We start from the raw sequence: 48,094 nt of genomic DNA, 5'->3' as shown, positions 1-48,094 counted from the left end.
TGGTCGCCGGCGCCGATGGTGATCGCATTGGCGGCGGCCGCGCCGTCGGCGCCGTAATGGTCGTTGGCCAGGATGCCTGCGACCGTGCCGATGGTCAGGCCCGCCACGTTCTCGGCATGGCTGGCCAGCACGCCGTCATTGACGGCCACGGGCCCATCATCGTTGATGGCGATCGACAGTGTCGAGTTGGATGAACTGCCATCCTCGTCGGTGACGGTGACGCCATAATTGGCGAAAAGCTGGTCAGCCGCGCCGGTGCTCCCGGCGGTCGGATGCGCAATGTTGTCGGTCAGCGTGAAGCTGTAGGTGACCGTGCCGCCGGCGTTTGTCCCGCTGAAGCCAGTGATCGTCAGTGTGCCGTAGGCCGGGCCGCCGGCAATGACAATCGGAACCGAACCGGAATTCGCCAGGGCGGCGTAGGTGATGCTGGTCGTGCCGACCTGCAGCGTCCCCAGCCCGTCGGGCGAGCTGAAGGCGAAGGTGCCGCCGGCGGTTTCCGAATGGTCGGAATTGTTGTTGGGATTGCTGTCGGCGAGTTCACCGGAGCCTGCCGGCTCGGATCCGCGAGGCGCCAGGCCCTTTTCGTCGACCGTCGCGTCGCCGCCTTCGGATTGTGCCGTCAGCCCCGAAATGGTGGTGATGTCATCGGCGCCGTTGACGGTAATGGTCAGTGACGCCGGCGCGGTGTCGCCATCGCCGTCCGACACGGTGTAGCCGAAATTTTCACTCAGGCTCTGACCCGCGGAGAGACCCTGGACCGCAGCATAGGCGGCCGGATTCTGGGCCTGCGTGTAGAGCACGTAACTGTAGCTGCCGTCGGTGCCAACCGTGAGCTGGCCGTAGATCCCGTTGACATGGTTGGCGACCGCGCCGTCCCAGGCGATCGCGCCGAATCCGTCGCTGCCGAGATGGTCGGCTTGGCCGTCGGTGATATTGGCGTCGCTTCCGCCCGTGCCGGTAACAACGTTGCCGTCAGCTGTCAGCGGCCCGTCCTCGGTGACCGAATCCTGATCATCCACAGCCACCGGGCCGTCATCCTGGAATTCGATGCTCAGGGCGACATGGGAAACGGCGGTGCTCGAATCGCCGTCGAAATCGGTGATTGTCGCCTTCACGTGCAGATCGGCGGCGACGGTCGCGATGTCGTCGAAGGCCGCCGCGCTGCCGCCGGCGACACCATGCGCGATCGGCTGGTACTGGCCGATCCAGACCGCGCCGGTCGGGTCGACATAAACCTTGAAAACGTCGACGCCATTGGCCGAGCCGACAAGCACGCCGTCGGCATTGGTCGAAAGCAGGATCGTCGAACCGTCAAGCGTCTTCAGCCCGGAATTGACATTGACCAGCGCATTGCCGTTCGCATCGGTCACGGCGAAGGAGAAGCTGGCGTTTTCATCGGCGCCGACCGAGGCGGTGAAGAGGCCGAGCGCACTTGCCGAGGACTTCGCATAGCCGATGGCGTCCGCCTCCTGGACCAGGGCCGGCGGGGGCAGGGCCGTATCATCGGCAGGATTGGGATCGGCAGCATTGTTGACGCCGGCGGATTCGTCGTGGCTGACATGGAAGACTTCGGTCTGCGTCGTGACCGTCGTGATCTTCGCTTCGATGCCGAAGATCTTGAACGGATTTCCCCCGCTCAAGGTGGCATCGGTGCCGCCCGCGTTGGAATCGAACGTGAAGTTGTTGTAGTTGCCCACCTTGAGCTGGTCGAATGGCGTGCTGCCGATAACGTCCACGGTAGCGCCGTCCGGCACGCCGGCAAAGGCGTAGCCGACCTGCACGCCGCCTTCGAAGACGGCGGTGCCTGATGTCAGCACGCCATTGACGTTCACCGTGAACGGCTCGAACACGCCGCCGTCCTTCGCGCCGATGAACAGGACCGCGCTCTCGATGCCTTTGGCTTCCGCGACGTCTATGGTGAAGCTGACGGACGAGACGTCATAGGAGCCGCTGTCGGTAACGGTCGGCGGATTGGGATTATGGGGCGTGACCACGAGATTGTTGACGAAATCCAGGGTCAGGATTTCAGGTCCGGTCACACCTGGATGGGTCTCATAGCCATCGATGATCTGGCCGTCGCCGATGCCGATCTTGGTGCCGGTCGTGTTGACGGAATTGTCGCCCTCATTGACGTCGACGCCGGTCAGCTTGATGTCGTGGTTGCCGGCGCCGTCCATGCCACGCACGTCGGTGTTGCCGGCCTGCAACGTGTAGACGATCGTTTCCGTCGTTGTGGTCGTTGTGGTGTTGGCGTCCCGCGCGGTGATCTGCGGAACATCGTCGAGCACCTGGACCTTGAACGTGCCGTCCGCCAATGCGACGGTGTCGCCGTCGCCGTCCTTGGCAACGATGAATGACGAAAAATCGATCCCGCCATTAGCCAGCGTGTTTTCCGTATTGTCACCCGCGACGCCGTTCAGCGTCGGATGGTCGATCTGGTCGATGAGCGTGAAGACATAGGAGCCATTGGCGCCGACCGTCAGCGTGAACACCGGCCTGTCCGTGCCAGCCTGATAGCCCGTGCCGCCACCGACATCGACATAGCCGGTGAGCGTCGTGCCGTCGGAGACGATGAGCACGTCCGCGCCCTTCGAATCGACGCCCGAGTCGGAGGGAGCCGCTTGCGTGATCAGCCCGAAGGCCGACGTCGGATGCGGGCCGTCCGCGCCGAAATCGACGAGCAGGTTCAAGGCGCCGGCGGCGCCGGTGGCAATGGCCGAATTTGTGCCGGCGACTTCGCCGTCGGGCTGGGGATTGTCGACATTGCCGGTCGACTGCGCATTGTGGAGACCGTCCTCATCGACATTTGCCGTGAGCTGGGCCGTCCCGATGGCTTTCGGCACGTCGTCGATGATGTTGACGGTGATGGTGCCGGTGGTGGAATTGCCGACGCTGTCGGTGACCGTATAGGTGAAGTTTTCCAGGCCTGAGATGGTCTGGACGCCGTCATTGGCCTCGGCGTTGAGGTGGTTGCTGGTCAGCGTGTAGACGTAGCTGCCGTCGGTGTTGATGTGGATGGTGCCATAGGTGCCGGCCGTGGTCTGTTCCGTATAGGTGAGCGCGCCGACACCGCCCGAGGCGTTGAGCTGGTTGGTCGCGTCGGTCTCGGCGGGGGAGCCCGGCAGCGAGCCGGTGACGGTGCCGTGGGTGAGGTCCGCGCCGGTGGTCGAGGTATCGAGGGCCGCTTCGTCGACGGTGACGTCGCTGTCGGCCGGGGCGACCAGCCCGGAATCGCTGAGATGGATGGTCAGCGTCGTGGTCGACAGGTCGCCGTCGCCATCCTTGATGGTGTAGACGAACACGTCCGTCGTTGCCGAGCTGATGTTGTTGGCGGTCGCCTGGTAGGTGTAGGAGCCGTCGGCGTTGAGATGCAGCGTGCCGTGCAGGCCGGCAATGTCGGTGCCGACTCCGCCCGACACGGCGGCGGTGGTGTTGCCGCCTGCGGCGCGCACGCCGTCGATGGTGGCGCCGTCGGCGCCGGAGACGTCATTGACCAGCACGCCGGCGGCGGCCGCGACGGTGAGCAGCGCGCCCTCGGTCACGTCGTTGCTGTCGGCATGGGCTGTCGGCACGTCGTCGACGATGTTGACGGTGATGGTGCCGGTGGTGGAATTGCCGACGCTGTCGGTGACCGTATAGGTGAAATTTTCCAGGCCCGAGATGGTCTGAACGCCGTCATTGGCCTCGGCGTTGAGGTGGTTGCTGGTCAGCGTGTAGACGTAGCTGCCATCGGTGTTGATGTGGATGGTGCCATAGGTGCCGGCCGTGGTCTGTTCCGTATAGGTGAGCGCGCCGACACCGCCCGAGGCGTTGAGCTGGTTGGTCGCGTCGGTCTCGGCCGGCGAGCCCGGCAGCGAGCCAGTGACGGTGCCGTGCGTGAGGTCTGCGCCGGTGGTCGAGGTGTCGAGGGCCGCTTCGTCGACGGTGACGTCGCTGTCGGCCGGTGCGACCAGCCCGGAATCGCTGAGATGGATGGTCAGCGTCGTGGTCGACAGGTCGCCGTCGCCATCCTTGATGGTGTAGACGAACACGTCCGTCGTTGCCGAGGTGATGTTGTTGGCGGTCGACTGGTAGGTGTAGGAGCCGTCGGCGTTGAGGTGCAGCGTGCCGTGCAGGCCGGCAATGTCGGTGCCGACTCCACCCGATACGGCGGCGGTGGTGTTGCCGCCTGCGGCGCGCACGCCGTCGATGGTGGCGCCGTCGGCGCCGGAGACGTCATTGACCAGCACGCCGGCGGCGGCCGCGACGGTGAGCAGCGCGCCCTCGGTCACGTCGTTGCTGTCGGCATGGGCTGTCGGCACGTCGTCGACGATGTTGATGATTAGGTTGCCGGGAGGGGCCGGGTCGCCATTGCCGTCCGTCACCCCAATCGGAAAATTCACGCTCGTATTGTCGCCCGACGTGTTGTCGGCCAGCGTATAGGAGTAGCTGATCGTGCCGGTGCCCGTGGCGGCATCGAACACATAGCTTGCCGTCAGTGAGCCGGTCGCATCGCTGAAGATCTGCGGGATACCGGTCAGCACATGGCCGCCCAGCGTCACTTCCGACACGCCGTCCGGCGAGGTGAAGCCGATCGTGCCTGACGTCGTCTCGGAGTCCGATGCTGAATCCGAGCCGGCCGGCTCGCCGCCACGGGAGGGAAGGCCGGCCTCATGGACGGTGGCCTCCCCCGTGAGATCGATGGATGGCGTGGCGTTCTTTTCCGCTACGCCCAGAAAGAGCTCACGGCGGTCGAGTGTACCGAACTGCAGATCGGTGGGTGGCAGCAATGCCGACAGGCCGAAGCCGTCGCCGATACCGCCGGCGGGCTGCTCGAAATTGCCGCCGGCGCTCGAGGTCGAACCCCCCGGCCCTGCCGACATCGAGCCGTCCGCGCCGAAGGCGACATCGACATGGCTTCCTTCCAGCGCCGCGATCAAGGCCACGCGCGGTACTTCGACGTCGCCGATGATGAAGGTCGGCACGTTCAGGGCGCCGTCCTTGATGACGATGACGGAACCGTCCGCCTGCTGGAGCAGAAGGTTGTGGCCATCGACCTTGATGTTGTCGATCGAGACGTTGGCAGGCAGCCTCACCACGTTGCTCGCGTCGGCGACGTATTCGTGCGGGGCGTTCGCTGCCGGCGGCGTGGCCGCGGGGGCGCCGGCACCGACATCGACCGGCACAGGTTCGGACGAGGCCGGAGTGGTTTGAGCCGCGGCGGGCGCTTGCTCGGCCGGAGCAGCTTGCGCCACCACTTGGCTCGGCACAGTCAGGTCGTGGTGATCGTTGGAAACGGAATGCTCTTCCCACGAGCCCGAAAGATTGTCCAACTCTATACTGGTCGCCATAGCTCAAACCCCTCCGGCATTTCCCGGAAAGAGACAGGCGGCGCCTTGACTTTGCAACGGTCCGTCAATCCATTCTATATATTTGGATATGCCGATAATGACATTTTTTACGCTTGGTAAACTGTGAACATATAGCCGGTTATATACTGGCTTCGATGCGGAGCGCTCGCGCGCGAAAGGCGCGACAAATTTGGTAAATACAAGTATAAATATATATAAAATTTTACACAAAATCGCTGAAGCGTTTTGCAGGAAAGTTATCCACCTTCCTTTCCAGTAATTTGAGACAAGATTGGTAGCGTCCACAGTCAAAGGTGGGCGCCATGAAAAAACAAAAGACTGCTCCGGGGAAGATCAAACTCAAGTCGCTTCTGCTGGCCGTCGGCATCGCCGGGCTGGCACAGAACGCTCTCGCCAAGCCCTTCGCCGGCGATGTCGCGGCCGAAACCGCAATGCCAGGCGCGGTGCAGGCGCCACCTTGTCTCGGCGGTGTTTCGCTGCAACGATACCAGCCTTGGCAGCCCGCTGCCCCTTACCGGATCAGCATTGCGCTGAACGGCTACAGCCCTGTTTCGGCGGCAGACGTGGCCAGCCCGTCTCTGGCGCGGGACGACCATGGCATCGACCCCATCCAGACGGCGGCGATCATTCCGGGTGTGTTCGGGTCGGTTGCGCTGTCCATGCGCAATTTTCCTGTTTCGGCGCGCTGGGCGCCGGTCTACCAGGCCATTGAGGGTTGCACCGCGGGCAGTGCCTGCGACCACAAGAGCCGGGCCTTCGCGGCGATGATCTCGGCTGCTCAGGACAAGGGGTTCGTCGAAAAACTGTCGTTCATCAACAGCGGCATCAATCGCCTGATCGCCTACAGGAAGGACAGCGTCGTCTACGGCAAGCTCGACTACTGGGCGAAGCCTTCGGAGATCCTCGCCAACCGCGCCGGCGACTGCGAGGATTTCGCAATCCTCAAGATGACGGCGCTCTTGCGGGCGGGCATTCCGGCGCGCAGCATGTCGTTGGTCGTTCTCCAGGACCGCAAGCGTGGGTTCTTCCACGCCGTGCTTTCGGTGAGCACTGCGAGCGGCGCTTACATTCTCGACAGTCTCAACAACACGGTCCTCAGGGATAGCGCGCTTCCAGACTATCAGCCGCTCTACTCGTTCAGCACCGACCGGGCATGGATACACGGTTCCAAGCCGGGGGGCGCGCAGGTGGCCGGCCTCAAGGGTGGCTTCGAGACGGTCGCGCCTGGCGAAGGTGTCGAGGCGGGCGTCAGGTAGACGCAGGCCGATCGCCCTAGCCGTTGAAGACGAAAGCCATCAGCAGTTCCAGGTCCAGAACCGGCGCCCGCACCACGTTCAACTGGCCCCGGTAACGGCGCTCGCCGGCGCCAATCACAAATCCGCTCGCGACGGCAACGTCGCCATTGGTGTCAAGGCGCGCGAATATATCCGCCACGTTGAGATCCAGCGCCAGCTTCAGATCCTGCCGCGTGTCTTCGTCGAATGCCGTCGGGAGCTGCCGTTTGACCAGATGCTGGAACGGTGCGTTGAACGTCACGATCTTCTTCGTCGATGCCAGGGCGAAAGCCGGCGACGGACAGGCGAGCAGAATGGCGCTTACCGTCCTGATCGACGCAAGCCTGCGCAAATTCAGGTTCTCCTTGCCCAACTCGCGTATGCAGGCCACCCGAATTGCCGAGGTGAGGTTTCCGTTCTCCGCATGACTTTCGGCGATCTCGTCGATCAGCATGCCGATCGTGCATTTCCGGTTCTCGGCCATCTGCTTCAGCGACAGCCAGAAAGCCCGCTCCAGGCGAATGCCGCGCCGTACCCCGCCACGCGCCACGACGCGGAACTCGAGCCCGAAATCCTCTGCCGGAAGCGGCACGAGCAGACGATCGTTCGGGGCAGACGGAGAGATGGCGCTACCGCTCACTCATTGCCTCCTGGCGTGCCTTGTTGATCGGCTTCAGCAGGTAGCTCAGGATCGTCTTGCGCCCGGTCTTGATATCCACCGAACAGATCATGCCGGGGATGATCGAATATGCCTTTCCGTCTCGCTCGAGTGTCGATTTCTCGGTCGCGACACGCACCTGGTAATAGGGTTCGCCGGTCTTCTGATCGACCAGGCTGTCCGCGGTTATGTTGGAAACCTTGCCCTCGATGCCGCCAAAGATCGAGAAGTCGTATGCGGTGACTTTTATCAGGGCATCCTGATCGGGGCGTATGAAGGCGACATCGCGAGGCGAAACACGCGCTTCGACCAGCAATGTTTCGGAGGTGGGCACGATGCCGGCCACGACAGAGCCCGGCTGGACGAAGGCGCCGACGGTGTTCAGTTCCATCGTGTTGACGATGCCGTCCACCGGAGAGCGGATGTCGGTTCGCGCGACCTTGTCCGTGGCGCCGCGAATGGTTTCGTCCACCACCGAAAGATCGGCCAATGCCTGCGTCAGATCGTCGAGGGCTTCCTGCTTCAATTGTAGCCCGAGTTCTTCGACCTGGAGCTGCGCCTCGGTGATTGCCGACTTGGCCTTCTTTATTGTCTCTCCGGCCAGGTTCAATTGGCCGTTGAGTTCGGTCTGCTCCTGCTCGACCTTGAGCTGTTCGGTCTTTGCCATCAGCCCTTTCTTGACCATCGACTCGACCAGCTTCGCCTGCTGGTCGCTCACGGCCAGGTTCTTCGTCAGCCGGTCGAAATTGGCGTTCGCCTCGTCAAGTTCCTTTTCGCGCTGGTCGAGGCGCGATTTGAGCACCGACAGCTTGTTGTCGAAGTTCTCGCGCCGGGCGACGAGGAGGTTCTGCTCGTTGTCGCAGATTTGCGGCGCCACCGACTGAATGTCCTGCGGACACGGAAATGATCCGGTGATGCTGCCGCTCTGTTCGTATTTGAGCCTGGCGATGCGCGCCTGCAATGCCCGCGCCTTGGCCTGCTGTTCGCCCAGGCTGGACGTGTTCAACGTGTTGTCGAGACGAATGATGAGGTCGTTCTTCCTGACGACCTGGCCCACCTTCACCGCGATTTCCTGGACGACGCCCGGTTCGCTGGCCTGGATGACCTGGGTCTTGGAGGCCGGGATGACCTTGCCGTCGCCGCGCGCGATCTCGTCGACTTCGGCGAACGATGCCCAGGCGACAAAGGCGACGAAGAGCGCCGCTATGATAAATATGGACGCCGTCGCAAAAAGCGGCGGGCGGTCTTCCCTGGCAAGCATTTCTTACGCCCCATTATTATATCGGCCTCAATCCGATATAATTTCCTCACTCAGGCACTCGATTTCTGCAGTGCCTGGATGACTTGTTGTTTAGGCCCATCAGCAACTATCCTTCCTTGTTCGACAACAATAAGGCGATCAGCCAGTTCGAGCATGCTGAAGCGATGCGTCGATACGATCAGCGTCGTGTTGTGGTCGAAAGCTGTCTTGAGTTGCTTGATCAACTGCCGTTCCGAGGCCAGGTCCATCGAGCCGGACGGTTCATCCAGAAAGACGATCTTCGGCTTGGTCAAAAGCAGTCGGGCAATCGCCACCGTCTGTCTCTGACCGCCGGAGAGATTGGTGCCGCGCTCGCCGACATTCATGTCGTAGCCGCGCGGATGGCGAGAGACGAATTCGTCGACGCCGGCGGCCTTCGCGGCTTCGATGATCTGCTCGTCCGTTGCCTCCGGAGAGGCCATGAGCAGGTTCTCCTTCACGGTGCCCGAAAACAGATCGCCAGCTTGCGCGACGATGCCGACGGCGGCTCGCACTTCGGACGGGTGATACTGGCGTATGTCGATGCCATCCAGCAGCAGTTCGCCGGAGCTCGGCAGGAAAAGCCTGCCGATCAGGCGCCCCATCGTCGTTTTGCCGGACCCGATGCGGCCGATGATGCCTATGCGCTCCCCTGGCCTCACCGAGAAGTTCAGGCCGGACAGAACCTCGTTTTCCGATCCGGGGTAGACGAAGCCGACATTCTTGAACGTCATCGCGCCGTTGCGGATCGGTCGATTGACGAAACCCACCGTGTCCGGCCGGTCCTCCGGCTGGGCCATGATGGAATTCACCATTCGCAGGGAAAGCATGGCCTGGCGGAACCTCGACAAGGTGATCGCGATCTGGCCGAGCGGCGCCACGGCCCGGCTCGCCAGCATCACCGTTCCGATGATGGCCCCGGTCGAAACATGCCCTTCCGAAAAGGCATAGGCGCCGGCCACGACCAGGGCGACCGTCACCAGTTGCTGGATGGCTTGGGTCAGGTTGCCGGCCGCCGCCGAGAGCTGCTTGATCTTTTCGGAGGTATTGGCGGCATTTTTCGAATGCTCGCTCCATTTCCTCAGCAGATAGGCTTCGGCGCGCAGCGACTTGATCGTCTCCAGCGTGGAAATAGACTCGACCAGCAGGGCCTGACGCTGCGACGCTTCATTCAGCGAGGCGGCGACCCGCTTGCCGATGCGGCGCTGCGTGACGAGGCCGACGATGACCGACGCCACGAACGCCAAAGCCGGTATGATGACCAGCCAGCCGCCGATCGCGTAGATGACGAGCAGGAAAATGAAGACGAAGGCCGTGTCGATGAAGACGCTGATGGTATTGGAGGTGAAGAACTCCCTGACGAATTCATACTGCGTGACGCGGTTGGCATATTCTCCGGTCGAGCCCGGTCGCGCGGACAACGATGAATTCAGCACTTTCTCGAACAGCAGATACGATATCCGCAGGTCCGCCCTGCGTCCGGCATAGTCGATGAGCGAGGCCCGGGCGGTCTTCAAAAGCAGGTCGAAGAGAATGACGGCACCGATGCCGATCGCCAGCACCCAGAGCGTCGATATCGCCTTGTTCGGCAAAATGCGGTCATAGACGTTCATGGTGAAGATCGGTGAGGCGATGGCGAGCAGATTGATGAAGATCGCCGACAGCACGACCTTCGAATAGGTGCGCCAGAAAGCCCCCATCGTTCCCGTAAGCCAATGGCGCCGCTCGATCTGTTGCGCGGATCCGACCTTCATGCCTTCGGTGGCATTGGCATAGGTGATCGAGAAGGACACGCCGCCACTGATGTAGCTCGCGGCCAGCTCGGATTTGCCGATCGCGGTCCGTCCGTCTTCCTGTGGGGCGGTGAGATAGGCTTCGCCCTCGGCCTCCGCCAGCAGGGCGATCGGCAACTGGCTGACACGAAAGACAATGGCCGGAAGATCGACACGACCGCGCAAGAAGTCGCGATGGTTGAATTCGCGGGTTTCGAGGCCGATGCGCTCGGCAAGATGCCTGATCTCGGCGATCTCGATGCGCGTGTCCGAAATCGGCACCCCGGCAAACAGCACTGTCTCCGCGCTCGGCCTGCCGAGATAAGCCGCGACCGCCGAAAAACAGGCCTTGAACGCCTCCTTGGGCGACAGGATGTAAGGCTGCTGATTCACGACCCGCCCGCCAGAACCTTCAACGCTCCTTACACCGGCTCACTTCTTCCTGACCGGGGCAAGGATGTCGAAGGGCAGGTCGTTCTTCTGTTCCGACGGGGTCCGCGCATAGGTTTCGGTGTCCGGTGTCGGCGGCACCGCAAACTCGCCCTCGGCGTAGGCCGTGGCCTGTTTGGCGGGTTGCAGATCCATGGTCTTCAGCAATTGTCCGGTCGCCGCCAGCAGGCGATATTCCGCGAACAGCGATGCGTAGGAGGCGGTGTCGGCCAGCGTCGCGGTGTTGAAGCGCGTGTTCTGCGCGTCAAGGACATCGAGCAGCGAGCGCTGTCCGACTTTGAACTGCTCCCGATAGGACGCCACCAGCCGTTCATTCGCGGCAGCCTGCTGCTTCAGCGTCTTTGCCAGGTCGGCCTGGCGGAAGCGGCGGTCCCACGAGGTGCGCACGGCCTCCTCGATTTCCCGCAGAACCTGGTGCATCGCAAGCCGCTGCTCGCTGTTGCGGCGGATCTGCTCTTGCTCGTTGGCCTTGTCGATGCCGCCTCGATAGAGGTTCCAGCGCAACACGACGCGGGCCTGCAGGTCGGACGCATCGCCATTGTCGCCATCAATGTCATAGCCGCCCCTGGCGCGGCCCTCGGCAATGATTTCAGGGCCGTATTTGGCCCGGGCGGCGTCGACCTGGGCCGCGGAAGCATTGAGATCGCTGTTGGCCATGTGGACGCGAGGGTTGTTTGTCCGTGCCAGGCCAAGCGCCTCGTCGAGCGACCTCGGCAGAGCCTTGGCCACGGAACCCGGCCGCGAAGCATTGGTCAGCGGCTTTCCGACGGTCTTGAAGAAGCGTATCCTGGACGCTTCCAGTTCTTCGGAAGCTTCCTGGACCCGAGCCTTGGCCGCGAACAGCCGTTCCTCGGCCTGCTGGCGGTCGGCTTCGTTCAAGCCGCCGCCTTCGATACCGGCCCGGATGTCGCTCAGGATGGCCTGATGGAAGCCGAGGTTCTTTTTCGCCTCCGCCACGATGGACGTCTGCAGCATGTATTCGAGGTAGTCCTGAACCACCGAGAGGCCAATGAACTCGGAGCGCTCGAGAACGCGGAACGATGCGCCATCGACGCGCGACGCCTGGCGGCTCATCTCGGCGCGACGGGCGCCGCTGTCCCAAAGTTTCTGGGTGACCACGAGGTCGGCTTCGGCCGGATAGAGCGAATCATCTTCGATGGAAAGCGCGCGCCGCGATGAATTGTCGAGGCGACGAACGCCGGCTGATGCTTCGACATCGACACTTGGAAGATAGAGCCCCTTTGCCTGTCGCAGCTCGAACTCGATTGCCTCGCGGTTTTCGATGGCCTGGCCGATTTCCGGGTTGGATTCGACCGCAACGGCCATGGCCTCCTTGAGCGTCAGCGCTTGAGCGCTCCAGCAACTCAGCATGGTAGCAGTCATCAAGAGACCAACGCCCATGACCTTGGTCGACAGACCTTTCGTCATCATTTTCCCACCCACGTTTCCCCGCGCTCGTCTAGGAGCGCCCCGGCCGAGCTTGGCGCCTGGCCTTGCTCACCATCCTTACAAATTAACGTGAGCGTTTCATTATTAAGCTAAGGCTAAACCAAAGATTTTAGACAGAAGCCCGAATAATGTAACAAAAATAGCACACATTTGAGGGGTGCAGGTCAGACCAAATGCTGACATGGAAAACTTGAAGCAACGAGACAAGATATGCGGAAGGAAAACGAACGCCTGTCCTGACGGCATGCTGTGGACCGGGCATGTCGGCAAATGACGTTGCTACAGCGGATGCGACATGAGGGGCGGGCACTTCGCCTTTGGGGCGGTTTCGGTGCGTGCTCGGACACAAGTGAAATTTGTGCTTGGCTGGGGCGCCAGGATTCGAACCTGGGAATGTCGGTACCAAAAACCGATGCCTTACCACTTGGCGACGCCCCAATAGCCGTCAGAGTCGCTCGTGCGGCGCGTTATTAGCAGAGCAGCCGAAAAGCACAATGCTTATGAGCGGGGGCCGGAAAGGCGGCCACGACGGCGCGGCGAATGGTAAGCGGGCTATTCGCTCCAGACCGCCAGCTCGTTGCCGGCCGGATCGACAAAGTGGAATCGCCGGCCGCCGGGAAACGAGAAGATCGGCTTGACGATCGTGCCGCCGGCGCTTTCGACCGCGCGCAGGGTTTGTTCCAGTTCGCGGCTGTAGAGCACGGGCAAAGGCTTGGCCGGCGCTTCCGCGGCATCGGCTTGAAATCCGCCGTCCAGCCCCTCGGCGAAGGCTGAATAGGTCGGCCCGTAATCGGTGAAAGACCAGGCAAAGGCGGTGCTGTAGAAGGCTTTCAACCGATCCAGTGTCCCACCGGTCGCAGGCATTTCCAGGTAGTCTAGTCTTCCGGACAGTTTCATCTGACGCCTCTTTGTTCCCTTTATGTTCTATATCCGGACGCCGCTATCTGGCAAGTCTTTTTGACGCATCCCGGGATCGGGCTTTTTCTTAATCGATTGTAGCGGCCCAAGGACTTTGTCCGGTGCTTGCCTTTCGCACTGCAGCATCCTATCGCTCCGGTGTCGGACACGGGCGGAACTTTCCGTTTCGCCAATCTTTCCAATCTCCTGCAACCGGAGAGCAAAGCATGACCAAATGGGTTTTCACCTTTGGCGATGGTGCGGCGGAAGGCCGTGCCGGCGACAGGAATCTGCTGGGGGGCAAGGGCGCCAATCTTGCCGAGATGTGCAGCCTCGGCCTGCCGGTGCCGCCGGGTTTCACCATCACCACCGAGGTCTGCAATGCCTACTACGCCAACGGCCGGACATATCCGACCGGGCTGGAGACTGATGTCGCCACCGCACTCGACCATATCGGCCGGCTGACCGGCCGCCGGTTTGGCGATCCCTCGAAGCTGCTTCTGGTGTCCGTGCGTTCAGGCGCCCGCGCCTCGATGCCGGGCATGATGGACACCGTGCTCAATCTCGGCCTCAACGACGAGACGGTTGAAGCGTTGGCCCGCGATTCCGGCGATGCGCGCTTCGCCTATGACAGCTACCGCCGCTTCATCCAGATGTATTCCGATGTCGTCATGGGCCTCGACCACGAAGTCTTCGAGGAAATCCTGGAAGACCAGAAGGCGAGCCTGGGACATGAACTCGACACCGAACTGACATCAGAGGAATGGCAAGGCGTCATCGCGCTCTACAAGGCCAAGGTCGAGGAGGAACTCGGCAAGCCGTTCCCGCAGGACCCGCACGAGCAGCTTTGGGGCGCTATTGGCGCGGTGTTTTCGAGCTGGATGAACAACCGCGCCATCACCTACCGGCGCCTGCACGATATTCCCGAAAGCTGGGGCACGGCGGTCAACGTCCAGGCCATGGTCTTCGGCAATATGGGCGAGACGTCGGCCACCGGTGTCGCCTTCACCCGCAACCCGTCGACCGGCGAAAGGCAGCTCTACGGCGAGTTCCTGGTCAACGCGCAGGGCGAGGACGTCGTTGCCGGCATCCGCACGCCGCAGAACATCACCGAGGCCGCGCGCATCGCGGCGGGTTCGGACAAGCCGTCGCTGCAGAAGCTGATGCCGGACGCCTTCCAGTCCTTCGTCACCATCTCCGACAGCCTGGAAAAGCATTACCGCGACATGCAGGATCTCGAATTCACCATCGAGCGCGGCAAATTGTGGATGCTGCAGACGAGGTCCGGCAAGCGCACCGCCAAGGCGGCGCTCAGGATTGCCGTCGAGATGGCCCGGGACGGCCTGATCTCGAAAGAGGAGGCTGTCAGCCGCATCGATCCGGCCTCGCTCGACCAACTGCTGCACCCGACCATCGACCCGAAGGCAGCGCGCGATGTTATCGGTGTGGGCCTGCCGGCGTCTCCCGGCGCCGCCACCGGCGAGATCGTCTTTTCCTCCGGCGATGCCGAGGATCTTAAGGCGCAGGGCCGCAAGGCGATCCTGGTGCGCATCGAGACCAGCCCGGAAGACATTCACGGCATGCATGCGGCCGAAGGCATCCTGACCACGCGCGGCGGCATGACCAGCCACGCCGCTGTGGTCGCGCGCGGCATGGGCAAGCCCTGCGTCTCGGGCGCCGGCTCGCTGCGGGTCGACTACAAGGCGGGCACGCTGCTTTCGATGGGGCAGACCTTCCGCAAGGGCGACATCATCACCATCGACGGCGGCAACGGCCAGGTGCTCAAGGGCGCCGTGGCGATGCTGCAGCCGGAATTGTCGGGCGATTTCGCCGCCATCATGGAGTGGGCGGACGCGGTGCGCCGCATGAAGGTGCGCACCAATGCCGAAACGCCGCTCGATGCCCGCATGGCGCGCTCCTTCGGCGCCGAAGGCATCGGTCTGTGCCGCACCGAGCACATGTTCTTCGACGGCGCCCGCATCGTCGCCATGCGCGAGATGATCCTGGCCGACACCGAGAAGGACCGCCGCGCCGCGCTGGCCAAGCTTCTGCCGATGCAGCGCTCGGATTTCCTGGAACTGTTCGAGATCATGGCCGGACTGCCGGTGACGATCCGCCTTCTCGACCCGCCGCTGCACGAATTCCTGCCCAAGACCGAAGCGGAACTCGCCGAAGTCGCGAGCGCCATGAACGTGCCGGCCGACAAGCTCAGGCAGCGCACCGAGGCGCTGCATGAATTCAACCCGATGCTCGGCCATCGCGGCTGCCGGCTCGCCGTTTCCTACCCGGAGATCGCCGAGATGCAGGCACGCGCCATTTTCGAGGCGGCCGTCGAGGCCGGCAAGAAAGCCGGCGCGCTGGTGGTGCCCGAGATCATGGTGCCGCTGGTCGGCCTGGTGAAGGAACTCGATTATGTGAAGGCGCGCATCGATGCGGTCGCCAAGAGCGTGATGGAGGAGAGCGGCGTCAAGATCGATTACCTCACCGGGACCATGATTGAGCTCCCGCGCGCGGCGATCCGCGCCCATGTCATCGCCGCTACGGCCGAATTCTTCTCCTTCGGCACCAACGACCTCACCCAGACCACCTTCGGCATCTCGCGCGACGATGCTGCCTCGTTCCTGGAGACCTACCGCCAGAAGGGCATTATCGAGCAGGATCCGTTCGTCTCGCTCGATATCGACGGCGTCGGTGAACTGGTGCGCATGGCCGCGCAAAAGGGCAGGGCGACGCGCCCCGACATCAAACTCGGCATTTGCGGCGAGCACGGCGGCGATCCCTCGTCGATCCGCTTCTGCGAGGAGGTCGGGCTGGACTATGTGTCGTGCTCGCCCTACCGCGTGCCGATCGCCAGGCTGGCGGCAGCGCAGGCCGCCGTGCAGGCGGCGAAGGCGGGCCGCCGATAGACCAGTTTAGGAAAGGCACGGGCGGTTTTTCCGTCCTTGCCTTTCCAAGACAAGCCACTGGATCGGTTCGGCGATCTGCCGGCCGCTGAGCTGTTCGGCCCGTCCGGACGGAAGCTTACGGTTTTGTATGAAACCTCACGCGAACGTGCTGGTGGCGTCGCGCAATCTCGACATTGTTTCTGCCCAATTTGCGGGTGATCCGCCAATTGCCCTGGAAACAGACATTGCAGATATCACCCGCGCCGTTCCGCTCGATCCTGATCATCCAGACGAAATTCATTGGCGATATCGTCCTCGCCTCGGCACTTGCCAGGAACCTGCGGCTCGAATTCCCCAGTGCCAGGATCGTGTTCCTGTGCGAAGCGCATTTCGAGCGCTTCGTGGTCGCCCATGGCATCGCTTCCGAGGTGGTTTCCTTCAGGCGGCCCCGCATGCGGGGCACCACGCTTGAGCGCGCAAAAGAACTCTACGCCATGGTGCGGGCGCTGCGCCGGTTCCATTTCGACCTGACGATCGATCTGACCGACTCCAAGACGTCCCGCATCGTCAACGGATTCGTCAACGCCGGGACACGTGTCGGCTACAACCCTCCCGAAAGGCCACTGAAACTCCTTGAGCGGCAGCCCGCCAACGTATTTGCCAAACCATACGGGTTTGGTGGCCAGCATTTTGTCTATCGCTATCTCTCTCCCCTTGAAGCGCTCGGCGTCGATCTGCGCGTGACGGTACCGAGCATCCAGCCGCTGCCATTCGAGACCGCCAAGGCGCTCGCACTTCTGGGCAGACACCATATCCACCCCAACGCCTTTGTCGCCGTCCATGCGGGCGCGAGCTTCAAGGGCCGGCAATGGCAGCCGGAGCGCTTCGCCGAGGCGATTGACGAGATTGCAACCGAAACCGGACTGGGCGTCGCCCTCGTGGGCGGGCCGGGCGAACGCGAGACCGCCGCGCGCATCGTCGCCGGGACGGCGACACCGGTGGTCAACCTGGTCGGAACCCTGTCGCTGGAGAGCCTTCTGGCGGTCCTGGAACAGGCTCGGCTGTTTCTTGGAAATGAAAGTGGCCCAATGCACATGGCCGCTGCCGCGGGCACCCCGGTTGTCGGCCTTTTCGGCCTGACGCATCCGTCACGCTGGGGACCTGTCGGCGTGCCCTGCATTGCGCTTCGGCCGTCAATGCCGTGCGATTGCGTGGCCAGGGATTTGTGTCGCTGGCCCGACCCCAGCAAGGCTTGCTGCGTCTGGCGCCTGGAGGTGAAGCCGGTCGTCGATGCGGCGCGCGAGATCATGGCGCGCACCGGGCTGCAAAAGGAACGCGCGGTGTGAGGCCGATGGATCGGCAAGGCTGTCGCATGATGGTCGTTCACCAGGCGTAAGGTCAAATTGCCGCGCCAGGTGGTTTTCTGCTATCCATTGTCCCGATTTTGCCTTCATGCGGGTTTTGGGATGCCGGCTTGAACTCGTCGGTCGGGAATTTGGTTAGATGCGTCTGCTGCAAAAACATCTCTGCATGATCGCCATGTCGGTGGCGCTGATATCGAGCGCCCAGGCTTTCTCCGCCCAGGCCGCGCCGCTGGTCGAGCCGACGCTGCACATCAAGCCGGCGGCAAGCGGAACCGGTCGCGTTGCGCTTACGCTCGATGCGTGCGGCGGCAAGACAGATACGCGGATTCTCTCGGCGCTGGTGGAAAACAAGATACCGGCCACCATTTTCGTCACCGGCATCTGGCTGAAGCGAAACGCCGAGGCCGTTGCGATCATGCAGGCGCATCCCGACCTGTTCGAACTTGAAAATCACGGCGGCCGCCATGTGCCCGCGGTCGACACGCCCCAGAAGATCTACGGCATAAAGAGCGCCGGCAGCCCGGAAGCGGTGCTCGCCGAGGTCGAATCGGGCGTCGCGGCGCTTGCCAGGACCGGCGAGCCGGCGCCGAAATGGTTCCGCGGCGCGACGGCCGAGTACAGCCCCTCGGCCATCGCCATGATCCGCAAGCTCGGCTTCAAGATCGCCGGCTTCTCGATCAATGGCGACGGCGGTTCGCTGCTGGGTGCAAAGGAGACGGCCAGACGCATCGCCGCGGCCAAGGACGGCGACGTCATCATCTCACACATCAACCAGCCGACCCACGCCGCCGGCGAGGGCGTGGTCCAGGGCCTGCTGGAACTCAAGGCCAAAGGCATGACCTTTGTGCGGCTCGACGATGTCGATGGTTTCGGCAATCACGGCACCACCGACTGACCTTGCAGGGGGCAGCGATGCTGGAGCCGGCCTTGCTCAGCCTGGCTTGGCTTCGATGGTGACCTTGCTGGCGTAGAATGCGCCGTGATCGCGGATGGCGATCATTTCGTCGAAAGGCTGCCGATAGGCCCACATCGCGTCCTTGCCCGCTTCGCCCGCCGGCAGCACGCTCCAATAGCTGGCGTCACCCTTGTAGGGGCAGTGGGTCGCATGGTCGGTCCGGCTGAGCTTGTCGAAATCGATGTCGGCGAACGGAATGTAGAAGGCGGCGGGGTAGGGGGCCTCCGTCAGCACCTTGGCGTTCGCCGACGAGGCGATGACCGTATCGCCGGCACGGACCGTGACGGTGCCCGAATAGGGCTCTATCGTGATGATCTTGTCTGGATTGCGCTGGAAGCCGGGTGCCGGGTTCGCGATCTTGTCCATGCTGGTCTCTCCTTGCCCCGACCTTAAGTGTGGTGGGCGGCCGGGCTGCGCAAGACCCCGCCGTCACAGACAGACGGACGCGATGCGCATGTGCGTGGCGCAACGCTCACTTGGCGTGGTGGCACAAACTCAAGCGGCGGTCTTGAAGGCGTCGATCAACCCGGCATAGGCGGCCGCGATGCCGGCCACCGGGTTGCTGCTTCTCGAGACGGTCTCGACCTTCAGTGCTCCGCCGCCGGTTGGCAAGGTCAGCAGCAGGAACTGGCGGTTGCCGCCATCGCCGACGGATGCCGCCGCGACATGCTGGCCTTCGCCTTCGTTCTGGACGCACATTTTGAACAGCAGCGTGCCTCCGACAGCTTCGAGCGCGCCGCCGACGACTTCGACGAACTCGTCTTCGGAAACCGTCTTTTCGTCCGGCACCAGATCGGCCAGGCTTTCGGCAAGCGTACTCTCGAGATCCTTATCGTCGAGCGCGTCCATGCGAACCTCTTTCAGTCGCCAATCGCACCCCTTTGCCCATTAACGAAACTTAACACCGACGATGGCCGGATTGTGGCACTTTCTGCGACCGCTTCGATCACGAGAGTTTGCATCGATGTAATGCATTTGAAGCCACTGCCATTCCAATGGCAGCAGGGCCGCCCAGGCGAAATCAAAAAGCCTCCGGATTCAACCGTTTGCCAGTCCAGGCTTACTGCGCCTTTCGCGCGTTGCGCTTGCGAGTGGCTGGACAATTCCCCGGTTCGCTTCACAATGCGCCCAAAAGCGAAACGCGAAAAGCGTGAGGGAGAGGAACCGGCATGCTGGGACTGATGCAGGAATGGCCGCTGCTATGCCATAAGCTGATCGACAACGCCGAGCGGCAGCATGGTGCGCGCGAGATCGTGTCGCGTTCGATCGAGGGACCGATCGTGCGCACCACCTACGCCGACATCCATCGCCGTTCCCTCAAGGTCGCGCAGCGCCTGGAGCGCGACGGTTTTGCCTTGGGCGACCGCATCGCGACGCTGGCCTGGAACACCGCCCGCCATATCGAGGCCTGGTACGGCATCATGGGCATCGGTGCCATCTACCACACCCTCAATCCGCGCCTGTTTCCCGAGCAGATCGTCTGGATCATGAACCACGCCGAGGACAAGGCGGTCTTCGTCGACCTCACCTTCATCCCTTTGCTCGAGAAGATCGCCGGCGCCGTCAAATCGCTGAAGAAGGTGATCGTGCTCACCGACAAGGCGCACCTGCCGCCGACGACCCTGCCCGGTGCCGTCGCCTATGAGGAGTGGCTTGACGAGGCCGACGGCGACTTCGCCTGGAAGACCTTCCCCGAAGGCACCGCCGCCGGCATGTGTTATACGTCGGGCACGACGGGTGATCCCAAGGGCGTCGTCTACAGCCATCGTTCGAACGTGCTTCACGCCATGATCGCGGCCATGCCCGACGCCATGGGCCTGTCGGCGCGCGACACGATCCTGCCGGTGGTGCCGATGTTTCACGCCAACGCCTGGGGACTTGGCCAGAGCGGTCCCATGATCGGCGCCAAACTGGTCATGCCTGGCTGCAAGATGGACGGGGCCTCGATCTACGAATTGCTCGATCAGGAGAAGGTGACCTTCAGCGCCGCCGTGCCGACCGTATGGATGATGCTGCTGCAATATCTGGAGGAAACCGGCAAGACGCTTGCGCATCTGAACAAGGTCGTCATCGGCGGCTCGTCCTGCCCGCGCGCCATCATGACGAAGTTCCAGAACAATTACGGTGTCCAGGTCATCCATGCCTGGGGCATGACCGAAATGTCGCCGCTCGGCACGCTGTGCACGATGAAGCCGGACTATGCCGCGCTCGAGGGCGAGGCCCGTCTCGATATCCAGAGCAAGCAGGGTTACCCGCCCTTCGGCGTCGAAATGAAAGTCACCGACGACGAGGACAACGATCAGCCCTGGGACGGCAAGACATTTGGCCGGCTGAAGGTACGCGGTCCGGCGGTCGCCCGCGCCTATTACGGCGGCGCCGGCGCGGAGCAGTTCGACGAGGACGGCTGGTTCGACACCGGAGACGTCGCCCATATCGATGCCGGCGGCTACATGCAGATCACCGACCGCGCCAAGGACGTCATCAAGTCGGGCGGCGAATGGATTTCGACCATCGACCTGGAGAATCTGGCGGTCGGCCACCCCGACGTGGCAGAAGCGGCGGCCATTGGCGTCCAGCATTCGAAATGGGGTGAGCGGCCCTTGCTGGTTGTCGTGGCCAAGCCGGGCAAGCAACCGACCAAGGCGCAGATTCTCGATTTCATGGATGGCAAGGTGGCCAAATGGTGGATGCCCGACGACGTCGCTTTCGTCGGTGAGATACCGCACACCGCCACCGGCAAGATCCAGAAGATCACCTTGCGTCAGCAGTTCAGGGACTATCGTTTGCCGACGGATTGAGGAATGTCGCGAGTTTCGGCTTCAAGCCGCCGCAAAAAGGCACTAAACCTCCGTCCGGGTTGGGGCAGCGCAGAGAATAATGGTTAGCATTCCCGAACGGCAAACGTCGAAGGCTGCCGGCTGGTCGCGGCGCACGGCCGCCTTTTCGGCGGTGCTTCTGCTGACGAACTTTGTCGGCCACCGCTTCGGCCTCGTCCAGACGCCGGTGTTCCTGTGGGTGCTGGGCGTTGTCGCCCTGCTGGCGGCGCTGGCCCTGCTGTTTGCCGGCCTGGCCTTTGCCAGGCTGTGGAATTTTGGCGACCGTGGCGGCCGCGATCTGACCGTCGGCGCCTTGCTGGCACTGCTGGTGCTCACTCCCTACGGCGTTGCCGCCTACTGGGCGTCGATCTATCCGCCGTTGCGCGACATCTCGACCGATTTTGAAGAGCCGCCGGCGCTCGACGTCGGTGACCGGACCGCGGACATGAACGTGCTGTCCCCGTCGACGCCGGGCGAGCAGACGTTGCAGACCGACAGTTATCCACTGGTCACCGCTCGCAGCTACGACCTGCCATTCGAGACCATCGTCAATGCCGTTGAAACCGTGCTCGACCGGCGCGGCTGGGACCTTTCGGAACCTTATCCCGAAGTCGCCGGTCAGACGGAGGTGACCATCACCGCCACTGCCTCGAGTTTCGTTCTTGGTCTTCCCGCCGATGTCGCCATTCGTGTGACCGATGACGGCGACACTGTCATCGTCGACATGCGGTCCGCCTCGCGTTACGGCCGCCACGACCTTGGCGACAATGCCGCGCGCATCACCGCGTTCCTGGCGGAGCTGGACCAGGAAGTCGCCGGCCAGGTCGGGGCGGCGCCGGCCGAGTAGTTGTCTTCCGGACGCAGTGCACCGGCGGGTCGGCGCGCGTGATGGCTTCGCCTATCGGCCTGGCTTGAAAACGCCGTCGATGGCGGGAGCGGCATCCGTCGTCACCACGCCGCGCGCCACCAGGTCTTCCAGATGGGCAAGCACCGACAGGCCGGCGGCGCCGTGCAGCCGGGGATCGGTGTCCCTGTAGATCGCCTTGACCATGTCGGGAATCGTCCTGTCGCCGGCCCTGACCCGCTCGACTATGGCCCGCTCGCGCATCTTGCGATGGGTCTTCAGTCCGCGCATGAAAGCGCGCGGTGCCGTCACCGGCCCGCCGTGGCCGGGCAACAGCAGGCGGTCGTCGCGCTCGATCAGTTTGTCGAGGGATGCCATGTAATCGGCCATTGCCCCATCGGGCGGGGCGACGATCGAGGTTGCCCAGCCCATGACATGATCGGCTGAAAACAGGATGCCGGTGCCTTCCAGCGCGAACGCTGCGTGATTGGCCGTGTGGCCGGGCGTCAGCACCGTGCGGATCGCCCAGCCGTCGCCATTGACCAACGCGCCATCCGGCAATGCGGTGTCGGGAACGAAAGCGGTGTCGGCGCTGGCGTCGAGCGCATTGGTTTCCCCGATATGCAGCGGCCTTGCCGGCCGGTGCGGCCCTTCCGCCAGCACCTGGGCGCCGGTGCGCTCCTTCAGCCTGGCCGCCAGCGGAGAGTGGTCGCGATGCGTGTGGCTGACGAAGATATGGCTGACCGGCCGGCCGGCGATCAAGTCGAGCAAGGTCTTGAGATGCGTTTCGTCGTCCGGGCCGGGATCGATCACGGCCAGCGTGTCGTGCCCCACGACATAGCTGTTGGTGCCGTGAAAGGTGAAGGGGCTGGGGTTGCGGGCCGTGACGCGTTGCACGCCGGGAGCCACGCCTACGCCTTGGCCATAGGCGGGTTCGAAACTGGTATCGAATTTGACAGCCATGTCGGCACATTGTTCCCGGAACGGCAAAACCGATTGCCGCATAGCACGCAAGCCAATATAGGAAAACGCAAGACCGCGATGGTTGGTTCGCGGCTAAATTGGATTGGGGAAGACCATGACGACCGCAACTACGACGCGCCCGCTTGTTTTTCTGGCCATGCCGCAGGACGGCGCGGCGCGGCTGGCAACGCAGTTCATCCTGGCGATTGCCGGAACGCTGCTGCTCACCCTTTCGGCCAAGACCAGGGTCGTGCTTGGGCCTGTCGACATCTCCATGCAGACGCTCGCCGTCTTCCTGATCGCCGCCGCCTTCGGCATGCGGCTCGGCGTCGCCACCTTGCTGCTCTACATGGCGGAAGGCGCGATGGGCTTCCCGGTCTTCCAGGGCACGCCGGAAAAGGGCATCGGCCTTGCTTATATGGTCGGCTCGACCGGCGGCTATCTCGCTGGCTTCGTGGTCATGGCGGCCATTGTCGGCTGGGCTGCCGACCGCGGCTGGGACCGTCATCCGATCAAGCTTTTCAACGCCATGCTGGTTGGCGAAGTCGTCATGATGGCGATGGGGTTTGCCTGGCTGGCAATGTTGATCGGCCCGGAAAAGTCCTGGCAGTTCGGCGTCGTGCCGTTCATCGTCGGCGACCTGATCAAGGTTGCGCTCGCGGCAAGCCTGGTACCGGCCGTCTGGTCGTTGCTGAAGCGCGCCTGAAATTTGCGAGCATCGGGTCCGGAACATTCCGGACCCGCAGACTACTTCCGATCGCGATCTCGCCAGGCGGTCCGGCGGATTTGGCGTGAGACCCGATCGGCGCCAAGGATATCGCGTCTATATCGGCCGGGACACCGGCTGTATTTTTCCAGCTCGAAGAGTAAGTCGTCGCATTAGCAGCGGCTTGTAGATTGCACGCAGCAATGCTGCTGATGAAAATTCCCGCCTAATGTTGCTGTCAAATAGATGCTTGCTGGCGCGGCCGCGCTGGCGTAGCTCTTGATCTTCGACTGAGTCGAATCGCCCATGGCGAGAGGTCCGATTCGCTTTGCGGATGAGTGGCCTGCCAAGTGTAGTGGCGATTGCCGACACGGGGCACCTTCGGGGAAGGGAAGGGGGAAGAAGTTGAATGTCGCCACATCAACGATTGTCGGAAGCCGTCATTTCCTCTTCAGAATTCGTTTCCAGCTCGTCGGCGGACTGACATTCGCAATCATCGCGCCGGCATTGATCCGGATAGCCTCCTATCCGGACGCGTTCTACTCGGCCAATCTGCAGATAACCGTCGCGGCCGCCATCATTGCGCATGTCACGGGCTTTCTCGCCTATCGCCGGATCGGCAATTTTCCCGGTGTGGCCGCGGCAAGTTATATCCTGCCGACATTCGTCCTATCCTATGGCCTTGTTTTCCTGACCATTTTCTTTTTCCGCTTCGAGTATAGCCGGTTTCAGGCTGCGGCTAGCTTCACGCAGTCCACGCTTTGGTATTTCGGCCTGAGCCTCATGACCCGGCGCCTGGAGCCGTACCGGCTGGCCGTCATCCCCGGTGGCGACGTCGAGCGCCTGAAAGCCTTGCCGGGGGTGCACTGGTTCTGGCTCAGGTCGCCCGGCACCGTCATCGAAAGGGCGAGCGGCGTGGTTGTCGATTTGCGTGCCAATCTCGGCGCCGAATGGGAGCGTTACATCGCCGACCGGGCGCTGTCGGGCACGCCCGTCTACCACGTCAAGCAGGTCAGCGAGTCGTTGACGGGCCGTGTCGAGATCGAGCATCTGTCGGAAAACACGCTCGGCTCGCTCAATCCGAATCAGGCCTATCTGAAGATCAAGCAGGCAGTCGACTGGATTTCCGCGCTTGTCCTGGTCATCGTCCTTTCTCCCGTTCTGCTGCTTGTAGCGCTGCTGATCAGGCTGGATTCGGAAGGGCCGGTGCTGTTTTGCCAGCCGCGCATCGGCTACAGGGGCAGGATCTGCACCGTCTACAAATTTCGCTCGATGCGCCAGCAAGCAGGCTCCGGCAGCGACAAGGACAGGGCGATCACCAAACGCGACGACGACCGCATCACGCGGGTGGGGCATTTTCTGCGCAAATACAGGATCGACGAACTGCCGCAGGCCATCAACATCCTGCGCGGCGAAATGAGCTGGATCGGACCGCGGCCGGAGGCCGTCGTGCTGTCGCAGTGGTATGAGGCGGAGCTGCCTTTTTATCGGTATCGACACATCGTCAGACCGGGCGTCAGCGGATGGGCGCAAGTGAATCAGGGCCATGTCGCGGCGGTCGGGGATGTCATGGAAAAATTGCACTACGATTTCTACTACATAAAGAACTTCTCGCCTTGGCTGGACGTGTTGATCGTTCTCAGAACCATAAAAACGATGTCTACCGGTTTTGGTGCGCGATAGCCAAATCGGCGACGAAAACCAATCGTGCCTGCAGGAAGCAATGGATCTCGCCGCGCGGAAAATAGCTATCATCGGACTTGGCTATGTCGGTCTTCCTCTGGCGGTGGCCTTCGGGGCGACCAGGGACGTGGTCGGCTTCGACATCAACCCGTCGCGGGTGGAGGCGTTGCAGCGCGGCGAGGATCATACGCTCGAAGCCAGCAAGGAGGAAATCGCCGCCGCCACAGGGCTGAAATTCACCGGCGACAAGGCCGATCTGCGCGACTGCGGGATTTTCATCGTTACAGTGCCCACGCCGATCGACAGGGCCAACAGACCGGACCTGAGGCCGCTCGTCATGGCGTCGATGACGGTCGGGAAGGCCATATCGCCCGGCGCAGTGGTGATCTTCGAATCCACCGTGTATCCCGGCTGCACGCAAGAGGTCTGCGCACCTTTGATCGAGAGACATTCGGGGCTGCGCTACAACAGCGATTTCTTCCTCGGATACAGCCCCGAACGCATCAATCCCGGCGATCGCGAGCACCGGCTGCAAACGATCGTGAAGGTCACCAGCGGTTCCACGCCGGAGGCGGCGCAGGCCATCGATGCACTCTATGCCTCGATCGTGCCGGCCGGCACGCATCGTGCGTCAAGCATTGCGGTGGCCGAGGCAGCCAAGGTCATCGAGAACACGCAGCGCGACTTGAACATCGCCCTTATGAACGAGCTGTCGCTGATCTTCGGCAAACTCGGCATCGACACGTCGGAGGTGCTGGAGGCGGCAGGCACGAAGTGGAATTTCCTGCGCTTCACGCCCGGTCTCGTCGGCGGGCACTGCATCGGCGTCGACCCTTATTATCTCACCCACAAGGCCCAGGAACTCGGCTATCATCCCGAGGTGATTCTTGCCGGCCGCCGCATCAACGACGGCATGGGCCAGCATGCGGCGGACCAGACGGCCCGCCTGATGATGCGCAAGGGCATACCCGTCGTCGGCAGCCGGATACTGGTCATGGGCGCCGCCTTCAAGGAAAACTGCCCGGACCTGAGGAATTCGAAGGTGGCCGATATCGTCACGCAACTCGGGCAATACAATGCCGGCATCGATATCTGGGATCCCTGGGTCGACACGCAGGAGTGCGCGCGCGCCTTTGGCATTGCCAGTGTGAAGGAAATGCCGTCCCGGCGCTATGACGGCGTCATCGTTGCTGTCGGACACCAGCAGTTCCGCAGCCTGGGTGTTGCCGGGCTGAAGGCGCTCTGCGGGGATCCCAGTGTCGTCTACGACATCAAGGGTCTGTTCCCAAGGGATGTTACGGACGGGCGCTTCTGATGAAGGTTCTGGTCACCGGCACGGCCGGCTTCATAGGCTATCATGTCGCCAGGCGGCTCCTGGAGCGCGGCGACGAGGTCGTCGGCATCGACAGCATCAACGACTATTACGATCCCGCGATCAAGCAGGCGCGGCTGCGGCTGCTTGCCGAGGCGAGCCGCGGCACCAATGCCGGCTATCATTTCATCCACGGCAATCTCGCCGACCGTAGCGTGGTCGACGGCTGCTTCGCCGATCACGGCTTCGACCGGGTGATCCATCTCGCCGCGCAGGCAGGCGTCCGCTACAGCCTGGAAAATCCGCGCGCCTATGTCGAGAGCAACATCATTGCCTTCACCAACATGCTCGAGGCCTGCCGCGCCAGCCGTGTCGGGCACCTGACCTATGCCAGTACGTCGAGCGTCTATGGCGCCAACACCGACATGCCGTTTTCCGAGCATCGTCCGGCCGACCATCCGCTGCAGTTCTATGCCGCCACCAAGCGTGCCAATGAGCTGATGGCGCACAGCTACAGCCATCTGTTCGGCCTGCCCACCACGGGCCTGCGTTTCTTCACCGTATACGGCCCCTGGGGGCGCCCGGACATGGCGCTGTTCCTGTTTACCCGCAGCATCCTGGCCGGCGAGCCGATCAAGCTGTTCAACAACGGCAATCACTCGCGCGACTTCACCTATGTCGAGGACATCGCCGAGGGTGTGATCCGCGCCAGCGACAGCCCGGCCGCGGCCAACCCGGACTGGGACTCCAGCCATCCGGATCCGGCGACCAGCAGCGCGCCCTGGCGCATTTTCAACATCGGCAACAACAATCCGGTGAAACTGACCGCCTATGTCGAGGCGTTGGAAACCGCGCTCGGCCGCAAGGCCGTGATCGAACTCCTGCCGCTGCAGGCCGGCGATGTGCCCGACACGTTTGCGGACAGTTCCGCGCTGGAAGCGGCCGTCGGCTACCGCCCCCGCACCTCGGTCACCGAAGGCGTCGGACGGTTCGTCGAGTGGTACCAGGGTTATTTTGGGCAGGGGTAGCGCGAAACGATAAGGAGACGGCGTCGTTGCTGAGGGGGTTTGTGCGCGCGAACGTCGCGGTCTCTGAATATCTCGACAGAGCCTTGCCGCCACGCCTTCGCGCTGACGGCAATCGCACATTCGCGACCGAAATAGCGCCGGCACTGCTGTCGCCGGACGCACTGGTCTACGACCTCGGCGGCGGGGCAAGGCCGCTCGTCAGCCTGCCGCAGAAGCGTCGCTTGCGGCTCGTCGTGGTCGGGCTGGACCTTGCCGCCGAGGAACTGTCGAAGGCTCCCGATGGAATCTATGACGAGGAGATCGAGGCGGACCTTACCGTGTTCACGGGACGCCAGGATGCCGATCTGGTGATATGCCAGGCGACCCTGGAACATGTCCGCGATGGCGAGGGCGCGCTTCGCGGCATCGCCAGTTGCGCGAGGCCGGGCGGTCTGGTTGCCATTTTCTCGCCTTCGCGCAACGCTGTTTTCGCCAGTTTGAACCGGATATTGCCGGAGCGCGTCAAGCAGCGCCTGTTGTTCGCCATCTATCCGGACAAGGGCAGGGGCCATGACGGATTCCCCGCCTTCTATGACAAATGCCTGCCAAGCGAAGTGGAAAGGATCGCGGCCCAGAATGGGCTGGAACTGATCCAGCGGCGCCTGTTCTGGAGGAGTTCCTACTTTTACGCCTTCGTGCCGGCCTTCCTCGCCTGGCGCCTCTGGCTTGGCGTCACGGCTCTCGTGCTCGGCAAGGACGCGGCCGAAACCTATGCCTATGTCTTTCGGCGAAGACAGTGATCCATCCAGGATGCCCCCCATCGCTGGAGGTCGGCTGTCGGCGTTTGCTTTCCGATGGGCGCGCGACGCGCGGTGCCGGACAAGGCAACAGCGCGCCGATCGGACTGCCAACCCGATGAAGCGCATGCGGCAAGACGCGAAGGCGCCGGTCGATCCAAAGGCCCGGATCGCCGTCTTCATTCCCTCGCTCCGGGCAGGTGGCACCGAGCGGGCAATGCTTACCCTGGCGCGGGAATTCGACCGGCGCGGGCTGGTGACCGATCTCGTGCTCGGGCGTGCTGTCGGCGACTATCTTTCCCTGGTCCCCGGCAGCATCGATATCGTGGACCTGAGGGCGTCTCGCATGCTGTTTTCGCTGCCCGGCCTGATCCGCTACCTCAGGGCGGAGCGGCCGCGGGTGATGCTGTCGGCCCTGCCTCACGCCAATATCCTGGCAATAGTGTCGTCTTTCCTGTCAAGGCAACGAGTGCGCACGGTCATCTCCGAGAGAAGCAACCTGTCCCGGACGCTTGCCGACACGAAGCTGATCCGCGAGAGATTCCTGCCGTTCCTCATGCGGATGACATACGGCCACGCCGACAGGATAATAGCGGTCTCGCATGGCGTCGCCGACGATCTCGTCAGGAGCATCGGGCTCGACCCGAATTCCGTCGACGCGATCCACAATCCGTTGGATATCGAATACATCCAGGCACAGGCTGGCGCGCCCATCGATCATCCGTTCGCGCACGAGGATGGCAGGCTGCTGCTGGTCGCCGTCGGCCGGCTCGATTTCGCCAAGGACCACGCCACTCTGATTAGCAGCTTTTCGCAGGTCGCCAGGACGCGACCGGTCAAACTGGCGATTGTCGGGGAAGGGGCGCTGCGCACCTCGCTCCAGGCCATGATCGATGACCTCGAACTGCAGTCCTCGGTCGCCCTGGTCGGGTTTTCGAAGAATCCATATCCGTGGATGCGTCGCGCCGCGCTGTTTGTCCATTCGTCGCGAAGGGAGGGATTTCCCAATACGATCATCGAGGCAATGGCCTGCGGTGCGCCGGTGGTGAGCACGAACTGTGAAAGCGGACCGGCGGAAATCCTGGAGGACGGCAGATGGGGGCGCCTTGTCGCCGTGGGCGACGTGCAAGCCCTTGCGGCCGCGATAGTGGCCGGCCTCGACGATGCCAATCCGCCCGACGTCAGACATCGGGCGCGCGATTTCAGTGTCGAGAAAGTGGCCGACGCGTATCTGCTCGCGATGGGATTAGGTCCGGCGAGAACCACTGGAGAGGAGCGTCCGGATTAAAATCCTGCATGTCATCACCGGGTTGCAGAATGGCGGCGCCGAGGCGGCTTTGTTCCGCCTCTGCACGGCCGAGCACACCCATTCGCATGCCGTGGTCTCGCTTTCCGACGAGGGAAAATACGGACCGCTGCTTCGCGAGGCGGGGGTGCCGCTGACCTGCCTGTCGATGCCGAGGGGAAGGCTGAGCTTGAGCGGGCTTGCGGCATTTCGGCGTGTCCTCTCGACCTGTCGGCCCGATGTCGTCCAGTGCTGGATGTATCACGCAAATCTGGTCGGAGGCGTCCTGGCGCGGCTTGCTGGTATCAGGCTGGTTGTTTGGGGAATGCACAATTCCGGTCTGGATCCTCGCGCCGCCCCCTTGGCCACGAGGGCGGTGGACAGGGGCTGCGCGCTCATATCCAGGATGGTTCCGACCCGCATTGTGAGTTGTTCGCAACAGGCCTCACAGCGCCATATCGACGCCGGCTACTCGGCGTCGAACTGGACGATAATACCGAACGGCTATGATCTGGCCGTGTTCGAGCCGGATGACAAGGCACGCGAGCGGCTGCGTCGGGCCTGGTCGATGGAGGAAGACCGGTTCGTCATAGGATGCGTCGCTCGCTGGCATCCCGACAAGGACCACAGGAACCTTGTTGCCGCCTTGGCCAAGCTGTCGGTGCGCGCCGAGTTCCCTTCCAACTGCGTTCTGGCTGGGCCTGGAATGACGGCCGAGAACACCGAGCTTACCGGATTGCTGGATCGGTACGGGGTTCGCGACAAGGTGCTGCTGCTTGGTCCGAGCGACGAAGTCGCTGCTCTCATGAATGCATTCGACATCCATGTGCTTGCCTCCAGCCGCGAGGCGTTCCCCAACGTCGTCGCCGAAGCCATGGCGTGTGGCACGCCCTGCGTGGCAACGGATGTCGGCGACATCGGCATGCTTGTCGGCAATACCGGATTTGTTGTTCCGAGCCAGGATCCCGAAGCGCTTTCCCGCTCCATCACCCGCATGGCTCTGGAAATGCGCGAGTCCGGATCCTGGGCGGCCAGACGTCAGGCATGCCGCGACCGCGTCGCATCTGATTTTTCGCTGGAGCGGATGGCAAGATCCTACAGCGCGCTGTGGGAGACATTGCCCCTCGATGGCTAGTGCGCGGAAAACGGTCGGGAACAGGCAAAAATATGCTAGTCTCACGAGTCATCGGGCAGACGGTGGGGATTGCCATGTTGGAAACGGACAAGCTGTTCACGGGCTCGATTCCCGAAAACTATGACCGCTACATGGTGCCTTTGATTTTCGAGCCGTACGCTGCGGACATCGCGCGACGGGCCGCGGCTCTGTCGCCGGGCGCAGTCCTGGAAATCGCCGCCGGCACCGGGGTTGTGACCCGCGCATTGGCGCCGGGATTGTCCGCTGGCGCGCGCTACACGGTGACGGACCTCAACCAGCCGATGCTCGACTATGCCGCCTCGCGGCAAACTGCTGACGGTCGCATCAGTTGGCGCCAGGCGGACGCGATGGCGCTGCCGTTTGAGGATGCGGCCTTCGATCTCGTCTGTTGTCAGTTCGGTGCGATGTTCTTTCCAAACCGCACCTCAGCCTACCGCGAAGCCAGGCGAGTCCTGAAACCTGGAGGGCGGTTTTTGTTCAACGTATGGGACCGCATCGAGGACAACGTGTTTGCCGATGACGTGACGAACGCACTGGCGCGGATGTTTCCCGGCGATCCACCGCGTTTCCTGGCCCGCACGCCGCACGGCTATCACGACAAGGCGTTGATCCGTAGGGACGTCGAGGAGGCGGGTTTCTCCCATGTCGTGATCGAGACCAGGGCCGAACAAAGCCGCGCCTCCTCGGCGCGCGTTCCTGCCGTTGCCTACTGTCAGGGGACTGTTCTTCGCAGCGAGATCGAGGCCAGGGAAGCAGGAAAACTGGAGGCTGCGACAGACTACGCGGCATCGGCAATCGCGGACAGACATGGCAGCGGCGAAGTTGCCGCCAAGATTCAGGCACATGTAATCATGGCCGAGGTCTAGGTGTCGTCCGCCTTGCGCCCCAGATGCGCTCTATCGGGCGTGAAATCGCATATTTCGAGCAAGGCAGCAGGCTGAAAGTGCAGGATTTCAGAAGAGACTATTTGGTTTCGCCGTTTGCGCTCACTCCGCAAATGCTTCTGCTGATATCGAGTCTGGTTTATTTCGTTCCATTTGTTGCCGGCGGCTTTCAGTACGTTGATATCGGTGGGCGGAAATATGATTTCGCATATGACTTGGGCACGGGGTACGCCATCGCCATTGCCATCGCTTGTGTCGTCGCGGCGATGGTTATTTTCGTCCCAAGACGCCAGAATTTCCAAATCGACAACGATGGCCAAGGCGAGTCGCTGATAATAATTGCGATGATCGCTATTTTTGGCGGGATTTCGATTGCAAATCCGGCCCTTTTTTCCGCTTCGAAAGCTGACGTTTTGTCATCTACTGGGCGGTTTCAATATATATTCTACAACACGTGCATTATCGGTGTCGTCTTTGGGGTTCTGTCGGGTTGGAAGCAGTCCAAATTTGTTATGGCCCTTAGCTGTCTGGGGCTGCTTTTTACGCTCTATATCGGTCACAGATCGTCGATCGCAATAACGATTCTGTCTTTGCTTTACATAAGATACAGAAACGTTCCATTGATGATGATGAAGAAGAGGTACGTTATCGGCGGGCTGTCCGCCTTCTTTTTCCTGGCAGTGTACAAAGCAGTTTACTCGGCGGTGAAGGCGGGAAATTTCGAGCTCGTTGGCCAGAAAATTAAGTTCGACCAGCTGTCGGATTCCACCCTTGTCGGGCTGGAGCAGTTCGTGACACTGGCGCATTTGGACCTTATCGTGAAATACGGCTACACACTGCCTTGTTCCAATCTCTGGCTGGTGCCGCTTTCGTTCATTCCATTTTCGGACGCGGTCTTCGGCAAGGATGGCTGCACCTACAACGAGCAGGTCCAACCGCTGCTCTTTCCGGGTTACAGTGGTGGTGTCGCGGCCAATATCTGGGCCGAATTCTACGCGAATTTCGGCTACGCAGGATTTCCGCTGCTCGTCGTCATCCTGTCCCTGGCTTGCGTCGCTATCGAAGCGATCATCCGCAATGTCCGCAGCGCGGCGCTCAAGGCCGGTCTGATCGTCGCGATCATTCACCTGACATTCTACATTCAGCGCAAGGAACTGCTCGGCGCGTTCATCTCCGCCAAGCGGGTCATCCTTGTGGCGCTTTTCATATTCGGACTGGTGTACGTGCACCGAATGTGCTTCCCGCAAGTCCCCGCGGGGGTGATGGGGCCAGGCGGCTTGCGTCGGGACCATGGCTGAGGAGATGACGGCGATAGCCAAGCCTTCCGGATGGATGCGCGCGCGGCGGGTCGCACGGGACGTTACCGTGACGACATCCTCGAGTGGCGTGGCGGCCTTGTGCTCCATCATTGCGCTGGCTCTCAACGCACGCTCGCTCGGTCCGGCGGATTTTGGTACGCTCGCCGTGATCCAGGCTTATGTTGCTTTCATTTCCGGCCTCGCCACGTTCGAGAGCTGGCAGCCCGTCATCAGGCTGTCCGCCAAGTCGCGCTCACGCCTCGGCCCGGCGGCATCCTGCGGCATCGCGCTGGATGTTTCGGCCGCCTTTGTCGCCACCGCGGTGGCGATGGGGGGGATCCTGCTGTTTGGCGAGACGATCGGCGTATCGCATCAGAACAGGCTCTTGGCACTGATCTACAGTCTTGCCTTGCTGGCCAGCCTTGCCGGTACTCCCAAGGGGGTGCTTCGCCTGAAGGGGCGATACGATGTCATTGCCGGCAATCAGCTCGCGCAAGGGATTGCCGTGGTTCTCGCCTCGCTCGTCCTGTGGGCGGTAACGGCTCCTTTGGTCGCCTACGTGGTTGTGCTGGCGGCGATCGGTGCGCTCTACAATCTGACGCTGTTCGTCCGGTTGCTTGTCCATGCCCGACGCGAGAATATCAAACTGTTCAATCCGCTTCGTTCCCATTCCGGGCGGCGTTTCTTTTGGATATTCCTCGTCATGGCCACCGGCACCAGCCTGCTGTCGACGCTGGTGAATGCGAGGCGCCATGTAGCCTTGTTCCTTGTCGCAGGCCTGTTGGGAGATGTGGCCGCGGGCTCCTATTCCGTGGCGTCGCGTCTGGCGACGATGATGTCCCGGCTGACCGGTCCTTTGAACCAGGTGGTCTTTCCCGAAATCGCGAAGCTGTCCAACGAGGAATCTCCGGCCCGCCTGAACAGGCTGAATGCCCGCATCACGTTGGTTTCGGCGTGCGTCGCCGCCTGCATGGCTGCAGGTGGCATCGTGCTGCAAAAGCTCGTCGTCGTTCTTGCCGCCGGTTCGGCCTATGCCGAAGCCTCGCTGCTTTTTGCCATCTTGTTCGCGGCCGAGTGCCTCGGCCTGGCCGGAATGCATTTCAACCCCTTGATCCAGGTTCTGGCCGGTACAAAACCGCTTCTCAAGATCATGGCGTCCGCGATTGTCGTCTATCTGCCGCTTTCATTCGCCCTCTCGGGCTGGGGCGGGATTGCGGGTATCGCCTGGGCCGGCCTGATCGTATCCGCGCTGGTCTATGCGGCAATGATGGCGGTGTCGCAATTATTGCTGAAACGGCGGATCCGCGCCGCCGAACTTTTCCTGGGCTGATACTTTGAGATACCTGTTCTGCCTGCCGAGATATCACACCAACGCCGTGCCTTGGGTGCGCATACTGACCTCGGCCGGCCATCATGTTTCGGTTGATGTCGTCGAGACAGGATCCACGGAGAACCATGTACTTCTTACCCCCAGCGTAATGGCACCGTCGGCGTTGTCGCGCCGGCTTATGCCCCGATGTCCCGGCAATATCCCGAATTCGCCGCGTTCTTTTCCGGGTCTCGTTTCGTACTGGAGGCGTCTCCGGGCCTTGGATCCCGATGTGGTGATCGTGCGCGGCGTGACGCGATGGTTCTGCAGGATCGCCGCCTTGTGCGCGATTTTGCAGGGGCGCAAGCTGGTCATCTACGATCAGGAGGACGCCAAGCCTAGGCCGTGGAGCGGTACATGGATGCGAAGAGCAGTCTTCGGATGGCTCGGTATTCCGCATTTCACGTCACGGCTTCCGTCCAATCCGGGCACTGCCGGTGCGGGGAATGCCATGCCGCTGCCATTCGGAAGTCCCTTCGCGCCGATCCAGATCGCAAAGCTGCATGGCAGGCCATTGCACTGGCCGCCTCGAATCCTGATGGTGGCGAAATACCGGGAGCGAAAGGGGCACAGTCTGCTTCTGCGGGCGCTGGCGAGCCTGTCGGCGTCAAGACCATTCTCCTTGACGTTCTGCGGCGAGGAGGCAACGCAATCCGACACGGCTTTCTGTCAGGCCTTGGGCAAGGAGGCGCAGGCGCTGGGACTGGCGGACAGGCTTCGTTTTCAAAACAACATGGCTCATGACGGGATGATCTCGGTCTATGCCGACCATGATATCTTGATATTGCCCTCGCGCACCGAACCGGCCGCGGTTTCTCCCATCGAGGCGGCCTGGGCGGGATGTGCCGTATTGATGTCGCGCGACAGCGGCACTAGGCACTACCTCCCGGCGGGACCGGAGTTCGACTTCGACCCCGATGATCCGCAGGACATTGCACGCGCGGTCGCTGGTCTCATCGCCCGGCCCGAGGATCTGCAACTTGCAAGAGACGCCTGCTTCGCGCGCATTTCTTCCGTAGCCAATGACGGTGCGATCTTGCGGCTGTTCGAGACTTTTGGGCCGGACGCTGTGCGACCGCGTGAGGTGATGGGTTGACGGGCATCCGGAGGAGCGGGGAGTGGGGTCTGAAGTCGGAAAGAAGATCGTCATCTCGATCAACACATCCTGGAACGTCGTCAATTTCCGCAAGGGTCTGATCGAGACATTGCTGGGGCGCGGCTATGATGTCGTCGTCGTCGCGCCCAAGGACGAATATTCGTCGTTGATCCCGCGCATGGGGTGCCGTTATGTCGAGATCGAAATCGACAATTCCGGCACGTCGCCATTTCGCGACTTCGCGCTTTTGTGGCGCTACTGGCGCATTCTGCGTCGCGAGAAACCGCTGGCGTTCGTGGGCTTCACCATCAAGCCCAACGTGTTCGGCTCGATGGCCGCGAACCTGAACGGCATTGCGGTCATAAACAATATTTCGGGGCTCGGCACTGTCTTCGTCCGTGGCGGCCTGCTCCAGCGAATTGCCAAGGCCCTGTATCGCCTGGCGCTGGCCCGCTCGAGGGTGGTTTTCTTTCAGAACGACGATGACCGGATGCTTTTCGTCGAGGCTCGTATCGTGCGCAAGGAGCGAACCGCGTTGCTGCCCGGCTCCGGCGTCGACCTCTTGCGCTTCTCGCCGTCACCTCGCGAGCGCGCGCCGTCCAGCCCCATCGTCTTCCTCATGGTGGCGCGGCTGCTGTGGGACAAGGGCGTCGGGGAGTTTGTCGAAGCTGCCCGCCTCGTCCGCCGGCAAGCGCCGACCGCGCGCTTCCAGCTCCTCGGCTTTCTCGATGTCGAGAACCGCACGGCCGTCAGTCGCGCGCAAGTCGAGCAATGGGTTGAAGAGGGATTGGTCGAGTATCTCGGTGCCACCGACGACGTTCGCCCCTTTCTGGCCGCAGCCGATTGCGTCGTCCTGCCCTCGTACAGGGAGGGCACGCCGCGCTCGCTGCTCGAGGCAGCCGCCATGGCTAAGGCCTTGATCGCCACCGACGTGCCTGGCTGCAAGGAGGTGGTGGATCATGCCGTCAACGGCTTCCTTTGCCAGGTGAGGGACGCCGGCGACCTGGCGAAGAAGATGACCGAATTCACCGTCATGGACGGCGCTTCCAGGGATGCGATGGGAATTGAGAGCAGGAGGAAGGTCGAACGGCAGTTTTCGGAAACGATCGTGGTCGAGAGGTACATGCACCAGATAGAGAAGCTCGGGGGGGGCCGCGGCGCGATGGCGGGAGCGCCTTCCGCTTTTTGATCCCGGCCGATATTGGCGCTGTTTCTATCTTTGAGCTGATCGCTCCTGATCCATGACCAACTTCCAAGTCCGGGCTGTCGATCGGGCCCAAAGCCTGTCCTGGCTGCATCTCCGATCGTGAATCATCTTCCGGCCCTGTCGAATCGCTGATCAGTCGCGCTCGGGCGCAGTCACGGTTCAAAGGAAATCTCGGTTTTTTCCCGGATAATCAGACATTGGGCGACGATAATCAGAATTGTTAATGAGTGGTTGCTAAAATGATGTGCTCTAAAGGGCGCGCCGCAAGTCAAAAATCTCTCGCGCGTGCGAAACGGGTTGGAATTATGGCAAAAAACTGTTACGCGCTGATATCATCGTCTTTTGATTTGGCGGGCCCGAGGAGCCGCTTCGAGGGAAGGACAAAACGAATGAAGCTCATCGTTAGAACCACAGTGGTTGGGTTTGTCGTTTCAGTCGGTTTTGGTTCGGTTTCCGCGTTTGCCCAGGATGCATCGTGCAGTTGCGCCACCGCCTATCACGGTCCGCAAAATCCGGTTGGCTCCATTGTTTCCACGAATGGCGATGTGATGGTGTCGCAGGCCGCCGGATACGGTCCGGCCAAGGCGGGAAACACGCTTGATTTCGGCAGCCGTGTGGTGGTCGGTCCGAAGGGGACGGCATCCGTGGCCGTGGGCGGCTGCAATCTCGATGTACCGGCGAATTCGAGCCTGGATGTCTCTCGTGTCGAGGGCAACATCTGCCTCAAACTGGTGGGCTCGGAACAGACCGCGGCCGTCCAGCAATCCAGCGGTGCGCCTGGCGGTTTCGGCCCACCCGAGGGGATTTTCGCCGGCGCGCTTCTTGCCACCGGCGTGCTTGCCGCGACGCAGAACGACGACAACGCTGTCAGCCGCTGAAGGCGGTGGTCGGCGGCGGTAGGCCGGATACGACGCAGGTATGTTTGGACGAGTTCGTTAACCATATTGGATTATTGCTGGGTGAAATAGTGTGTGAGCCGTTCCTGGCGGGGGAATAGCTGGTTCGAAGGGGTGGAAATGTCGGGTCGGGTAGGGGTTGTTTTTGCTTTTGTGACGCTCGCAGCTGGAAGCGTCCTGTTTGCCGGATCGGCAGCGTTCGCACAGGCCACGCAGTGTTCCTGCCTTGCCGCCATGCCGGTTTCGGGAAGTGTTGTCGGTCAACTGACCCAGGTCCGCGGTGATGTCCAGATGTCGCAGGCTGGCGGCTATGCCGGCGTCAATGCAGAAGCGCCGGTCTATTCGGGCGCACGCATCATGACCGGGGCGCAGGCTTCCGCCTCACTGGTCGTCGGTACCAATTGTGCATTCGACGTTCCACCGAATGTGACCGTCAAGGTCGATCCCGTCGAGGGTGGGATGTGCGTATCGTTCGAGGCGCCGCAGGCCGCCGTCGTCCCGACCGGCTCCGAACCTGGCGTTTTGCCGGTTCTTTTGGGTGCCGGTGCGGTTGGCGGCGGTGCGGCACTTATTCTCGGCCTTCAGGATGACGATGACGCCGTCAGCCGCTAGTCGGCCCCAGCGTTCCTGTACCGCGTGATTGTGAAATGCGTCATTCGCCGCAATGCGGGTGACGCATTTGTATTTTGTCGAGGCAACGGTCTGGCTTTGCCTCCATGCAGACAGAAACGCCAATGATCGACCTGCATTCCCATATCCTGCCTGGTCTCGACGATGGCTCTTCCAGTCTGGCTGAATCGCTTGAGATGGCGCGGCTGGCGGTGGCTGATGGGACAACACACATGGTGTGCACGCCGCATGTCATGCCCGGTGTCTATGAGAACGGCACGGCAAATATTGCCGAGGCAGTCGAACTATTGGTCCGGGAACTTGCCCGCGCCAGCATCCCGCTTACCCTGTATGTCGGAGCCGACGTTCATGTCTCGCCCGATCTTCCCGACCGGCTGAGGCTCGGCAAGGTGCCGACCTTGAACCGGTCGCGATATTTCCTTTTCGAACCGCCGCACCACATCTTGCCGCCGCGCCTGGAGAATCTCGCCTCCCGACTGATTGGCGCCGGCTATGTTCCGATCCTTACCCATCCTGAACGGCTGACGTGGATCAAATCGAACTATGACGTGGTCGAGCGGTTGAACGCATTGGGATGCCTTATCCAGCTCACGGCGGATTCGGTCACGGGAGCCTTTGGCCGAACCGCACTGTACTACTCGGAAAAGCTGCTCGACGAGGGCAGGGTGGACATCATCGCATCCGACGCCCACAGCCCGTCCAGACGCAGGCCAGGGCTTTCCCAGGCCGTTGTCGCCATCGCAAATCGGTGCGGCGAAGATGAAGCCTACAATATGGCGGTGAAACGCCCGGGTGCGATATTGCAGAATCAGCCGCTGGCGCCCATTGGAAAAGTGAGCACCAAGAAATTGGGTGCCAACAGCGCGGGCCGTTTCGGCGGATTGGGCCGGCTGTTCAAGAGCGGGTCTCTGTGATGGGCATTTTCGATCTTGCGAGGAGCAATGCAGGCATTTCGGTGCTGGTCGCATTGCTTGCGCTCTCAGGCTGCGCGAATTCGTCTTCGACATCATCGACGAGTCCCGTCGAAGCGTTGCATCCGACATCGTCTTCAACCGCCCTTGCCGGCGGCGGCGCCTTGCAGGTGGTGAAGGACTTGCCGGCACCTCAAAACACGCAAAATGGCAGCGAGCAGCCGCTGTCGGCCAACGACGTGCTTGAAGTGAGCGTCTTCCAGGTCGATAATTTGAACAGGACCGTCCAGGTCGACGCCGGCGGACAGATTTCCCTTCCGCTCATCGGCACGCTGACCGCTGCAGGCAAGACCGTCCGCCAGCTCGAGAAGGAAATCGAGACCGCGTACGGCGCAAAATACCTGCAATCGCCCGACGTGACGATTTTCGTGAAAGAGTCGGTCGGCCAACGCATTACGGTCGACGGCGAAGTCAACAGGGCTGGTATCTATCCGGTGTCCAGCAATGCGTCCCTGCTGGATGCGATCGCGCTTGCCGGTGGCTTCAATGCCGTCGGCGATGCCGGCAAGGTCTTCGTCTACCGCAATCTCGGTCAGAACAAGCTGGTCGCGAACTACAACGTCGAGGACATACGCGCCGGCAAGAATCGCAACCCGCGCATTTACGGCGGTGATGTGATCGTCGTGTTCGCTTCGAAGTCGAAAATCGCGATGAACAATCTGAAGGATGCCCTGGGTCTCGCCTCGAGCGCGGCCCGCATTGCGGTCATTCCGTAAGGCAGGCACGGCCGGCCGCGGACAAACCCAGGATCACCTTGCGCCATGCTCGATCGCAACAGGCAGTACCAGATTGCCGGCCCCGGACAAGCTCAAGCCCTGTCCGCGGACCTCTATTACGACGGGGCTCAGAACTATAGCCCGTATGGCCGTGACTATGCCGCCCAGGACGAGCGCTTCAATCCGCTTCGTTTGCTCTTCTATGTCGTCCAGTATCGCTGGCTGATCGTCATGATGGCCGTGGCGGGCCTTGTCGCCGGCGTCATCGTGACGATGATGCAGACACCGAAATATCAGGCCACGACGCAGCTGGAAGTCCTGGTCCCTTCGGCAAAGGTCTTCCAGGACATCGAGGTGGTCTCCGAAAACAGCGACGTGCGGGCTTTCCTGACAGCCCGCGAGAAGTTGAAGAGCAGGGCTCTGGCGCAGCGTGTCGTGTTTCAGCTGGGGCTCGCCGAGAAGCCTGACTTCCTGTTTCCGACCCCGAGTTTCTCGGTCAGTAACATCTTCTACCGTGCCTTCGGGATTTCCAAATCGCCGTCGATCCAGGAAAAGACGCCTGAAGAGCGCGAAGCCATGGCGATCAAGCGCGTTCTGGATGACCTGACGGTCAATCTGGTGACGAACACCAGCCTGTTGTCGATCACCTTCGCCGACCAGAAGCCCAGATATGCGAGCGATGTCGCCAATCAGGTCGCGCAGAGCTTCATCGATCAGCGTCTCGACCAGACCAGCGAGACATCGGATCTGGCAAGGCAGTTCATTCAGGAACAGGTCCTGCAGGTCAAACAGAAGCTGCAGAAGTCGGAGGAGGAACTGGTCGCCTATGCCAAGGATGCCGGCATCACCGTCACCGGTGGCGACAAGTCGCTGATCGGATCGAACATCGAGGCTCTCAACACGGCACTCGCTACCGCGATCCAGGACCGTCTCGATGCCGGGCGCATGGTCGACCAGATAGACAAGGGACGTGGCGCCAGCCTCGGTCCGGTCCTGGAGAGCGAAGGCCTGCAGAAGCTCAGCGAGAAGCTGGCGGACCTCACAGGCCAATACCAGCAGAAATTGGGCATTCTGAAACCCGGCTTTCCGGAAATGCAGCAGCTGCAGTCGCAGATCAAGGAACTGCAACGGGTCTACAACAATGGCGTGCTGGCGATAACCGATTCGCTGCGGTTGAAATATCAGGAGGCACAAGACAAGGAAGCCGATCTCAAGGCCAAGCTCGCGGAGCTGGAAAAGCAGCAGATCGTCTTCAACGACAAGAACATCAAATACACGATCCTCAAGCGCGAGGTCGATTCCAACCGGTCGCAATATGACGGCCTGATCGCCAAACTGAATGAAGTCGGCGTGAGTTCGGAGCTCAAGACCCAAACCGCCGCCGTAGTCGATTTCGCGACCCAGCCCGTGAGCCCTTATTCTCCTCGCCTCAGCATCAATCTTGCGATCGCGCTTGCGCTTTTCATGGCCTTGAGCGCATCGATCATCTACCTCGTCGAATTGCTGAACAACACCTTCACCAATCCCGAGCAGGTCGAGAAAGAGCTCGGACTGGCTATGCTCGGCATCTTGCCGCTCGTCGACGACCGCGAACTGGTAGCCAGCATAGCCGATCAGAAATCGGGACTTTCGGAGGCCTATCGTTCGCTGCGGACGTCGCTGCAATTTTCCGGAGCGGAAGGGGCGCCGCGTTCGCTGCTGGTAACCAGCTCCGAGCCTTCGGAGGGCAAATCAACCACCTCGCTCAAGCTTGGCCAGGATTTCGCCGCCCTCGGCGCCAAGGTTTTGCTTGTCGACGGTGATCTGCGCAAACCGAACCTGCATCGGCTGTTCGGCCTCGACAACGCGATCGGCCTGAGCAATCTCCTGACGAACACCGTTCGCAAGGAGGATCTGCCTGGCATCTTCAGAGCAACGAAATACCCCAACGTGACTGTTCTGACATCGGGGACCATACCGCCGAACCCGGCGGACCTGCTCTCTTCGCCCAAAATGGCCCTGATCATCACGAATCTCGGCAAGCGTTTCGATCTGGTCATCATCGACGCGCCGCCGGTCGTCGGGCTTTCGGATGCACCGATCCTCAGCCGGCTTGCCGAAGGTACGCTGATGGTCATTTCCACCAACCAGGTAACCCGCAAATCCGCCAAAACGGCCCTGAAGCGTCTGCGCGCAGCCGGAGCCAATGTCATCGGGGCTGCGATGTCGAAATTCTCGGTGAACAAGTTCGACTACAACTACGCCTACAAATACATGAACTACCAGTACTACGAGTACGGCACGAGCACCCCGAAAATTGAGGGCAAAGTCGATGGTGGAGCAGACCAGCCCGCGCATGCAAAGTCTCCTGCGTTCAAGCGTTTGGTTCGTCGCCTCCGTTCTGGTGTTGATGGCTTCGTCGACCGGGCTAAGTCGTCTTCTTGAGACTGGAGCGCCGAGCGTCTCTCTCGCGCTCGATCCGTTGAACGTGGATGCCTTGATCGGAGACATTACGGCCGAGCTGAACCAGACTAACGGGGGGGCCGATCTCGACGGGTTGGCCGTGAAGGCTGGAAATGCGCTCCGCTTCAATGTCGCGGATGCGCGCCTTTACAGCCTGATCGGCGAGATCAGGTATCGCCAGGGGGAGAAGGATCAGGCGTTCGAGCTCTTTGACCAGGCTCGAATGCTGTCCAAGACCGAAATACACGCGTTGCAGAGATCCATCGACCGCTCCGTCGAGACGGGCGACCTGGTGAGGGCAGTGGCCGAGATCGATATCTTGTTGCGCCGGTGGCCCGATCAGTTTTCAGCCGTGGCAACCGGCTGGCCGGCCATTCTCTCAAATCCCCTGGGGTATGGGGCCGTGCTCGCCGCTATCAGCGCGGAAGCGCCATGGCGTGGCAAGCTCTTTTCCACTCTTGGCCAGAATCCCCAAGGGCTGGCGGCCGCAAACCGGTTGCTGCTTGATCTCGCCAGGTCTCCGGCGCCTCCGACGTCCAACGAATTGTCGGCCGTGATCGATGGCTATATCAGGCAGAAACAGTATGGCTCGGCCTATCGGCTCTTTCTTTTCAGCCTGTCTGATGCGGAGCGCAAACTGGGCGGCTACATTTTCAATGGTGGCTTCGAGCCGGTTCACAGCGGCAAACCATTCGACTGGGTGGTACATGAGCGGTCCGGCCTGGAGATCACTTTCGCCGGGTCGCAGGACGCGGGTGAAGGCGACCGCGGAGCGACGATCCGGTTTCTGAACACGCCGGTCAAGAACGCGGCACTCCAGCAATTCATCGAACTGCCCCCTGGTTCCTACAGGATGTCCCTGAACGCTTCGGCCACGAACCTCAAACTGCCAAAGGATTTGTTCTGGTCCCTCAGATGCGCCGACCCTTCACGCGAAATAGCGCGCTTCAACATACCGGAAGGCACCTTCAACAGGCGCAGCCTGAGCCTCGACTTCACGATTGAGCCGGCCGCATGCCCAATCCAGTTGCTGAGGTTGGAAACGGCAGCGATCGCCGAGAGTTGGCGGTTCCGATATGTAGGAACGTTGGTCATGCACAAATTGAGCATCGAAAGGGTCTCGTCGTGAGAGAACGGTCGCGACGGCCTGCGGAGTGGGACAAATATGCGCTTGGATCAGTCCTCTTTCTGTCCCTGCTGATCGGCGGCGGCACAGCCAGCGGCCTCTACACCGAGACGCTGATCGAGGTTGCGGCGATTGTCTGCGCCGCGGCCATTCTCTCGAGACCGTCCCGGCAGCCCATTCCCCGCGTCATCTTGTGGTTGCTTGTTCTTGCCCTTGCGGTGTTCTGTTTTCAGCTCGTGCCGCTGCCCGCGACCCTGTTCGAGGGGTTGCGGCCCGCGGTGTTGCTTGCAGATCCGTGGCTGGATGGCGCAACCCGTTTGCGCTTTGGCAGCGTCGGCGTCGGGCGCACGGTCGAGTGCATGCTCTATTTCGTTGCCGCCGCCGCATTCTTTCTCGGCGTCCTGCGCCTGCGTGCCGAGCAGGTCCACGGTCTTCTCCCGTTCTTTTTCATGGGCGTGATCTGCAATGGCCTGGCGGCGGCGATCCAGTATTCGCTTTCCGATACCGTCGCCATCGAGGGGTTGCTGCCGTTTACGATCAATGCGGGCCTCTTTGCCAATCAGAACCATTTCTCGGCCTTGCTGTTCGTCTCCATCCCCTTCGTGGTTTATTACGGCCTGTTCCGCGGCCACCTTCTGTCCGGGGCGCTCGGGCTGATAACACTCCTGCTGCTTCTCCTGGCCGCCGGTTCGCGGGCAGGCATCCTGATCGGACTGGCGATCACCGCAATTTCCATTGTCTTCCTGTCTGCCCGCTCCAGGCTTGGGGGTTATGGCATTCTGGCCGTTTTCATCGGCCTTTCGATCTACACGATCGGGGCGTGGGCAAAGATCGATGCCAAGGTGGTCGACCCGGCCTTCGGAAGAGCCGAATTCGCGCGGACCACGATTGCGGGAATTGAACAGAACTGGACCATCGGTGTGGGATTTGGTGCCTTTCAGAAGGTTTATCAGATCTATGAAAAAGGCAGCATGATCTTCAAATCCTATGTGAACCATGCGCACAACGACTATTTGGAATTGGCGCTGGAGGGAGGCGCGCCGGTGGTTTTGCTGCTGGTTGCCTATGCGGTGCTTCTGTCCATATCGTCCGTGGGAATTCGCAGAGAACCGTTGCAGAAAGCCGCCTTTCTTTCGATATCGTTCCTTCTCGTCCACTCTCTCGTCGATTATCCGTTGCGGACCGCGGCTCTCGCGATGACGTTCGCCTATTTGAACGGGATCGTCTTTCACAGTGGATTTGCCAATCGGCTCGACCAGAGGAACGAAGCGGCCAGGGCCGGCCGGCGTGACGAGGACAATCTGCTCGTCCCGGCCAGGGCCTCGGCCTTGCCGAGATAGGATCGGACAGGTTCAGCCGGTGGGGAGGGGGCGCACAAAGGCGGGTATCAATCATGGCCAATGGGTTTGTCGTGTGCCGCATTGACAAGCCAATGCATGAAACCTAAGCACAGGCACTTAGGGCCGGGGGGCTTTGGCATGTCGAGGAGAGCTTCTTGAAAGGAATTATCCTTGCTGGAGGCAGTGGAACGCGTCTTTATCCGCTAACATTAGCAGTCTCTAAGCAAATTCTTCCCATATACGACAAGCCGATGATTTATTATCCGCTGAGCGTGCTGATGCTCGCCGGAATTCGAGAGATTCTGATCATTTCGACGCCGCGTGATCTGCCGGCTTTCCACGGGTTGCTGGGCGATGGGTCGGATTTCGGGCTCTCACTATCCTACGCCGAGCAACCGCAGCCCAATGGTCTTGCCGAAGCCTTCATCATCGGCCGCGAGTTCATCGGCAAGGACAGCGTGTCGATGATCCTGGGCGACAACATCTATTTCGGCGACGGGCTGTCGCAGCTTTGCCGCGCCGCGGCTTCGCGCGAGACCGGCGCGTCGGTGTTTGCCTATCACGTCGAGGATCCCGAACGCTACGGCGTGGTGTCCTTCGACAAGGCGACCGGAACCGCGCTGACGATCGAGGAAAAGCCGCAAAAGCCGAAGTCCAACTGGGCCGTTACCGGCCTCTATTTCTACGACAACGACGTCGTCGACATCGCGCCTACCATCCGTCCATCGGCGCGAGGCGAGATCGAGATCACCGCGGTCAACAACGTCTATCTCGAACGCGGCCAATTGCATGTGCACCGGCTGGGCCGCGGCTACGCCTGGCTCGACACCGGCACGCATGACAGCCTGCACGAGGCCTCCTCCTTCGTGCGCACCATCGAGCATCGCCAGGGCATCAAGGTCGCCTGCCCGGAGGAAATCGCCTTCGAGCAGGGTTGGCTGACGGCCGACAAGGTGTTGGATCGCGCCAGCCGCCTGGGCAAGAACGAATATGCCGCCTATCTGCGCCGGCGCGTCGCCGACCTGTCGGAGGGCTAGATGCTGGAGGTCAGGTCCCTTGGCATCGACGGCGTGCTGGAAATCACTCCCAAGCGCCATGGCGACGCCCGCGGTTTCTTCATGGAAACCTACAATGCCGAACGCTTTTCGCAGGCCGGCATCGACCTGGTCTTCGTGCAGGACAACCACTCCTATTCCGCCGCCGCCGGCGTTTTGCGCGGGCTTCACTACCAGCTCGCGCCGCGCGCCCAGGACAAGCTGCTGCGGGTCGTCAGAGGCAGCATTCTCGATGTCGCGGTCGATATCCGATGCGCTTCGAAAACCTTCGGAAAATGGGTCGGCCTCGAAGTGTCGGCCGACAAGGGCAACCAGATCCTGGTGCCAAAAGGCTTCGCGCATGGCTTCGTCACGCTCGTGCCCGACACCGAGGTGCTGTACAAGGTGACCGACACCTATTCACCCGAACATGACCGGTCGATCCGTTTCGACGATCCCGCCATCGGCATCGAATGGCCGTCGCTGGCCGGCGGGTTCCAGCTTTCGGACAAGGATCTCAAGGCGCCGGCGCTGGCCATGGCCGAGATGTTCGCCTGATAGGAGCTGGTGGTGCATGAGGACAGGGGCATGAATTTTCTGGTGACGGGCGGTGCCGGCTTCATCGGTTCGGCGGTATGCCGGCATCTGTGCGCCAATCCGGCCTACCGGGTGACCAATCTGGACAAGCTGACCTATGCGGGCAATCTGGCCTCGCTGCGACCGATCGAGAATGCCCACAATTACAGCTTCGCCCAGGCCGACATCTGCGACGAGCGCGCGGTGCTCGATCTCCTGCGCCGCGACGATATCGATATCGTCATGAACCTTGCCGCCGAAAGTCATGTCGACCGCTCCATCGATGGACCGGGCGCCTTCATCGAGACCAACATCGTCGGCACCTACAAGATCCTCAACGCCGCGCTGGAATACTGGCGTGGCCTTTCCGACGACAGGAAAAGCCGCTTCCGCTTCCATCACGTTTCCACCGACGAGGTGTTCGGCGACCTGCCTTTCGACGGCGGCATGTTCGTCGAGGAGACGCCCTACGCGCCGTCCTCGCCCTATTCCGCCTCGAAGGCGGCCTCGGACCATCTGGTGCGCGCCTGGCATGAGACCTACGGCCTGCCGGTCGTGCTTTCCAACTGTTCGAACAATTACGGTCCCTATCATTTCCCCGAGAAGCTGATCCCGCTCGTCATCCTCAACGCGCTCGACGAAAAGCCGCTGCCGGTCTATGGCGCCGGCGCCAATGTGCGCGACTGGCTGTTTGTCGAGGATCACGCGCGAGCCCTGGAACTCGTCGCCACCAAGGGTGCGCCGGGCGAGAGCTACAATGTCGGCGGCAATTCGGAGCGCACCAACCTTGCCGTCGTCGAGACGATCTGCGACCTGCTCGACACCAGGCGCCCGCGCGCCGGCGGCAGGCGCTATCGTGAGCTGATCTCGTTCGTCACCGACCGCCCCGGCCACGACCGCCGCTACGCCATCGACGCCACCAAGATAGGCCGCGAGCTCGGCTGGTCGCCCCGAGAGAATTTCGACAGCGGCCTGGCGCGGACCGTGGACTGGTTCCTCGACAACAAATGGTGGTGGGGCCCGATCCGCGAACAGCGCTATGCCGGCGAAAGATTGGGCGAAGCCCGCAAGGTGGGCGCGTGAGGCTCCTCGTCACCGGACGCGACGGCCAGGTCGCGACAAGCCTGCTGGAGGCCGGCCAGGCGCGCGCGGACGCGCAGATCGTCCCCGTCGGCCGGCCGCAGATCGATCTGGCAAGGCCCGACACCATCATCGACGTCATCGCCGCCGCCAGCCCCGACATCGTCGTGTCCGCTGCCGCCTATACCGCCGTGGACCAGGCCGAGGACGAACCCGATCTGGCCTTCGCGGTGAATGCGACCGGCGCGGGAAAGGTCGCCGAGGCCGCCGCGCGCCTGGGCGTACCGGTGATCCATCTGTCGACTGATTATGTCTTCGATGGAACCAAGGCCGACGCCTATGTCGAAACCGACCCGACGGCGCCGCTCGGCGTCTACGGCGCGTCCAAGCTTGCCGGCGAACAAGCGGTGGCGGCCGCCAACCCGCGCCACCTGATCCTGCGCACCGCCTGGGTCTACAGCCCGTTCGGCAAGAATTTCGTCAAAACCATGCTGCGGCTGGCCGCCGACCGCAACGAGATTTCGGT

At 61.9% G+C, this 48,094-nt stretch carries 39 protein-coding genes and 1 tRNA gene (1 of these 40 only partly in view); 29 read left to right on the top strand and 11 right to left on the bottom strand.

The features are described 5' to 3' along the window. On the bottom strand, positions 1-5,330 hold a 5,330-nt coding region (locus FJ967_RS16400), incomplete at its 3' end, for a VCBS domain-containing protein (RefSeq protein ID WP_210243579.1). A gap of 323 nt (positions 5,331-5,653) precedes the next feature. Here FJ967_RS16400 and FJ967_RS16395 point away from each other — a divergent pair. Next, complete coding sequence (locus FJ967_RS16395; protein ID WP_140732851.1) at positions 5,654-6,607, top strand: transglutaminase-like cysteine peptidase; 954 nt, start codon at positions 5,654-5,656, stop codon at positions 6,605-6,607. A gap of 16 nt (positions 6,608-6,623) precedes the next feature. On the opposite strand, the gene FJ967_RS16390 is transcribed toward FJ967_RS16395, so the two are convergent. The 6 genes from FJ967_RS16390 to FJ967_RS16365 all read right to left on the bottom strand — a co-directional run bounded on the left by FJ967_RS16390 (position 6,624) and on the right by FJ967_RS16365 (position 13,130). After that, on the bottom strand, positions 6,624-7,265 hold the full coding sequence (locus FJ967_RS16390) for a ribbon-helix-helix domain-containing protein (protein WP_140732850.1): 642 nt from the start codon (positions 7,263-7,265) through the stop codon (positions 6,624-6,626). Continuing rightward, a complete protein-coding gene (locus FJ967_RS16385) occupies positions 7,255-8,544 on the bottom strand; it encodes an HlyD family type I secretion periplasmic adaptor subunit (protein ID WP_140732849.1) in 1,290 nt (429 codons plus the stop codon). The genes FJ967_RS16390 and FJ967_RS16385 overlap by 11 nt, the downstream gene beginning before the upstream one ends. Before the next feature lie 50 nt (positions 8,545-8,594). Then, positions 8,595-10,727: a type I secretion system permease/ATPase gene (locus FJ967_RS16380; protein WP_140732848.1), complete on the bottom strand. Its 2,133-nt coding sequence runs from the start codon at positions 10,725-10,727 to the stop codon at positions 8,595-8,597. 39 nt (positions 10,728-10,766) lie between these two features. After that, entirely contained in the window at positions 10,767-12,215 is a 1,449-nt protein-coding gene (locus tag FJ967_RS16375) for a TolC family protein (RefSeq protein WP_140732847.1), read from the bottom strand. A gap of 381 nt (positions 12,216-12,596) precedes the next feature. Beyond that, positions 12,597-12,671, bottom strand: a tRNA-Gln gene (locus FJ967_RS16370). Positions 12,672-12,785: 114 nt separating this feature from the next. Next, positions 12,786-13,130, bottom strand: coding sequence for a VOC family protein (locus FJ967_RS16365; RefSeq protein ID WP_140732846.1), 345 nt, complete (start codon positions 13,128-13,130; stop codon positions 12,786-12,788). 227 nt (positions 13,131-13,357) lie between these two features. Between FJ967_RS16365 and ppdK the strand changes: the two genes are divergently transcribed. Continuing rightward, a complete protein-coding gene (ppdK, locus tag FJ967_RS16360; RefSeq protein ID WP_140732845.1) occupies positions 13,358-16,036 on the top strand; it encodes a pyruvate, phosphate dikinase in 2,679 nt (892 codons plus the stop codon). 233 nt (positions 16,037-16,269) lie between these two features. Here ppdK and FJ967_RS33735 read toward each other — a convergent pair whose 3' ends face one another. Beyond that, positions 16,270-16,428 carry a hypothetical protein gene (locus FJ967_RS33735; protein ID WP_246675285.1) on the bottom strand — a complete coding sequence of 53 codons (159 nt, stop codon included), beginning with the start codon at positions 16,426-16,428 and terminating at the stop codon, positions 16,270-16,272. 39 nt (positions 16,429-16,467) lie between these two features. Between FJ967_RS33735 and FJ967_RS16355 the strand changes: the two genes are divergently transcribed. Next, positions 16,468-17,361, top strand: coding sequence for a glycosyltransferase family 9 protein (locus FJ967_RS16355; RefSeq protein ID WP_246675284.1), 894 nt, complete (start codon positions 16,468-16,470; stop codon positions 17,359-17,361). A gap of 157 nt (positions 17,362-17,518) precedes the next feature. After that, positions 17,519-18,274: a polysaccharide deacetylase family protein gene (locus tag FJ967_RS16350; RefSeq protein WP_140732843.1), complete on the top strand. Its 756-nt coding sequence runs from the start codon at positions 17,519-17,521 to the stop codon at positions 18,272-18,274. Between the two features lie 36 nt (positions 18,275-18,310). Here the strand turns inward: FJ967_RS16350 and FJ967_RS16345 are convergent, their stop codons facing one another. Then, positions 18,311-18,700 carry a DUF427 domain-containing protein gene (locus FJ967_RS16345; protein ID WP_140732842.1) on the bottom strand — a complete coding sequence of 130 codons (390 nt, stop codon included), beginning with the start codon at positions 18,698-18,700 and terminating at the stop codon, positions 18,311-18,313. 129 nt (positions 18,701-18,829) lie between these two features. Continuing rightward, complete coding sequence (locus FJ967_RS16340; RefSeq protein ID WP_140732841.1) at positions 18,830-19,183, bottom strand: hypothetical protein; 354 nt, start codon at positions 19,181-19,183, stop codon at positions 18,830-18,832. Between the two features lie 320 nt (positions 19,184-19,503). On the opposite strand from FJ967_RS16340, the gene FJ967_RS16335 reads away from it, so the two are divergent. Continuing rightward, positions 19,504-21,132: a fatty-acid--CoA ligase gene (locus FJ967_RS16335; RefSeq protein ID WP_140732840.1), complete on the top strand. Its 1,629-nt coding sequence runs from the start codon at positions 19,504-19,506 to the stop codon at positions 21,130-21,132. A gap of 79 nt (positions 21,133-21,211) precedes the next feature. Beyond that, positions 21,212-21,997 carry a DUF1499 domain-containing protein gene (locus FJ967_RS16330; protein WP_140732839.1) on the top strand — a complete coding sequence of 262 codons (786 nt, stop codon included), beginning with the start codon at positions 21,212-21,214 and terminating at the stop codon, positions 21,995-21,997. A gap of 51 nt (positions 21,998-22,048) precedes the next feature. On the opposite strand, the gene FJ967_RS16325 is transcribed toward FJ967_RS16330, so the two are convergent. Next, complete coding sequence (locus FJ967_RS16325; protein WP_140732838.1) at positions 22,049-22,957, bottom strand: MBL fold metallo-hydrolase; 909 nt, start codon at positions 22,955-22,957, stop codon at positions 22,049-22,051. 115 nt (positions 22,958-23,072) lie between these two features. Between FJ967_RS16325 and FJ967_RS16320 the strand changes: the two genes are divergently transcribed. The 23 genes from FJ967_RS16320 to rfbD all read left to right on the top strand — a co-directional run. Then, positions 23,073-23,663 (top strand): biotin transporter BioY, encoded by a 591-nt coding sequence (locus FJ967_RS16320; RefSeq protein WP_140732837.1) that lies wholly within the window; start codon positions 23,073-23,075, stop codon positions 23,661-23,663. Between the two features lie 306 nt (positions 23,664-23,969). Continuing rightward, complete coding sequence (locus FJ967_RS16315; protein WP_140732836.1) at positions 23,970-25,346, top strand: sugar transferase; 1,377 nt, start codon at positions 23,970-23,972, stop codon at positions 25,344-25,346. 40 nt (positions 25,347-25,386) lie between these two features. After that, the gene (locus tag FJ967_RS16310) at positions 25,387-26,661 is read left to right on the top strand and encodes a nucleotide sugar dehydrogenase (protein ID WP_140732835.1); all 1,275 of its coding nucleotides are present in this window, start codon (positions 25,387-25,389) and stop codon (positions 26,659-26,661) included. Beyond that, positions 26,661-27,686 (top strand): NAD-dependent epimerase, encoded by a 1,026-nt coding sequence (locus FJ967_RS16305; RefSeq protein ID WP_140732834.1) that lies wholly within the window; start codon positions 26,661-26,663, stop codon positions 27,684-27,686. The genes FJ967_RS16310 and FJ967_RS16305 overlap by 1 nt, the downstream gene beginning before the upstream one ends. Positions 27,687-27,712: 26 nt before the next feature. Beyond that, on the top strand, positions 27,713-28,465 hold the full coding sequence (locus FJ967_RS16300; protein ID WP_181175916.1) for a methyltransferase domain-containing protein: 753 nt from the start codon (positions 27,713-27,715) through the stop codon (positions 28,463-28,465). Positions 28,466-28,589: 124 nt separating this feature from the next. Continuing rightward, positions 28,590-29,750: a glycosyltransferase gene (locus FJ967_RS16295; protein WP_181175914.1), complete on the top strand. Its 1,161-nt coding sequence runs from the start codon at positions 28,590-28,592 to the stop codon at positions 29,748-29,750. Positions 29,751-29,772: 22 nt separating this feature from the next. Further along, positions 29,773-30,882 carry a glycosyltransferase gene (locus tag FJ967_RS16290; RefSeq protein WP_281405681.1) on the top strand — a complete coding sequence of 370 codons (1,110 nt, stop codon included), beginning with the start codon at positions 29,773-29,775 and terminating at the stop codon, positions 30,880-30,882. A 74-nt stretch (positions 30,883-30,956) separates the two neighbouring features. Further along, positions 30,957-31,769, top strand: a complete 813-nt coding sequence (locus tag FJ967_RS16285; RefSeq protein ID WP_140732830.1) for a class I SAM-dependent methyltransferase — start codon at positions 30,957-30,959, stop codon at positions 31,767-31,769. Between the two features lie 23 nt (positions 31,770-31,792). Continuing rightward, entirely contained in the window at positions 31,793-33,085 is a 1,293-nt protein-coding gene (locus tag FJ967_RS16280) for a hypothetical protein (RefSeq protein WP_140732829.1), read from the top strand. Beyond that, on the top strand, positions 33,078-34,415 hold the full coding sequence (locus tag FJ967_RS16275) for an oligosaccharide flippase family protein (RefSeq protein ID WP_140732828.1): 1,338 nt from the start codon (positions 33,078-33,080) through the stop codon (positions 34,413-34,415). The genes FJ967_RS16280 and FJ967_RS16275 overlap by 8 nt, the downstream gene beginning before the upstream one ends. 259 nt (positions 34,416-34,674) lie before the next feature. After that, positions 34,675-35,550: a glycosyltransferase gene (locus tag FJ967_RS16270; RefSeq protein ID WP_181175910.1), complete on the top strand. Its 876-nt coding sequence runs from the start codon at positions 34,675-34,677 to the stop codon at positions 35,548-35,550. Positions 35,551-35,572: 22 nt separating this feature from the next. Beyond that, complete coding sequence (locus FJ967_RS16265) at positions 35,573-36,739, top strand: glycosyltransferase family 4 protein (protein WP_140732826.1); 1,167 nt, start codon at positions 35,573-35,575, stop codon at positions 36,737-36,739. A gap of 323 nt (positions 36,740-37,062) precedes the next feature. Next, positions 37,063-37,635, top strand: a complete 573-nt coding sequence (locus tag FJ967_RS16260; protein WP_246675283.1) for a hypothetical protein — start codon at positions 37,063-37,065, stop codon at positions 37,633-37,635. 93 nt (positions 37,636-37,728) lie between these two features. After that, positions 37,729-38,265, top strand: a complete 537-nt coding sequence (locus FJ967_RS16255) for a hypothetical protein (protein WP_140732825.1) — start codon at positions 37,729-37,731, stop codon at positions 38,263-38,265. Positions 38,266-38,387: 122 nt separating this feature from the next. Continuing rightward, a complete protein-coding gene (locus FJ967_RS16250) occupies positions 38,388-39,197 on the top strand; it encodes a CpsB/CapC family capsule biosynthesis tyrosine phosphatase (RefSeq protein ID WP_140732824.1) in 810 nt (269 codons plus the stop codon). A 41-nt stretch (positions 39,198-39,238) separates the two neighbouring features. Continuing rightward, positions 39,239-39,970, top strand: coding sequence for a polysaccharide biosynthesis/export family protein (locus FJ967_RS16245; protein ID WP_246675282.1), 732 nt, complete (start codon positions 39,239-39,241; stop codon positions 39,968-39,970). Between the two features lie 45 nt (positions 39,971-40,015). Continuing rightward, complete coding sequence (locus tag FJ967_RS16240; RefSeq protein WP_140732822.1) at positions 40,016-42,394, top strand: polysaccharide biosynthesis tyrosine autokinase; 2,379 nt, start codon at positions 40,016-40,018, stop codon at positions 42,392-42,394. Continuing rightward, a complete protein-coding gene (locus tag FJ967_RS16235; RefSeq protein WP_246675281.1) occupies positions 42,282-43,541 on the top strand; it encodes a hypothetical protein in 1,260 nt (419 codons plus the stop codon). Before FJ967_RS16240 ends, FJ967_RS16235 begins: the two co-directional genes overlap by 113 nt. Then, complete coding sequence (locus tag FJ967_RS16230; protein ID WP_140732821.1) at positions 43,538-44,878, top strand: O-antigen ligase family protein; 1,341 nt, start codon at positions 43,538-43,540, stop codon at positions 44,876-44,878. Before FJ967_RS16235 ends, FJ967_RS16230 begins: the two co-directional genes overlap by 4 nt. 155 nt (positions 44,879-45,033) lie before the next feature. Continuing rightward, positions 45,034-45,915: a glucose-1-phosphate thymidylyltransferase RfbA gene (gene rfbA / locus FJ967_RS16225; protein ID WP_140732820.1), complete on the top strand. Its 882-nt coding sequence runs from the start codon at positions 45,034-45,036 to the stop codon at positions 45,913-45,915. Further along, positions 45,916-46,470: a dTDP-4-dehydrorhamnose 3,5-epimerase gene (rfbC, locus tag FJ967_RS16220; protein WP_140732819.1), complete on the top strand. Its 555-nt coding sequence runs from the start codon at positions 45,916-45,918 to the stop codon at positions 46,468-46,470. A 30-nt stretch (positions 46,471-46,500) separates the two neighbouring features. Continuing rightward, positions 46,501-47,571, top strand: coding sequence for a dTDP-glucose 4,6-dehydratase (gene rfbB / locus FJ967_RS16215; protein WP_140732868.1), 1,071 nt, complete (start codon positions 46,501-46,503; stop codon positions 47,569-47,571). Next, positions 47,568-48,094, top strand: the 5' portion of a protein-coding gene (rfbD, locus tag FJ967_RS16210; RefSeq protein WP_140732818.1) for a dTDP-4-dehydrorhamnose reductase. It continues 382 nt past the right edge of the window; 527 of the gene's 909 nt are visible here — the first part of the coding sequence; it begins with the start codon at positions 47,568-47,570; its stop codon lies beyond the right edge, outside the window. The genes rfbB and rfbD overlap by 4 nt, the downstream gene beginning before the upstream one ends.

This window comes from Mesorhizobium sp. B2-3-4 (genome assembly GCF_006442315.1).
Classification (GTDB): Bacteria; Pseudomonadota; Alphaproteobacteria; order Rhizobiales; family Rhizobiaceae; genus Mesorhizobium.
The sequence above is the reverse complement of the archived record's forward strand: the minus strand, read 5'-3'. Positions and strand labels throughout refer to the sequence as shown.

Excerpts from the sequence above, each read along its gene's own strand:
- FJ967_RS16345 (WP_140732842.1), bottom strand. The coding sequence starts at position 18,700 with ATGGACAAGATCGCGAACCCGGCACCCGGCTTCCAGCGCAATCCAGAC.
- FJ967_RS16275 (WP_140732828.1), top strand. The coding sequence starts at position 33,078 with ATGGCTGAGGAGATGACGGCGATAGCCAAGCCTTCCGGATGGATGCGC.
- FJ967_RS16310 (WP_140732835.1), top strand. The coding sequence starts at position 25,387 with ATGGATCTCGCCGCGCGGAAAATAGCTATCATCGGACTTGGCTATGTC.
- FJ967_RS16395 (WP_140732851.1), top strand. The coding sequence starts at position 5,654 with ATGAAAAAACAAAAGACTGCTCCGGGGAAGATCAAACTCAAGTCGCTT.
- ppdK (WP_140732845.1), top strand. The coding sequence starts at position 13,358 with ATGACCAAATGGGTTTTCACCTTTGGCGATGGTGCGGCGGAAGGCCGT.
- rfbB (WP_140732868.1), top strand. The coding sequence starts at position 46,501 with ATGAATTTTCTGGTGACGGGCGGTGCCGGCTTCATCGGTTCGGCGGTA.
- FJ967_RS33735 (WP_246675285.1), bottom strand. The coding sequence starts at position 16,428 with ATGGGCGACCACGAAGCGCTCGAAATGCGCTTCGCACAGGAACACGAT.
- FJ967_RS16330 (WP_140732839.1), top strand. The coding sequence starts at position 21,212 with ATGGTTAGCATTCCCGAACGGCAAACGTCGAAGGCTGCCGGCTGGTCG.
- FJ967_RS16305 (WP_140732834.1), top strand. The coding sequence starts at position 26,661 with ATGAAGGTTCTGGTCACCGGCACGGCCGGCTTCATAGGCTATCATGTC.
- FJ967_RS16285 (WP_140732830.1), top strand. The coding sequence starts at position 30,957 with ATGTTGGAAACGGACAAGCTGTTCACGGGCTCGATTCCCGAAAACTAT.
- FJ967_RS16340 (WP_140732841.1), bottom strand. The coding sequence starts at position 19,183 with ATGGACGCGCTCGACGATAAGGATCTCGAGAGTACGCTTGCCGAAAGC.
- FJ967_RS16280 (WP_140732829.1), top strand. The coding sequence starts at position 31,793 with ATGCGCTCTATCGGGCGTGAAATCGCATATTTCGAGCAAGGCAGCAGG.
- FJ967_RS16350 (WP_140732843.1), top strand. The coding sequence starts at position 17,519 with ATGCGTCTGCTGCAAAAACATCTCTGCATGATCGCCATGTCGGTGGCG.
- FJ967_RS16325 (WP_140732838.1), bottom strand. The coding sequence starts at position 22,957 with ATGGCTGTCAAATTCGATACCAGTTTCGAACCCGCCTATGGCCAAGGC.
- FJ967_RS16385 (WP_140732849.1), bottom strand. The coding sequence starts at position 8,544 with ATGCTTGCCAGGGAAGACCGCCCGCCGCTTTTTGCGACGGCGTCCATA.
- rfbC (WP_140732819.1), top strand. The coding sequence starts at position 45,916 with ATGCTGGAGGTCAGGTCCCTTGGCATCGACGGCGTGCTGGAAATCACT.
- FJ967_RS16315 (WP_140732836.1), top strand. The coding sequence starts at position 23,970 with ATGGCGAGAGGTCCGATTCGCTTTGCGGATGAGTGGCCTGCCAAGTGT.
- FJ967_RS16260 (WP_246675283.1), top strand. The coding sequence starts at position 37,063 with ATGGCAAAAAACTGTTACGCGCTGATATCATCGTCTTTTGATTTGGCG.
- FJ967_RS16375 (WP_140732847.1), bottom strand. The coding sequence starts at position 12,215 with ATGATGACGAAAGGTCTGTCGACCAAGGTCATGGGCGTTGGTCTCTTG.
- FJ967_RS16250 (WP_140732824.1), top strand. The coding sequence starts at position 38,388 with ATGATCGACCTGCATTCCCATATCCTGCCTGGTCTCGACGATGGCTCT.
- FJ967_RS16240 (WP_140732822.1), top strand. The coding sequence starts at position 40,016 with ATGCTCGATCGCAACAGGCAGTACCAGATTGCCGGCCCCGGACAAGCT.
- FJ967_RS16320 (WP_140732837.1), top strand. The coding sequence starts at position 23,073 with ATGACGACCGCAACTACGACGCGCCCGCTTGTTTTTCTGGCCATGCCG.
- FJ967_RS16335 (WP_140732840.1), top strand. The coding sequence starts at position 19,504 with ATGCTGGGACTGATGCAGGAATGGCCGCTGCTATGCCATAAGCTGATC.
- FJ967_RS16365 (WP_140732846.1), bottom strand. The coding sequence starts at position 13,130 with ATGAAACTGTCCGGAAGACTAGACTACCTGGAAATGCCTGCGACCGGT.
- FJ967_RS16355 (WP_246675284.1), top strand. The coding sequence starts at position 16,468 with ATGCGGGGCACCACGCTTGAGCGCGCAAAAGAACTCTACGCCATGGTG.
- FJ967_RS16235 (WP_246675281.1), top strand. The coding sequence starts at position 42,282 with ATGGTGGAGCAGACCAGCCCGCGCATGCAAAGTCTCCTGCGTTCAAGC.
- FJ967_RS16295 (WP_181175914.1), top strand. The coding sequence starts at position 28,590 with ATGCGGCAAGACGCGAAGGCGCCGGTCGATCCAAAGGCCCGGATCGCC.